Genomic DNA, 51087 nt, shown 5'->3' on the forward strand with positions numbered 1-51087 from the left:
GCGGGTACCAAAGCGCTGCGCGCTTTGGAGTGGGAGCCCTTCGCTGCGCTCCGGGCGGGGCCGCGCCCTTCGGGCCGGAGGCCTGCGCTGCGCTTCCGGCCTGGTGTGGTTTCGCTGCGCTTCACCACACTCCTCGGTCATCCCCTGCGCTGCGCTTCGGGGTTGACCGAGGGTCACCGGCCGCGCTGCGCGCGGCCGGTGAAGCCTTCCGCTGCGCTCCAGGCAAGGCCCGGTCCGCTGCGCTCCCCGGACCTGAGCCCGCTTCGCGGGCGGCTGGCTACGGAGAAGGGCCGGGTGTGCGGGGCTGGCTGGGGGTCGGGGGTCAGAAGGAGAGGCCAACTACTCCCGCCAGTGCGATGAGGCAGCCGATCCCGATGACAGTCCGCCGGCTCATGTCCCTCAACGGGATACCCCTGCGGCCATGCCCCAGGGCTCGCCTTGATAGGAGTCCTTGTAGCGGGACCCCACCGTGGCGAAGAACAACCCGAACACGATGAGCACCACACTGACTACGACCGGCATCGAACGCTCCTCCTTCGATGGGCCTCCATGCGGCCTCTCCTCGGTGCTGTGTCATGCAAGCCCTGACCCTGCTGGCATGGCACAGCATCAAGGAGAGGCCCGCGGGAAGGTCACCCTTCTTGCGGGTGGCCGCCGTCTCCTCCGACCACCAGGCGGTCACTCCCAGACTCTTCATCACGTTCGGCGATGGTGACGTCAATCCGACCGTCACCCGTGGTATCGAACTGATAGAGGTCGGCCTTCCCGTCACCAGTGGTATCGATCATCCACACGTCGGGCTTCCCGTCACCATTCGCGTCAGCACTGAGAACGACATGATGCTCATCGCCCTGAGTCTCGATCACTTCTTCACCGATGCCTGTTGTGGTGTCCATGACCGGCAGATGCCCCCGGATGAAAAGGCGAAACGAACACGGGCCGGACCGGGTGAGGAAGGTGACGTTCCGTTCGCCGGGCTTCCGGAGCGGTGGAGCCTCACCCGGTGCTCTCGGGCTTCACTTCCGCGCGGCGAGTCAGCCCGGCCGGTAACGGTGGAAGGCTGCTCGGGTTTCGAGTTCGCGCCCGGCCGGGCGCCGGGAGCTGCTGGTCGAGCCGAGCGAGAAGAGGTGGGGCGGACTCAGTGCCAGCCATGTATCGACTGCATCAGCTAGATGCAGCATGTACGGTTGGTGGAAACACGGGATATCTGCAGACCGTCTCGAGGGAACCGTTTTTCGTTGGAAAAGGGCCGATGGGCATGTGTAGTCGGTGACGATGTGGCACGGGATCCGGTTCGCCGCCAGGGGACGGTCTGACCGGCGCCGTGGTTGTAGAGCGGATCGCGGAGGCAGCCGTCAGAGAGCGGGAGACGTTGGAACGGGTCCTGCCGGCCGAGACTTTCTCCAACTACGAGAGGGTCTGTCCAGACAACGGCTCTGTCCCACATTTGGTGGTGACGGATCGTGAGCATTGGGCGCCGTCAGTAGCAGAGAGTGCGAATGGCGCTCCGACCTCGGTGTTTCACGAGCGGGCGGCCCTGCAGTGGGGATGCGGAGACCGGCAGGCCGGGCTCACATCGGCCCCTGCGCCGGCCACCGATTCCCTAGAACGAACCGCTCCAACGTACTGACCTGCGACTCTGTGATCGCTGGGTTTACTCACCGACATCATCGCCCTCCGTCACCACCAAATGTGCGACAGAGCCGTTGACCGTACAGACCCGTCGAAGGGTGTCCTTCTCCGCGGCGACGTACAGGGCCGCTTCTGGCCTGCGGTGCGGTCCAGTCGGGCATCTCCCGGACAATGTGTCCGCGTCCGGCCAGGCTGGCGGAACGTTGACTTCGCGGACGGTGTCGATCAGGTCGGGGAAGCGACCTCCCGGCGGGCCTGGGCCAGCTGCGCGGACAGGCGACGTACATTGGCGGCGTGTGCGGCAGGACGCCCTCGGAGGCCAGTCGGTGTATGACCTGCCGCAAGGTGACTTTCAGCGGCGCGTACCCGTCCACGATCTGCCGCGTCCGCTCCACGACGACCGTCCACCGGATCCGTTCACGCGCCATATCGGTACATTTACCCCTTGCGCCACCGTCGGCCCCCAGAGTCGAAGCAGACCTCTTCCTGCGGCCATCGCGTGGGAAGAGGTGTCTTCCTCGCTAAAAGGCTTGCCCACCAGGCCAGACCTGCAAGAACAAGACCATGTCCGGTTTAGGAGCTCTCCGGGGCGGGTGCGGCTTCCAGCCGGTCCAGGCGTTCGTAGCGGGCGCGGACGAGGCGGGCGCGGTTCTGGGCGCAGTGCACGGTGCCTTCCAGCGTCGCGGACAGTCGGCCTTCCGTCTCGCGCAGGACGACGTCAGCGAGTGCCCGGTGCCCGCTGTTCTTCGGCAGCTGGTTCGCTCGGCGCCGGACGTCGGAGGCGACCGCGCGGGCGTGGCCGGTGAGCTGGAGGCCGATCTGCTCGTAGTCGCGTACGACGAGCGTGTCCTCGTCGGTCCAGGCGAGGACGGCTTTGACGAGGCTCTCGTGGGGTTCGCGGGCAAGCGGGAGCTCCGCCTGGATCAGGCCGTCGGGGTCGTACAGGGCCGTGTGGCTGCTGGTATGCATGGCGGGCCTCGCTACCGGGGCTTCTTCGCGCGGGTGTCCTCGCCGTCGGCCCGGTCGTCCTGGTCTTCGCCGTGTCGGCCGAGGAACCGGGCGAAGCCCCGGTTCGCGCGGGCCAGCAGGGCCGGGGCGGTGCCGTGGTTGCGTGCGCGCATGCGGCCCGCCTCTCCGCTGGTGGTCCGTCGGTGACGTTGACGCTACGGAGGGCGCGGCCTGGGGCTCAACAAGATTGCGGAAAATTGCGCGGACTATCCGAGCGAGTCGACTGCGGCCTCGATGCGGGCGCGTACGGCGATGCCGCCGCCGTTGTCGGTGGTGCTGCCGCCGGTGACGGTCACTCCCGCCAGCGAGAGCCTGCCGCCGGGGCGATTTCGAGGATGCGTAAGAGTGCGGCCACCGCCGTCGTCAGGGATCCGCCGCGCCGGGGCACGAGGAGGTCGTCGTCGTGCGCACGGCGCGTCAGACCGGAGGAAAGCAGTGGTCGCACATGATGACCGCGCGAGCCGCCGGGGACGGGGCGCGGGAGGGGCGGAAGCAGACCGGTTCGGCCGCACGCGCTCGCGGCTCTGGCCGGTTTGCGGGGTGGGCGGGCGCGGTCCGGTGTGGTCGGGCCCGGTCGGGTCCGGTCCGGTTCGCCTTGGGTGTCTTCCGGTTGGTGGCGGTACTGGGGTTGGTTTGTCCGTCCCGGGGGGCGGTGCGACGGCCGGCCGTCGCGTCGGGGACGTTTGCCCGCGGGGACCGGTGGAAGAGTCGGACGTACGGTCGGCCGGGCTCTGCCGCTTGGCTGCGGCCGGTCCTCCTCGATGCCATGACCCGAACGGGAGCCCGCTGATGCGCCTGTACGCCCAGACCCCAGCACGTCGGAACCGTCAGGTGATCGGGGACCTGATCGCCGTGGGCCTGATGGCCGCCGCGGTGTGGTTCGCCCTCGCCGTCCGCGATGCGGTCATGCTGCTGGCCGAGCCGGGGCGGAGGGTGGAGAGTTCGGGTGACAGTCTCGCCGGCGCGCTCGGTGAGGCCGGTGACGCGGCTTCGAACGTGCCGCTCGTCGGTGGTCTCCTGAAGAGGCCGCTCCAGTCCGCGGCCGACGCCGGTGCCGGGTTCGCCGACGCGGGGCAGTCGCTCCAGGACACCGTCGGCCAGGTCGCCGATCTCACCACCACGGCTCTGATCGTGGTTCCGGTGGCCGTGGTGCTGCTGTTGTGGCTTCCGCCGCGCCTGCGCTGGATCCGGCGGAGCGTCACCGTCCGGCGTCTTCTCGACTCGCCCGGGGGCTCCGATCTGCTCGCCCTTCGTGCCCTCAACGGGCCGCTGGGCGACCTTGCCGCGGTTGCGGCTCCTGCGGGCGGTCTCGCGGATGCGTGGCGTCGCGGGGACCGGCAGGTCATCGCCGACCTGTGCGAGGTCGCGCTCAGGCGGGCGGGTCTGCGGCCCTGACGGGGGATGTCCCGGTGCCGGGGGGACGGTACCTGGTGGGTGTCAATTCGTGACCTCTGGAGTCGCATCCGGCGATTACGCCCCGTTAGTCTGAGCATGTTCAAAATGATATTGGGGGGCGGCTGCGCGCGATCGGCGCGGGGAGTCGCAGTGGAGGGGATTTTTCGAACGGCACCGCCGGCACCGGTGGCCAGCTGGCCCAGACCGGCACCGACCCGGCCACGAGCTGGGCCCTCGGCGCTTCCGGCATGGCGCTCGCCATGGGTGCCGCGCTCGTGGCGGGCACCGGCCGCCGTCGCCGCCCGACCGTGTAGCGGCGTCCGGCCGGCCCGGGGTCCCGGGCCGGCCCGCGCGATGCCGTTCGGCCTCCCTCGGCACGTTCGCGCCGTGGGGGGCCCTGGTCGTGTTGGAGCTCGGGCGGACGGGCCGTCAGTACCGCGGGGGTCCCGCGAGGGGGCGCAGGCGGCGGTGTTCGAGGACCGTGGCGAGGGCGTAGGCTCCGCCGCCCGCGACGGCGAGGACCCGGTAGAGACCGGGGCGTCGAGCGAGGGCGCCGCGGTGGAGGTCAGGGCGAGCCAGACGCCGAGGGCGTAGTGCGGCAGGTTGCGGCGTACGGCGCCTTCGGCGAGGTAGAGAGCAGGCCGACGACGAGTCCGGAACCGGCGGGCCAGAGGACGGACTGGAGCTCCGGCGTGTCCAGGGCGGACGTGAGACCGGTGATGGCGAGGAACAGGGCGGTGAAGGCGGCGATCCAGGGGGCGCCGAGGAGCCTGCCGGAGAGGGCGTCCGGCGCGGCGGCCCCGCGCTGGGCCCGCAGCGCGGCGGTGGTGGCCTGGACGGTGCCGGTCGTGGGCCCGATTCCGAGGAACGTCATGGGCAGCCAGCCGGGCAGGTCGAGCAGGGGGTGTCGCCCTGGGAGGCTGCGGCGGCGCCGTGGCCGAGGACGTAGGCGAGTCCGAAGCTGAGGTAGGCCGCGCGCGGTTGTCGACCTCGTGCGGACGGGGTGTCGGGCCGCGCCGTGGTGGGCCCGGCGCGCTTTCACCGCTGTGCGCGCAGTGCTGCGCGACCTCGTCGAGCACCGTGTCCGCGGTGTCGGCGTCCACGGAGCGCGCGGCCAGGGCGGGCCGGACCCGCGCGTTCCACCTGATGGCGGGGTCACTCATGGGGCTCCTCCACGGGTCTCCTCCACGCCGGGTGACAGGAGTCGGGCCATGGCGCCGGAGAACCGGCCCCAGCCGACGGTCTCCTGTCGCAGCCGGGCGCGTCCGGCGTCGGTGAGGCGGTGGACCTTGCGGCCCGGCCCGCCCTCCCCCGGTTCCCACCGGGCCTTCACCGTCCCGTCGGCCTCCAGGCGGCCGGGCACCGGGTACAGCGCGCCGCCGCGGACGGTGCCGAAGCCCCCGGGCGGGCAGTTCCTGCACCAGTGCGTAGCCGTGCCGGTCGCCTTCGGCGAGCACACCGGCGAGGGCGAGGGGCAGCACTCCGCGCAGCCAGCCGGTCATGGGCTCCGTGCCGGCCATCCGCAGGCACCTCGCTCTCTACTCCTGGAACCCGACTGGTTCGTTCTCAGAGTGGTGTGGATGCGTGTTCGCTCCGCGTCAACATCCTTTCGGGCGATATGACTTGGCGGGCTCAGCGGCCTGTACGGCCTGTTTCGCCGGGTGTTGAGGGTGCGGGCGGTCTGATCGGCGGCCGCCCGGGCCTGCACGGGCCCGGGGGCCGGCGCCTGCTTTCGCGGGCCCGTGATCCGCCGCGCCCGCCGCACCCGTCGGCAGCGGGTGCGGCGGGGCGGGGGCTCAGCCGACGCGCGGTACCCGCGTGACGTGGCCGTGGGCGTCGGTGAAGACGCGGACGCGGTCCTCGCGGAAGTCCATCGTCACCGCGGAACCGTCCGCGACGACCGGGACCTGGACGATGCCGGGGTTGGTGCGGCGGATCAGCGCGACCGCCTCGTCCGCCGGGCGCCCCATCAGTTCGGGCCATTGCTCTGCGGCCATGTGCGTCGTCCTCTCTCGATGCGGGTGTCCGTCTCCCCCTACCCGTCCGGCCGGGGGCAAACGGGCGGGACCGGGACGGGGTCCGTGCCGGGGCCGGTGCGGGGCCGCCGTAGGCTGGGCGGGTGATCTTGCGCAGCCTTCACGACCGATCCGCCCTGGCCGACCGCTTCGGGCGCGACCCGGCGATGCACGTGATGGAACTCGGCGACCTCGACGACCTGCTGTGGCCGCACACCAGTTGGTACACGGTGTCGGACGACGGCCCGGTCGCCCTGCTGTACGCGGTCGGCGACATCCCGACCCTGCTCGCCTTCGCCCGCCCCGGGGAGGCCGCTGGGCTGGAGGAGCTGGCCGAGGCCCTGCTGCCGGTCCTGCCCCGGAGTTTCTTCGGGCACCTCACCGGAGCGGCCGGCAAGGTCCTGGAGTCGGCGTACGCGGTCAGGCCGCACGGCACCCTGCTGCGGATGGCGCTCACCGACCCCGGCCGGGCCGCCCGGCACCCGGACGGCCCGTGGCGGCCCGCCCCGCTGGACCGGAGCGATCTGCCGGAGCTGCTGGCGCTGTTCGAGCAGGCGTACCCGGGCAACTGGTTCGACCACCGGATGCTCGACACCGGCCAGTACGTGGGCGTCCGGCAGGACGGGCGGCTGGTCGCCGTCGCGGGCGTGCACGTCTACTCGGCCGCCTACCGGGTCGCCGCGATCGGGAACGTCGCCGCGCACCCCGCGGTGCGCGGGCGGGGCGCGGGCGGGGCCTGTGTCGCGGAGCTGTGCCGACGGCTCGGGCGGAGCGTGGACCACATCGGGCTGAACGTGCGGGCGGACAACGCCACGGCCGTCGGGCTCTACCGCAGGCTCGGTTTCTCGGAGGTCACCGAGTTCGCCGAGGCCACTTTCACGGCGCTCCCGCGGGCGTCGGCGGGCTGAGGGCGAGCGGGCCCGCCGCTTCCCGCGGGCGATCCCCTGCCCGCGGGAGGCGGCCGCTCACCGGGCGGCCGTCGGCCGGTCCGTGGCCAGGCCCAGGAAGAAGCGGCAGGTCCGGGCGAGTTCCTGGAGCTGTACGTACGCGGCCGGCCCGTCGTCGGGCAGTCCGTCGGCCAGGACGCGGCGGGTGTCTTCCAGGGTCGCGGTGTCCGTGCGCTGTCCGGGCCGGACGGCGAGCGGCATGAGGAGGCCCAGGTGCCCGCTGAGCCACAGGAACCACAGGCGGCGCAGGGGGGCGGGCGGCAGGTCCTCGTACGGTGCGAGGACGATCGTGATCGACTCGCCGATGACCGCCACGTCCAGCGGTGCCGCGGCGGCGGCCGGGTCGTCGGCGTCCTGTACGAGGAATGCGCCGGCCTTCGCGGATGCGCTCACGCGTGTCCCTGTCCCTTCTCTCCACAGCTCAACGGTGGTCCCGGGCTGGTGCGCCACCGGGGAGAAGTCTCGCGCGGAACCGTCGGCGAGGCCGTGAAATGCGGCGAGGACGCACCACGGGGCATCTCGTGGGAGTAGCGTCTTGCCTTCCCCTCGTTCTTCCCCCGCCCGGCCGTCCCGCCCCCTGACTCCTTCGCGCTGCCGTCCCGTCCGCCGCGTACCCGTACGGCGGACGGCCGGGCCGGGGTTTCAGCGGCCGGGCCGCAGGCCGGCCGGCAGGACGTCCAGGGCCGGTTCCGTCGCCTCGGGCAGCGGGGTGTCATCGAGGAGCGAGGCGACCGCGAGGGTCGCCAGGCCGTGGACGGCCGAGAAGGCGACCTGTGCGAGCCGGGCGGGATCGCCCGGGCGCACGTCGCCGGTCCGCTGTCCTTCCCCGATCAGCCGGGCGACGGCCGGCAGGCTCTCGTGGCCGAGGGCGTGCAGTTCCGCGCTGGGGTCGTCGGTGTGTTCGGCGGTGAACATCAGGTCCAGCAGGGCGGTGTGGCCGACCGTGAAGTCCATGTAGGCCGGGCCCGGTTCGGCCAGTGGCGCCCCGACCGGTCCGGCGGCCCCGCCGGCCGTGTGCAGGCGCGCTACGGCTCCTTCCTGGGGCAGGGCCCGGCGCAGATCGACCGGATGGTCCGGCTCAATGTCACGGCGGTGGCCGGCCTGCCGCGCGCCTTCCCTTCCTGCCCGGTCTGGCCGCCGACGGCCGGGGGCGCTGGTCACCCTCGCCTACCAGCCCACTTCGGCGATGGTGGTCTACGGGGCGGCCAAGGCCTTCGTGCTCAGCCTCACCGAGGCGGTCGCCTACGAGACCCGCAGCTCCCCGCTGCGCGTGCTCGCCCGTCTTCCCCGGGCCGGCCGGCACCGAGTTCTTCGACGTGGTCGGCAGCCGGGGCGCGGCCGTCGGCAGGCTCGGCACGGCCGGGCAGGTCGTCGTCGACGCCGCGCGCCGCGCCCTCGAACGCGGCACGACCCCGCCGAGCGTGGTCGCGGGCCTGGGCAGCAGGGTCTTCGCGACGGCCTTCCGGCTCGCCTCCCGCCGCCTCGCGACGGCCGTCGCCGGCCGGGCCCTGAAGGCCTGAGCCCCGGCCCGGGCCCGGGCCCGGCCGTCCGGAGGTGACGGGAGCCGCCCGGGCACGGTACGAAGTCCTTGTGAACGAACAGACCCAGGCCGCGACCGTCCGCGTCTTCATAGCGCTCGCCCCGCCCGACGACGCGAAGGAGGAGCTGGTGCGGGAGCTGCGCCCCGCCTACGAGGCGTACCCGCGCATGCGGTGGAACCGGGTCGAGGACTGGCACATCACGCTGGCGTTCCTCGGTGAGCTCCCGGTGGGGGCCGCGGCGCTGCTGCGGGCGCCGCTCGCGGACCTCGCGGCGGCGGGCAGGCCCGTACGGCTGGCGCTGCGCGGCGGCGGGCACTTCGACGAGCGGGTGCTGTGGAGCGGGATCGACGGGGACCTCGACGGGCTGCACCTGCTGGCCGCCGGGGTGCGGGGCGTGGTCAAGGAGTGCGGGATCGCCTTCGAGGACCGGCCGCTGCGCCCGCATCTGACACTGGCCCGGGCCCGCCGGGGCGATCCGTCCGGCGCGGTGGGGGCCGCCGCCGGGCTCGCCGCGTTCACCGGCCGCCCGTGGGAGGCCGGGCGGCTGCACCTGGTCGGCAGCAACATCGGCCGCGGCCCGGGGCCGATCCACTACCGCGACATCGAGGCCTGGGACTTCGGCGGCGGGAGCTGACGGCCCCGCCGCCGGGCCCGGTGCGGGTTGCGGGTACGCCCGCGGAAGCGGAAGACGAGGCCGGCCGGCGTGGAGCGCGGTACGCAGTGGAAGGGGAGGCCGCGGGAGCGGCGAGTACGCCGCCGGGGGCGGGTGCCGCCGGTGAACCACGCCTGGACCTGGGGTGTTGCCGCTGCGGCAGGCAGCGCCGGTCCGGTCCCGTCCCTTCCCCGGCGGCGGGAACGGGCAGTGGCTCTGGCCGGCGGGCCGCGGCAGCACGACGCGGCCCGCCGTCCCCCGGCGGCGCCGCTCCGGGTGCGGCGGCCGGGTGCGGCGGCCGGGACGGTCCGGTGCGGCGGTGCCCGCGGATCCGGACGCGGGCGCCCCGTTTACCGCGGCGGAAACGGGAAACGCGGGTGTCAGCGGGCCGGTACGACATCCCCCCTGTCGCAGGCCCGTCCGGTGGAGCGCCGTACGCACGTCCCGTCCCCCCGGGCGCGCGTACGGCCCACCCTCCCCCACTCCCTCCCGTTCCCCTGCATTCCCCTGCGCTCCGCGCCCCCGCGGCCGGCCGTGTGGAGGAGACCGCGGCCAGTTTTGCATGAACATACACAGTCATGCATAATCTTCCTATGTCTAAGGTCCTCACCTCCCTTCCCGCCGGCGAGCGCGTCGGCATCGCCTTCTCAGGCGGCCTCGACACCTCGGTCGCGGTCGCGTGGATGCGCGACAAGGGCGCCGTCCCGTGCACCTACACCGCCGACATCGGCCAGTACGACGAGCCCGACATCGCCTCGGTGCCCGGCCGGGCGAAGGCGTACGGCGCCGAGATCGCGCGCCTGGTCGACTGCCGTGCGGCGCTGGTGGAGGAGGGCCTGGCCGCCCTCGCCTGCGGGGCGTTCCACATCCGCTCGGGCGGCCGCGCCTACTTCAACACCACGCCGCTCGGCCGCGCCGTCACGGGCACCCTCCTGGTCCGGGCGATGCTCGAGGACGACGTGCAGATCTGGGGCGACGGCTCGACGTTCAAGGGCAACGACATCGAGCGGTTCTACCGCTACGGGCTGCTCGCCAACCCTCACCTGCGGATCTACAAGCCCTGGCTGGACGCGGACTTCGTGACCGAGCTCGGCGGCCGCAAGGAGATGTCGGAGTGGCTCCTGGCCCACGAGCTGCCGTACCGCGACAGCACGGAGAAGGCGTACTCCACCGACGCCAACCTGTGGGGCGCCACCCATGAGGCCAAGACCCTGGAGCACCTGAACACCGGTGTGGAGACCGTGGATCCCATCATGGGCGTGCGGTTCTGGGACCCCTCGGTCGAGATCGCCGCCGAGGACGTGACGATCGGCTTCGACCAGGGCCGGCCGGTGACGATCAACGGGAAGGAGTTCTCCTCCCCCGTCGACCTGGTGATGGAGGCGAACGCCATCGGCGGCCGCCACGGCCTGGGCATGTCGGACCAGATCGAGAACCGGATCATCGAGGCCAAGAGCCGCGGCATCTACGAGGCGCCCGGCCTGGCCCTGCTGCACGCGGCGTACGAGCGCCTGGTCAACGCGATCCACAACGAGGACACCCTCGCGCAGTACCACAACGAGGGGCGGCGTCTGGGCCGGCTGATGTACGAGGGCCGCTGGCTGGACCCGCAGGCCCTGATGGTCCGCGAGTCGCTGCAGCGCTGGGTCGGCGCGGCCGTCACCGGCGAGGTGACGCTGCGGCTGCGGCGCGGTGAGGACTACTCGATCCTCGACACCACGGGCCCGGCGTTCAGCTACCACCCGGACAAGCTGTCCATGGAGCGCACCGAGGACTCGGCGTTCGGACCGGTGGACCGGATCGGCCAGCTCACCATGCGCAACCTCGACATCGCCGACTCCCGGGCCAAGCTGGAGCAGTACGCCGCGCTCGGCCTGATCGGCACCGGTGGGCACCACGCCATCGGCGCCGCCCAGGCGGCCGCGACCGGGCTGATCGGGACCCTGCAGGAGGGCGGCGCCGAGGCCATCGCCTCCCGCGGCGAGGTTTCGGACGACGACGTGATGCTGGACCGCGCCGCGATGGAGTCCGGCACCGACTGACCACCGTCGCACCGACCCTCGTCGCACCGACCGGCACGCACTGACCGGCAGCGCCGGGAAAGGGCCGGCCGGGCGCCATCGGGCGCCCGGCCGGCCCTTGCGGGTCGTCGAAGGCCATGGCACCGCCCTGCCACGGGCCGCGGGCGGTGTGGTTGCGCCCTTGCGGTGCGGCGGGCCCCTACGGTGGGCCCGGTGACCGAACACGCGGCGGACCCGGAGGCGGCCGCGGCCCAGCTCAAGGAACGGCTGTACGCGACGATCACCATGATCTCCGTGGTCATCGGGCTCGCCGCCAGCGGCCACGTGGACGTCCTCGGCGCCGTGGCGACGGTGGCGACCGCGTCGCTGGGCCTGTGGCTCGCCTCGCTCGTCGCCGACCAGCAGGCCCACCGGGTCACCCACGGCGCGTTCGCGACGGGCCGGGAGCTGCGCGCGATGCTCTTCGTCAGCAGCCCCCTGCTGCTGTCCGCGGTGGGGCCTCTGGTCCTGATCGGCTTCTCGGCCCTGGGGGCGATGGCCCTGGAGACCGCCCTGCTCACCGCGGCCGGTGTCAATGTCGCCACCCTGTTCGCGTGGGGCTGCTACGGCGGGCTCCGCATGGGCGGGGGAACGGCGTTCGCCCTGCTGGCCGGTGCGATCGACGCCGCGATCGGCACGGCGGTGGCAGTGGTGAAGGCCTCGGCCGGCCACTGAGCCGGCCCGCGGCCTCCCCCGGGCCGTCCGGCGGGTGCGCGTACCCGTGCGCCCCCGCTCGGAACTAGTGCGCGCGGACCTCGGCGTACAGCGCGTTGGTGACCCGCTCCCCCTGGGCGGAGGGCTGGATGACGGCCTCCAGCAGGGCCAGCGCGGCCCGTTCGGGCCCGGTGAAGTACGGCGCGTCCCGCCAGGAGGCCACCGCGGCGATCCGCTCCTCGCTCTCGCCGGCCTTCCGCAGGCTGGTCGTATGCATGATCGTCAGGTAGGTGTTGCCGACGATCTGGCCGGCCCGCAGCTGGATGAGGCCGATGGTGGTGCGGGGCACCGAGCGGTTGCCGGTGGCCCGGTAGGGGGCCGCGCCGATGTCCGCGAGTTCGGGGACCAGGTGCTGGGGGTCGGGCATCCGCGAGGCGGGAGCGGTCTGCGGGGCGGGAGCGGTCTGCGGGGTGGTGGTGTGGGGCTGGTGGTGTGCAGGGAGTCCATGACCGGGTTCCTTTCGGGTCCTTGGTGGTGCCTTCACTGCTCTGACGGACCGCGCCGCGGGAATGTGACCGGTCGGGCGAAACTTTTCCCGGGTCATTCCTCGCTGCCGATCGGCCGGACGTGGCGCGGGAGGGTGAGGGCGGTGAGGGCGGTGGCCAGGGCCAGTGCCGTGCTGACCAGGGATGCGGTGTGGACCCAGCCACGGGCGCGGGCCGGCCTTGTGCGGGAGTGGTGCGGAGCCGTCGGGGAGCCGCGTGGCGGAAGTCATGGGGGGACTGCGCGGGGCGGTGTTTCGGGTTCGGCTCGGGTGGCGTTGCGGCCCGGTTCCGGCGGGGCCGACGGGCGGTCCTCGACCGTGCGGGAGGGGGCCGGCCCGGTCGCCGGGCGGGCGGGGCGGGGCGGTCGCCGGGCGGGGGGGGTGGCAGAAGTTCGCCCCCGCGCGTCAGCGCGGCAGGGACGCGTACGAGACGCCGGTCAGCTTCTCGGAGGCGACCCAGAGCCGTTCGCCCGTTTTGTCGTCCAGGGGGCCGCGGCCCGGCACCGTACGCGGATCCGTACATGATCGAGGTGACCGCGGTACTGGACGTGCCCGACACCCGGGCGGGAGGGGCGGGGCGTCCGGTTCTGCCCCTGTGCGGGAGGGGAGGGCGGCATACGATCGGCCCATGGCGCGTTCCCTGCCGGTTCCCCCTCCGACTTCGGTGCTCTCGGACGGAGTTGTCGTCGTGCGGCTGCGGCGCGCGTCCGATCTGGATGCCATCGCGGAGGCGAGTCACGACCCCGAGACCAGGCGCTGGCTGGATGACACGCCGATGGACGGGGAGGCCCGCGGTGCGAGCATGGCGCGGGTCGAAGAGGCGTGGCGGAGCGGGCGGGCGGCTCCGCTGGTGGTCGAGGACGCGGTGACGGACGCGCACGTCGGGATCGTCAACCTGCAGTTCCGGGGGGACGACGTCGCCACCGTCGCCTACAGCGTGTTCCCCGCGAGCCGGGGGCGCGGCGTCGCCCCGCGGGCCGTGGGGCTGCTGTCGGGGTGGGCGCTGGGCGAGCTGGGGCTGGAGCGGCTCCTGATCGAGGTCGACGAGGCGAACGCGGCCTCGCTGCGGGTTGCCGTAAAGTGCCGGTTCGAGCGGGTCGCCGCCCGTACCGGGCCGGACGCGGAGGGCGGTCGGCGTACGACGGTCGTCTTCGCCCGCCGGGCACCGCGGCGGTAGCGGCGGCGGCGCGTGCGGGCGTTGCACGCCGGCGGGGCGGGCGGGAACCGGGCGGGCACGCGGGTGGGCGTCGGACAGGTGGTCAGGCGGGGCGGGGCGTCGGGCAGGGTGGTCGGGTCAGGTGGCCCGGTCGGTATCCGCTTCGCGGTGCATGCCCGTGCACAGTGCCCAGACGACGAAGAGGTTGACGGCGATCAGCACCAGGGCCCACCAGGGGTAGTACGGCAGCCACAGGAAGTTGGCGATCGCTCCCAGTCCGGCGACGGCGACGCCGAAGAAGCGCGCCCAGAGGGCTCCGGTGAGCACGGCGCAGCCTGCGATGACGAGGACGATGCCCAGGATGAGGTGGATCCAGCCCCAGCCCGTCAGGCTGAACTCGAACACGTAGTGGCGGGTCGCGAGGAACAGGTCGTCCTTGGCGAGGGCGGCGATCCCCTCGAAGAGCGCCATCACCCCGCCGAAGATCATCAGGGCTGCTGCCAGGACGGTGGTACCGGATGTGGGCGCGTGCCAGGGGCTGGGCTGTGCCCGGCCCGCTCGGGGCCTGGTGGCATCACTGGCCATTGCGGTCTCCTCAGGTGGCGGAACCGGCCGCGCGTGCCGAGACCGGCGAGGTCCCCGGTTTTCAGCGTGTCACGGCCGCTCCCCCTCGGCACTGCGGCCCGCGGACCGGGCCGCGTCGGCGGCCGCGAGCACCCCGGCGAGGGCGGCGGCCCGGGGCTGGTCCCAGCGTTCGGAGCGGGCGGGGAGGTCGTGGTCGTCTCCGGCCAGGAGGAGCGGGAGCACGGCCCGGATCGCGGCCGGGGAGGCCAGCCGGTCCACGGGCAGGGGTTCGGCGAAGTCGGCGCCGCCCCACTCGTCGGTCAGGGCGGCGTAGCTCCAGCCGTCGACGGAGTTCCAGAACAGCAGCATGCCGTGCGGCCACTCCTCCGTGTCGAGCACCGGGCCGACGGCGGCCGGGAGCCCGTCGCGCCACACCGTCTTCGGCCTGGTGCGCCGGTAGTAGAAGCCGGCCTCCAGGCGGCCCTCGTCCTCCTCCGCGGACCACTCGTCCGGCTCGTACGCGCCGCCGGGCCCGTCCATGGCGGCGACGGCCTCGGCGTAGGCGCGGTGCGGGAGTTCGGGCGCTGCGGGCACGGGGCGTCTCCTCAAGGGGCCTGCGGGCGATGACGGGGGCGGCTGGAGCGCGGTCACGCGTACGGCACTCCGTCCGGCTCAACGGTCCCGCCGGGGCCGGGGAGCGGCCGGGGCCCCGATTTCACCCCCGGGGGGCGGGGCGGGGCCCCCTTGACCTCAAGCGTGCTTGAGGGCGCAGGCTCGGGGTGTCGTCGCGTCCTACGGGAGGGAACCCGCCGTGAAGTCCGCCGTCGTGAAGTCCGCCGCGCAGTCCGTTATCCGCCCCGACTTCGCCCGCGCGGGCGAAGTCGGGGCCGTCAAGGCGAGCACGTGGCGGCTGGGCACCCCCGAGCGGCAGCGGGCCGCCGTGGACGCCATCGCCGGGGCCTGGGAGAGGCGGCCCTGGCCGGCCGCGGCCCTGCTGTCGTACACGGTGCTGGCCGGGACGGACGGCGACAGCCTCTTCCATTTCTCGCAGTGGGCGGACGGGCCGGCGTACGAGGAGTTCTTCCGCACCTCGCGGGACGAGCGCAACGCCGAGGTGGACGCGGCGGTGCCCGGCATCGTCCGGGTGGGCCTGGACGACTACCGGCCCTACCGGTCGGTGGGCACGGCGGCCGCGAGCCCCGGCTGCGTGGTCATCGTCGAGGCGGCCTTCGACCCGGCCGTGCCGGACGCGGCGCGCGCGTTCGCCGACCTCGTACTGGACGCGCGGGCCACCGACCCGGCACCGGCGGCCGGCGGGCTCTCCGGCAATTTCCACCTCTCCCCGGACGGGACCCGCATGCTCAACTACGCCGAGTGGGACAGCGAGCAGGCCCACGCGCAGGCACTCGCCTCGCCCGGTCCCGGCGTCGGATCCGACACCGGGCAGTGGCGCCGGGTCCTGGACTTCGCGGCTCTCGGCACCAACGGGTTCCGCCGCTACGTCCCGGCCCTGGCCCTGGTCCCGCGGCCGTAGGGGGTGTCGTCGAAGTCGTTCCGTACGTACGCCTGCAGGGCGGGCCGTGCGGTGTCCGGTGCGTGCGCTCGCAGGGCGGAGGGTCGCCCGTGTACCGGATGTACACGGGTGATTCCGACAACGCGGCGAGCGTCGCGTGCGTGCCGGGCGCCGCACGGCAGGAACGAGTGCGACGGCCCCCTAGGCCACCGGGCCCGTGCGCCGCGCCGTTTGGGAGGTGGCAGGCGGGTCATACGCGGGGGTACGGGAGACGGCGAGGAGCGGCGCGGTCCCCTCAGCGGTCCCCAGCCGCGCGATGGCGGTCCACGCCATCACGCGGCTGGGGATCCGTTGCGAACCGGCCCGGTGGGCGACGGGCCCGCCCTGCCGGCACGTACGGCCGGGCCGAGCGTACGGCCGACCGCGCGTACCGCGGTCACGCGTACGGCGGTCACGCGTACGGCGGTCAGGCGCGCGGGCGTACTGGGCCCGTGCGTACGGGGGTCAGGCGCGGCAGAACATGTCTCCGGCGCCGCCCCGGTGCCGGCCGCCCCGGGCGGGGCCCTCCCGGCGGGGGACTTCGCGGCCTTCCCGGAGCCACTGCCGTTCGAGGGCGTCGTAGATCGGCGACTCGGAGGCCGGCCGGCGGAGCGCCGGCGGCTCGGCGAGGCCCGACTGCGGCGTAACGGTTCTCTGGTCCATACCCGGCCCAACGACCCCACCCGGCCGCCGTGGCGGGCCGTGATCCATCCGTCATCAGCGCCTGGGCCCCGCCGGGCGGCTCGGTGCCCGGCGGGGCGCGCCGGCGCCGGATGCCGGCTGGGCCCGCCCCCGGCCGTACGCCGGGGTCAGCAGCCGAAGAGGCGCAGGACGCGTGCGGCGTGGGGCAGGTCCTCCGGTCCGGCGGCCGTGCCGGACAGCGGCATCAGGTGCCCGTTGACGCAGTCGCCGGGCACTTGGTGGTCGATCTCCCAGTCGCGGGCCCCGGCGGTCACGCCCGAGCTGGTGGCGTAGAGCGGCAGGCGGCACTCCTGGCACCAGTAGAAGGACCGGGCGCTCACGCCGGACCCCCGTACGGGGCCGTGGGGCGGGCGTGGGGCGGGGCGGACGTGGGGCGGGGCGGGCGTGTGGCCGCCCCGGTCGCCGGGTGACAGGGCCGGGCCGCAGAAAAGCGGAATCTCTTGTTCACATCGGCTGAAACGATCCGGCACCGCCTCGCGTCACCCCGGAACCGCACGCCTCACCCCCGCCCGGCCGGAATCCGGCCGCCGCCCGGACACGGGCGTGCGGCGAACGGCGGCGTCCGGGACGGGATCGGCATCCGTGGCGCTCGCACCGCGGGGGCCCCGGATCCGCCCTCGGCCCTTCACCGGGGTGTTCGAAGTCAGGCGGCAGGTGTGGGCCCGGTACACGGCCGCCCCTCCCCTCCCCGGCGTGCTGGTGTTGTCCGCGATCGTGTCCGGTGCGCCCCGCCGGAGTACCGGCTACGCGGGCCGTGACCATCGGCCGGGGGCGGGCGGTTTTCCTCTCAGCGGATCGGGCCGGGCGGATGCGGAGTGCGGGTTGGAGGTTTCCGCGGCACGGCGGTGTCCAACATCCGTGTGCGGCGGCGGCTTTGGGGTGTGTGGCCGTCGTGTGTGGTGGCGGAGCGGCGGCGGCGGCGCGTGTGTGTGTCTGCCGCGGGCGGGGTGCGGGGTGCGTGGGTGTGCGCTCAACGGGGCATAGTGGCTGGACGCGGAGGGTGTTCCGCGGTGCACCGTGTGCGCGATCCCGTGTCACGGGCAGACGTGGTGCGTACCATCGCGTCACGCATCTCCCCACGAAAGACGACGAGGAACACATGAGTTCAGCGACCAACGCCACACGCGTCGAAGACGGATACGCGCAGCAGATCTCCGGGGACCTCGCGGCGAACCACGCGGCCCAGGAGCAGGCACGGGCCGAACTGCTGCGGCTGCAGGAGGAGCTGGGGCAGCTGGAGGACAGCGAGAAGGTCCTCGTGAAGATGCAGAACGCCCTGGGCGTCTCGGCGAAGCCCGCGTCCGCGCCGGCCGCGAAGCGCGGTACGAAGCGTGCCGCGGTGCCTTCCGCGCGCAGCGCCTCGCGAGGTGCGGGGAAGGCGGCGGAGCCCAGGACCGCTGCGGCCGCGAAGCCCCCGCGTGCCCGCAAGGCCGCGGTCAAGGACGCGGTGAAGAAGGAGGCGGTGAAGAAGGAGGCGGTGGGTCCGTCCTGGCTCGACCTCGTCACGGCCGCCGTCGCCGGGCAGTCGGAGCCCAAGTCGGTCGGTGAGGTGGCCGACGCCGTCGGCGCCGCGCACCCCGGGCGCAAGGTCCAGCCGACCATCATCCGCAACACCCTCGAGCAGGGTGTCGCCCGCGGTCTCCTGGAGCGTTCCAAGCAGGGCCGCTCGGTCTACTACACCCGTGTCGCCGCCGCCCCGGCGGACCCGGACGGCGGCCTGTCCCCCGCGCAGCCCGCGTAGCCCGCGCAGCCGGCTCCCGGCAGCGCCGCCCCCGCGGCACCCGTCCGCGGCACCCGTCCGGGGCGGCCGGCGTCGCGCGGTAGGCCGAATGCCACGCTCCGGCTGGCACCGGACCGCCGTGCGGGGCGAACATGTGGGTGCGGGACGAAGCCCGGCGCCGCGGCGCCGGCTCCCCCGCCCCAGACCAGGGCCCGGCCGGATACCCCCCCCCTCCCGCCGGGCCCTGTCACGTGCCGCCGCACGGATTCCCGCCGGCCGGAGCACCTCCCGGCCGCGTCAAGGACGTCGAGGTCTGGCTGCCGTGCAACGAGGTCACCCGGATGGTCGCGCTGCGCACCGACGCGCCCGTCGAGCTGGTGGCGCAGGGGGGCCGTACGCGGTGGCCGCACCACGGCAGTTCGATCAGCCTCGGGCTCCCGGCCCGGAACCCTCCCGGTCCGGGAGAGGGCGGTCAGCTTTCGAAGGCCCGGTGGAGGCCGGGGCGGTCGGTGCCCAGTTTGGTGAAGACCGCGGACAGCAGCTCCGAGACGGTCCGGGCGTCGGTGTGCATCTCCTTGGCGATCGCCGTGTTGCCGAGGCCGAGGGCGGCGTGCCGGGCCGCCGCGTTCTCCGCGACCGTCAGGGTGTCCTGTTCGGAGGTGTACAGGCGGCGCGGGCGCAGCCCGGCGGAGGCGAGCTGGGCGCGGGCGCGGTCCGCGAGTGCGTCGGCGCCGCAGGCGGAGGCGGTCTCCATGCCGCGGTAGAGCTGCTGGGCGGCCTGGTGCGGGTCGCCCAGGGTGTGCAGGGCGATGCCGTGGTCGATGAGTGCGTGGGCGAGTTCGCAGGCGGCCGGGGACTGTTCGAGGCGTTCCACCGCCTCCTGGAGCAGGACGGCCGACCGGGCGGGATCGGTGGCGGCGGCCGCGACGCGCAGGGCGTGCCCGATGATGCTGGACGCGCCGAACGCGCGGGCGCGTGCGACGGCCTCGGTGGCCGTGGCGCGTGCCTGGGCGGGGTCGTGGGTCACCTGGGCGAGGGCCAGGTCGAGTTGCCACGGGCTCCAGGAGGGGTTGCGGGTGCCGCGGAGGTCCAGGCGCCTGCCGACCGCGGTGAGGTGCTGTTCCGCTTCTTCGATGCGGCCCTGGGCCAGGAGGAGTTTGCCCCACACGGCCTGGGGGTCGGGGTAGACGACGGCTTGGGGGAAGCCGTCGGCGAGTTTGTAGGTGCGGGCGACCTTCTTGGCCTCGGTGACGTTGCCGCGGGCGAGGAGCGTCTCGATGAGGGTGCCGATCGCGTACCACTGGGCGGGGATGTCCTGTCCGATGCGGTCGGCGATCTGCAGGCCGTTGCGTACGAAGTCCTCGGCTTCGGCGAGGCGTCCGCGGCGGTAGCGGACGTAGCCGAGGAGGGTGTAGACGAACGAGAGGTGTGCGCCGCGCCAGCCCTTGGACTCGAAGTCGACAACGGCGCTGTTGAAGAGTTCCTCGGCGCGGCCCGGCTGGTCGCAGTACATGAGGGTGAGGGCGACGACGGCGGGCACTTCGAAGCCGAAGTCCTGGTCGGTCCAGCTCATGCCGCCGTCCAGTGCCTGCTGCGCGTACTCCAGGGCGGTGGCCGCGGATTCGCCGCGCAGGGCGGCGTCCCAGGCCCGCAGGCCCAGGATGTGCCGTTCGGCGAGGCCGCGGCCGGTGATCCGCTTGGCGAACTGGGCGAGGAGCCGGGAGCGGGCGGGTGAGTTCTCCTCGTCGACGCGGACCGAGTTCCACTTGAACTGCTCGGCCTGCATGCGCAGCCGGGTGCGGGAGCTGGTGGCGCGCCGGGCCTCCTCGGCGAGGAGGGCGGCGGCCTGCGCCAGCTGGCCCGTGTGGCCGAGGGCCTGGGCGAGCCGGTAGGTGATCGCCTCGCGGAGGCCCTGCTCGGTCTTGGGCTCCTCCAGCGCCGTCCTGAGCTGGTTGATGGTGGTGTGGGGGTCGTGCAGGAGGTTGGCGGAGCCGAGTTCGAAGAGCACCTCGGCCCGGTCCTCGATCGCGGGCGGTTCGCGCAGGGCGCGGGCCAGGTAGCGGCGGGCGGCGTCGGGGGCTCCCGCGGAGAAGCTGTCGCGGGCGGCCTGGCGCAGTTGCTGGACGACCCAGGGGTCGCCTTCGGGGTGCATCTCCAGGAGGTGGCGGGCGGCCGCGGCGGCGCCGTGCCCGTCGTCGACGAGTGCCTGGGCGGCCATGCCGTGCATGGCGACGCGGACGCCGGGCGGGATGGACCGGTAGACGGCGGTGGCGATGAGGGGGTGGAAGAAGTCGACGACTTCCTTGCGCCGCAGGCCGGTGAGGACGGTCAGGACGCGGGCGGTGCGGAGCTGGTCGATGGCCTGGGCGGCCTGGGCCTCGCCGAGGGCGGCGACGCTCCCGACGATGCCGGTCGGGACGGCGGTGCCCAGGACCGCGGCGGCCCAGGCGAGGCGGACGGTGGAGGGTCCGAGCTGCTCGATGCGGTCGATCAGTCCGCTGCCCTTGACGGCGGAGGCCAGGTCGCGGAGTTGGGGGATGTTGTCCTGGTGGGGCTTCAGTCCGCGGTCGCGGCCCTTCATGGCGAGCTCGACGACCTCGAAGGGGTTTCCGCCGGTGATGGCCCAGCATTCGCGGCAGAACATGTCGTCGGCGCTCTCGCCGAGGGTGTCGCGGACGATGCGTGCCACCGCGCCCGTGGTGAGGGAGGCGAGTTCGTGGGGGCGGGTGCCCTGGCGTCCCATGAGGGCGCGCAGGGAGGCGGCGTCGGCGGGGATCTCGTCCGGGCGGCAGGCCACCATGATGAGCATGGCGAGTTCTTCGGCGCGGGCGGCGAAGGCGGTGAGCCATGCCAGGGATTCGGCGTCCGCCCAGTGTGCGTCGTCGAGGACCATGACGACGGGTGCGCTGCGGACGGTTAAATGCGTGACGACCCAGTCCAGGCCGTCGCGCACGCCTTGCGGGTCGGGTGCGGTGGGGCCTTCGGGGGCGGCGGTCAGGCCCAGTGCCGGGGCGACGATGCTGTGCCAGGTGCCGAGGACGTCGCGGCGTTCGTCCTCGCTCATGGCGGCGAAGGTCGGCTGGATGAGCTGGCGCATGACGTGGAACGGGACCTGGCGCTCCTGTTCGCCGCCGCGGGCGAACAGGACGGTGCAGCCGCGTTCGGCGGCGTGCCGTCGGGCTTCGGCGAGCAGGGTGGTCTTGCCGATGCCAGGTGAACCCGCGAAGGTCAGCACTCCCCCGCGGCGGGTGGCCACGGTGCGGTCGGCGGCGCCGAAGAGGTCGTCCACCGCGCGGTGGATGGCCAGAATTTCGACTTCCCGTTCGAGGAGGGGCTGGGAAGCCCCTCCTCTGGGTTCTGTGACATGTGACATTCTTGCCCCCTCCTGCGCGTGCGGCCGAGTGTACGGCGCGGGAGCGAGATGTTGCGTCTTAAAGTTATTAATGCGGTATCTCGCCACTCGTACGGGGACAATCCTGTACCCTTGGCCGGCTTCATTGCGCTGTTACGTTAAACAATTGGCGAGAATTACCCCGGAGAAGAACGCGATCGGTCGGATTCCGTCAGTGCCGCGGTACGGGAATCATCGGCAGCTCGCTGGGCTGGGGGATGCCCGCGGGGACCTCGCGCACCGTGACGCCCGGGGCGGGGACCAGCCGCCAGCGGCCGGCGACGCTCGCCACGGCGGTCAGGATCTCGGCCACCGCGAACGAGTCGCCGATGCACTTGTGCTGGCCGGCCCCGAACGGGACGTACTTGTGGTCGCGCGCCCGCTCGCCCCCGTCCTCGTGCCAGCGGTCCGGGTCGAAGACGGTCGGGTCACGGTAGAGCGCGGGGTCGCGGTGCAACGCGTAGGGGCTGTAGCCCAGTTCGGCTCCGGCGGGGATGGAGACGCCGCCGAGGGTGAGGGGGACCAGGGACCGCCGGGTGAACAGCAGCGGTGAGTGCAGGCGCAGCGCCTCCTGGAAGACGTTGTTGGTGTACGTCAGCCGGCAGAGGTCGGCCGGGCGGACCGGGCCCCGGCCCACCACCGCGTCGACTTCGGCGTGCAGGCGCTTCTCCACCTCGGGGTGGCGGCCGAGTTCGTGGAAGATCCAGGCCAGGGTGGTCGCCGAGGTCTCCGTACCGGCGAACATGATGGCGATCACCTCGTCCCGTACCTGCTCGGGTTCCATGGCCGCGCCGGTCTCCGCGTCGGTGCCGGACAGCAGCAGGGACAGCAGGTCGCTGCGGTCCTGTCCTTCGGCGCGGTACTGGGCGATCACCTGGTCGATGATCGCGCGCAGTCGTGCGGCGGCCGCGTCGAAGCGCCGGTTGAGCGGGATGGGCAGCCGGTCCAGGGACTTGGGCATGACGGCGCGGGCGAGCATGCCCTCCAGGACGATGGGCAGCGAGCGGTGTACCTCCGCGACGGCGGGGCGGCTCAGGTCCCCCGAGAAGATCATCTCGGCGACCGAGGACAGGGCGTACCGGCGGGTCTCGGTGACCATGGAGACTTCGCGGCCCGCCGTCCACGAGGCGGACATCGTCTCCGCCTGGCGGCTCATCGCCTCGGCGTACCGGGCGATGTGGCTGCGGTGGAAGGCCGGCTGGATCATCCGGCGCTGCTTGCGGTGGAACTCGCCGTCGGTGGTGACGATGCCGTTGCCGAACATCGGGCGGAGCCGGTCGAAGACCCTGCCGCGGCCGAACTTCTGGGCCTGCTGGACCAGTACGGTGTGGACGTGTTCGGGGCTGGTGAGGACGTGGACGGGCCACGTGCCGATCTCGAGCCGTACGACGCCGCCGTGGTCCCGCAGGGACTCCAGGAACGCGATCGGCTGCCGCCACAGGTGCAGTGCGTGGCCCAGGAGCGGTAACCGCCCCGGGGCCAGGGGGGCTTGGACCGCCGGGCCGGGCTGCTGCGGGTGCGCCATGGTCGGACTCCCTGTCATGCCACGGAGACCAGGTCCGGGCGGGTGTACGCGGACTCCAGCCCGGCCGCGAACCGTTCGTCGCTGTACCGCGTGCACTCGTAACGCTGCCACAGATCCGCGCCGATCATCCAGTCTTCGTAACTGCGCACGCAGCGGGTGACGGCGGCGCGGACCGACGGGTCCGTCTCGCCGAGGGCGTCCAGGGCCTGGGACAGGCGTCGTTCTCCGGCCAGATATTCCTCGATGCGGGTCTGGATGCGGCCCTCGACGGTGCGGACCGCGTCGGCGAGCGAGCACTTCTCCCAGAAGGAGATGAGGGAGACGAGGTTGTTGTTGTCGCCGCAGGCGTGCTCCTTCGGCAGCGAGAACACGTCGTTTCCCCAGGAGATGACGTCCACGGCGCTCGCGATGAGCGCCTGGAATTCGGGGAGGTCGTGGATGTGCTGCGGCACCTCGAGGCCGAGCCCGGCCTCCACCATGTCCATCATCGGCAGCAGCTGGGAGCTGTGGCGGCGCATGAGGACGTAGTCCTGGACGGCTGGGCGCCCCGCGCCGCCGCCCGCGCCGCGGTTGCCCGCCTCCTGGTCCAGGGAGTTCAGCATGAGGGGGACGTGGGCCCGGTAGCGGGCCGCGGTCAGGGCGGTCATGCCGTCCAGGATGCGGTCGCACAGGTCGGTGAACCCGCTCACCAGCGGATTGCGGCGGGCCGGTGCGCTGGAGGTCCGTCCCGTGCGCAGGTGCTCGGTGATCGCGGCGGTGACGGGCTCCCAGGCCGCGACGTCCCCCGTGCGGATGAGGTGGTCGTGCTGGTCGTCGAGGACGAACGACCAGGCCATCCACTCGGCGAGCAACACCACGGTCTCGTAGGGGACTTCACCGCTCACGCGGCCCGCGAGGTGGCCGAAGCCGATTCCCGCGAACTGCTCCACGGCGTCGGTGACGAGTTCGTGCCGCACCACCCAGGACGTGGCTTCGGCGTTCGCCCGGGCGGCCTGCGGGTGCTTGGAGTTCCCGAACGGAAGGTGGAAATCAGGAACGGAGAAAGAGTCGGGCCGGGTCATTGATCCCCCCATAAAAGAATCTGATGTGCCAATACCCGCTCAATCTACAATCGTGATCGTCCCGAGCCGGAAGCACCTCTCTGCTGCGGCATCATCACGGCGGCACGCTGACGCCGCCGGAAGGAAGCGGTCATGGAGTGACCGGATCCCGCCGACACGCGACCACATCCGGCCAGCTGCGAAGTAATTAACTCTCAGAGCGCAGCGGGCTGTCAATGTAGGGCGAGGGATGATACTTAATTCATCCCGAAAATACCGAAAGTGTATTCGTTTCGAATACGCGGATGGCATATTCAGCGCACTGAGGGGTGCGCGGGGGCCGCGGGAGGGCGCACCCGTCCGCCCGGCCTCCTCACATCCCGGGTGCCCCGCGGCGGCCGGGGAGCGGGAGGCGGGCGTATGGCCGAAGAACGCCCTGGGGGTGGCGGAGGCTGCCTAGACTGCCTGGGGACACGGCCGTCCGGGGAGGGGTGGGACATGACCGAGAGCCATCCGGCGGACCCGGGGGACGCCGGGGAGACCGACGTCCTGGGCCCGTACCTGGAGGTCCTGCGGGCGCGCCTGGGCGGTGAGCGGTTCGCGCTGCTCATCCGCGCGGTGGAGACCACCTGCAGACTGCTGGGGGACGGCCACCAGGCCGTGCTGGAGCTGCCCGGGGACGGCGAACTCGCCCCCGACCTGCAGCGCGAGTACCTGTCCCTGATGGCGGTGATGATCACCGGTCACCTCGACCACCGGCTGGTCGAGGTCACCTCGCCCGACGGCGGCAAGGGCTGGGCGGTCGTGGAGAACGCCGTCGCCCCCTCCCCGGCGCGCGGGGCCGACCGGGAGTGGATCGACACGGAACTCGACGGCATCGTGCGCGCGAGCGGCTCCACGGCGCCCTGAGGCGCCGGCTCGCCCCGGATGCGTGCGCTCCCCGGGCCCGTACGTCCTGGGCTCCGCGCCCGCACCGGGCTGCGTACACACCGGGCTGCGCGCGCCCTGGGGGGTGTCGTCGAAGTCGTTCCGTACGCCCGCAGGGCAGGAACGAGTGGGACGACCCCCTAGGCATGTTCCAGGGCTTCGGTGAAGGCCGCGTGGGCCGCCGCGTCGAAGAGCACGAAGCGGACCTCCTCCACCGGCGCGGCCGCGGCCGCGCGGGCGGTTTCGACCGCGATGCGGGCCCCGTCGTCCATGGGCCAGCCGTAGACGCCGGTGGAGATGGCGGGGAAGGCGACCGTACGGGCCCCCAGTTCGGCGGCGACGCGCAGGGATTCCCGGTAGCAGGAGGCCAGCAGGCCGCTGCGGTCCTCCTCGCGGGACCAGACCGGTCCCACCGTGTGGATCACCCAGCGGGCGGGGAGGCGGCCCGCCGTGGTGGCGACCGCGCGGCCGGTCGGCAGGCCCTTGCCGTAGTGCGAGGCGCGCAGGGCGCGGCAGGCGTCCAGGATCTCCGGGCCGCCGCGGCGGTGGATGGCTCCGTCCACTCCCCCGCCGCCGAGCAGGGAGGAGTTCGCGGCGTTGACCAGCGCGTCCGCCGGTTCGGCGGTGATGTCTCCCTGGACGAGGGTGATGCGGGCCATGGGGTTCCTTCCGTACGCGGCCGCCGGCCCTCTGCGGGGCGGCGCGGGCCGTTCCAGGCTAGTGCTGTGGCCGGAGGGGTTTGCCGGGTCGTGGTGTCCGGTGCGGTGCGTCGCGAGGCAAAGGGCCACGCCCCGTACTGGAGGTACCGGTGTGGTCCGACGACGCGGCGGGCGTGCGTGCCGGGCGCCGCACGGCGGGAACGAGTGGGACGACGCCCCCTTGGGGGGCGGCGCCGAAGCCGGCGGGGCGCTCCCCCGCCGGGGGGGCGGGCTGCCTGTCGACACCCCGGGCCGGCCGGGGGAGGATGGGGACGACGGCCGTTTCGCGGCCACCCGGCCCCCGCCCCGGCCGCCTGCCGGCATCCGCCGCCCGGACCGAGGGCGCGGGCCCCGCGGGAGGACCGCACCGCAGCGGTGCGGCCGCGCCTTCCGCCGCCGTTCTTTCCCTTGTCTCCCCTTCCGGGAGGAACACATGACGAACCGACGCGTACGCCTCTCCTTGCTCACTTCCCTCATGGCCGGCTCGCTGCTCGCCGCGCCCGCCGCCTTCGCGTGGGGCCCGGCGGCCGCCGCGCCCACCGCCACCTGTTCCATCTCCGGTGTCCTGCCCGGCGGCACGGTGCACCTCTCCGGCGGCGGTTTCACGCCGGGTACCGCGTTCCTGTCCTCGCCGACCGCCGCGGGCGGCTCGTTCACCATCGGTGCCGACGGCGGGTTCCAGATGGCGAACGTGGAGAACGGAAGCTACACGGTGTCGCAGGGCAACGACCGCACCCAGTGCAGCGGCTTCAAGGAGACGGAGAAGACGGACGGGACGGACAAGACCGAGCAGGAGGACGGTCACGAAGAGAACAACCAGAAGCACGAGAACCAGAAGCACGACCAGCAGAACCAGCAGAACAACCAGCACCAGGACCAGAACGACGAGGACGACAGCCGTTGAGGCCGGCTCAGCCCGATGCCGGCGGGAAGCGGCGGACCACCTCGACGGTGAGGTTGTCGTGGACCGTGAAGTAGGGGGACACGGCCAGTTCCGTGCCGCCCTGCGGGTCCTGGGCCAGGACCCGGGCCCGGCGCGCCGTGCGGTCCAGGTCGGGGGCGTGCATGCGGCCGAGCCGTACCCGGCGGGTCACGCCGTCGGCCCGTACGTCCATGAACGCGTCCCAGGTGCCCGGTCCGATGGGGGCGCCCCCGTCCACCGCGGCGAGGTTCATCTCGGTGCGGAAGCCGGCCGTCTCCAGGCCCTCCCCCAGGTCCGGTGAGGCGACGGGGACGGCTTCGGCGGTGTGCTCGCGGCCGCTGTCGCGTTCACGGAGCACCAGTTCGCCGGCCGCCGGTCCCGCGCCCAGTGTTTCCACGTAGGCGTGGCCGGTCAGCACGATCCGGCTGCCCTTCCAGGTCATCGTCGCCAGGTGGTGCCGGGCCCGGAGCTTGGCCGTGACGTCGAAGAGGACGTCGGGCAGGCCCGCGGCCGTGTCCCGGAACAGCGGGAAGCACCGGTAGACCCTGCCGTTCTCGGCCAGGTCCGCCGGCGGTTCCTCCGCCGGGTCGTACTCCATCAGCCGCTCGAAGGCGCCCGGCGGGCAGCTGACGAACGCGTACAGCCGGATCCAGTCGATCCGGGGCAGTTCCTCGCCCATGTCGGGGGTCCAGTACGCCTGGACGAGCGCCCGGCCGCGGGCGTAGACCTCGTCGGTGAACGCCGGGTGGTCGTGGCGGGCGGTCACCGCCGGGCTCAGGGCCGTGCGGATCAGGCTGCGGAAGTGGCGGCCGATCATGCGGCGGCGTCCGACGGGGTCCTGGACCCGGTCGGCGACGAGCGCCATGACGCGTTCGATGTGCCGGACCGTCTCGTTCGCCGAACGGGTGCGGGAGGTGATGTTCTGGCCGTCCTCGCGGCGGCGCAGGAAGTAGCAGTCGTAGTCGCCGACCACGGAGATCTTGCGGGCGGCGAGGTAGACGGCGGTGACGAAGACCTGGTCCTCGCCGTACCAGAGGTCGTCGGGGTAGCGGATGTGCCCGTCCTCGATGATCTCGCGCCGGATGAGCTTGGCGCTGTGCAGGGAGCGGTAGACCTCCGAGGTGTAGAGGTCGGCTTCCGGGGCGTGGCGGTGGGCCTTCTCCGAGACGGTCCGGCCGAGGCCGACCTGCCGGGCGAGGACGATGTCGCTGTTCTGGGTGTCGGCCATGTGCAGGAGCCGCTCGAGGGCTTCGGGGCCGAGGTAGTCGTCGGCGTCGAGGGCGAAGGCGTACCGGCCGCGGGCCATGTCCAGTGCCCGGTTGCGGGGGCCGCCGGGGCCTCCGGAGTTCGCCTGGTGCACCACCTGGATCTGGGGGTGGAGGGAGGCGTACCGGTCGAGCTCCGCGCCGCTGCCGTCCGTGGAGCCGTCGTCGACCGCGATGACCTCGATCCGGTCCAGGCCCAGGGTCTGGCCCACGACCGAGTCCAGGCACTCGGTCAGGTAGGGCATCGCGTTGTAGACGGCGATGATCACGGATATGTCGGGTTCACGTTCGCGGGACATGCAGGAGATTATGAATGCCGCCCGGGGGCGTCCGGTCGGCCGGGTGCCGGGGCGGCGGGTACGCGGTGGGCTCCGGGCCGGTCCCCCGGCCGGCCGGTGATCACGCCGTGGCGCGGTGGGCGGCCCGGTGCGGGAGGGGTGGGGTTGCGGCGCGCGCGGGCCCTGCGCGGGGTGGGCGGGGGCGGCCGGGGTCAGGGCCGTTTCGGTGCCCTGTGTCCGGCCCGCCGGGCTCGCGGCCGGCGCGGACCGGGGTGGTGTCGCGGGCGGGGGCGGGGGCGGGGTGGTGGTGTGCGGGGGGCTTGAGAGGTGGTGGAGGATCGGTCGAACCGACCGGCCCCGGGGGCGCTACCGCCCGTATAGTCGCCCTGACTTGACGATTTGATGACCCGTTCCCGAAGAATCGATGACCGGGATACTCCGCGGACGGACGAGCAGGGGGACACCCGATGGAGACCGCACGCCTTGCCTCGCTCATCGCCGCGACCGTCTCGATGGGACTGGTGAGCGGCTTGTTCTACGGCTTCGCCGTCTCTGTGATGCCCGGGCTGAAGCGCACGGACGACCGTACGGTGATCGAGGTGATGCAGCGCATCAACGTGGCCATCCTCAACGGGTGGTTCGTGCTGGGCTACATCGGCGCTTTCCTGTTCACCGCTCTGGCGCTGGCCCTGCACATCCCCTCGGACGGACGCGAGGTGCTGCCGCCGCTGATCGCGGCGCTGGTCTGCTACGTGGTCTCGATGGGTGTGACGAACAAGGTGAACATCCCCCTGAACAACGCGCTGGAGAAGGCCGGCCCGGTCGCGCGGATCGGTGACCCGGGTGCGGTGCGCCGGGCTTTCGAGGGGCCCTGGGCGCGTGCCAATGTCTGGCGGACCCTGCTGTGCACGGCGTCGGTCGGCTTCCTGGCGTGGGCCCTGGTCCTGCACGGCCGGGCGGGCTGAGGGGCGGCGGGTGCGCGGGGCGCCGGACGTACGGTGTCCCCCGGTCCGGGTGGGCCGGGGGACGCCGCGGTGGTGCCTGTGGGGGCTCGGGGGCCTGGCGGGGTCGGCCGGGTGTCAGCGGGTGGCGCGGCCGTACAGGATCAGGGCGCGGGACAGGGCGGTGAGGGCCACCGTGCACAGCAGGGTGCGGACGATGTTGGTGGAGACCCAGGTGCCCTTGAACTTGTCGACGACGGAGAAGTCCGTCATCTTCGCGGCGTCGCCGGCGTCGGCGAGTTCGTTGTTGAGGGGGATGTTCACGGAGAAGGTGATCATCAGGACGACGAGGTAGGCCGCGGCGGCCGCCGCGACCCAGATCGCCACGCCGCGGCGTCCTTTGCGGAACTCGACGACCGCCGAGGCGGCGCAGGCCAGCAGGGCAATGACGAATGCCATGCCGAAGAGGCCGTTGCCGTCGATGGCCTTGTTGAAGGCCTGCATGGCGGTGACGTAGGTGCGCTCGTCGCCCGCCGCGAGTCCCGGCATGACCGAGACGTCGAAGGCGAAGAAGAGGCCCGCCATCAGGCCCACCAGGACCGTGGAGACCAGGAGGAGCGCGGTGGCCGCCTTGCCGCGCGGCGCGGCGGTCGCCGGCGCGGACGGCTGGGGCGGGGCGTGGTGGCCCGGAGGGGCTGTGTAGGGGCTCGGGCCGCCGGCAGGGTGGTGCGGGGGGCTACCGGCCGGGTTGGTGTTCATGGGACATCCTCATCTGCGGTGGTGGGAGGACTGCGCGCCCTCGGCACGGACATCCGATCGTGACACTCCGCGGGATGCCCGGCCACGGGGTTCCACCGGCTCTCCAGGGGGCCTTGAGAGCCGGTGGCGCGATCTGTCCGTGCTGCGGATCCGCGGGGATCAGTAGCGGTAGTGGTCCGGCTTGTACGGGCCGCTCACGTCGACGCCGATGTACGCGGCCTGCTCGGGGCGCAGGGTGGTGAGGCGGACGCCGAGGGCGTCGAGGTGGAGGCGGGCGACCTTCTCGTCGAGGTGCTTGGGCAGCACGTAGACGCCGGTGGGGTACTCGGCGGGCTTGGTGTAGAGCTCGATCTGGGCCAGGGTCTGGTCGGCGAAGGAGTTCGACATGACGAAGGAGGGGTGGCCGGTCGCGTTGCCGAGGTTGAGCAGGCGGCCCTCGGAGAGCACGATGAGGACCTTGCCGTCGGGGAACTTCCAGGTGTGGACCTGGGGCTTGACCTCGTCCTTGACGATGCCGTCGATCTTGGCGAGGCCGGCCATGTCGATCTCGTTGTCGAAGTGGCCGATGTTTCCCACGATGGCCTGGTGCTTCATCTTGGCCATGTCGGAGGCCATGATGATGTCCTTGTTGCCGGTGGTCGTGATGAAGATGTCGGCCGTTTCGACGACGTCGTCGAGGGTGGCGACCTGGTAGCCGTCCATGGCCGCCTGGAGGGCGCAGATCGGGTCGATCTCGGTGACGATGACGCGGGCGCCCTGGCCGCGCAGTGATTCGGCGCTGCCCTTGCCGACGTCGCCGTAGCCGAAGACGACGGCGGTCTTGCCGCCGATGAGGACGTCGGTGGCGCGGTTGATGCCGTCGATGAGGGAGTGGCGGCAGCCGTACTTGTTGTCGAACTTGGACTTCGTGACGGCGTCGTTCACGTTGATGGCGGGGAAGAGGAGGGTGCCGTCGCGGTGCATCTCGTAGAGGCGGTGGACGCCGGTGGTGGTCTCCTCGGTGACGCCGCGGATGTCGGCGGCCAGGGCCGTCCAGTCGATGCCGGTCTTGCCCAGCAGGCCCAGGACGAGGGCCATTTCCTCGTTGTCTGCGGTGGAGGGGTCCGGGACGGCGCCGGCCTTCTGGTATTCGACGCCCTTGTGGACGAGGAGGGTGGCGTCGCCGCCGTCGTCGAGGATCATGTTGGGGCCGGTGTGGCCGGGCCAGGTCAGTGCCTGCTCGGTGCACCACCAGTACTCCTCGAGCGTCTCGCCCTTCCAGGCGAAGACGGGGATGCCCCGCGGTTCGTCCTGGGTGCCGTTCGGGCCGACGGCGACGGCGGCGGCCGCGTGGTCCTGGGTGGAGTAGATGTTGCACGAGACCCAGCGGACGTCGGCGCCGAGGGCGACGAGGGTCTCGATGAGCACGGCCGTCTGCACGGTCATGTGCAGGGAGCCGGTGATCCGGGCGCCGGCCAGGGGGCGGGCGGCCGCGTACTCGGCGCGGATCGACATCAGACCGGGCATCTCGTGCTCGGCCAGGGTGATCTCCTTGCGGCCGAAGTCCGCGAGCGAGAGGTCGGCGACCTTGAAGTCCATGGGATCTACTCCGTGATGGTGGTGGCTGGGTTCGGGCTGACGTTCAGGTTCTGATGGATCTCTAGAGTCGCGGTGGACTTGTTGAGGGTGATGTAGTGCAGGCCGGGTGCGCCCTCGGCGAGGAGGCGCTCCGACATGGCGGTCGCGTAGGCGACGCCGATGCGGTGGCCTTCGGCGGGGTCGTCCTTGGCCGCTTCGAGCCGGCGGGCGAGCGCGTCGGGGAAGCGGGCGTCGCTGAGTTCGGCGAAGCGGCGGATCTGGCGGAAGTCGGTGGCGGGCATGATCTCGGGGATGACCGGTGTCAGGCAGCCCACGGAGGCGAGCCGGTCGCGCAGGCGCAGGTAGTCCTCGGCGTGGAAGAACATCTGGGTGATGGCGTAGTCGGCGCCGGCCCGGCACTTGGCGGCGAAGTGGTGGATGTCCTGGCTCCAGGAGGGTGAGCGGGGGTGGCGTTCGGGGAAGGCGGCCACGCCCACCGTGAAGTCGCCCAGCCGGCGGATGAGGGTGACGAGTTCGTGGGCGTGGGTGAGGCCTTCGGGGTGGGCGGCCCACTGGCCCTTGGGGTCGCCGGGCGGGTCGCCGCGCAGGGCGAGGACGTCGCGGATGCCGGCGTCGGCGTACTGGCCGATGATGTGGCGCAGTTCGGTGACGGTGTGTCCGACGGCGGTGAGGTGGGCGACGGGGCGCAGGGTGGTCTCGGCGGCGATGCGCTTGGTGACCTCGACGGTGCGGTCGCGGGAGGAGCCGCCGGCGCCGTAGGTGACGGAGACGAAGGAGGGGGCGAACGGTTCGATGCGGCGGATCGCCGCCCACAGGGTCCGCTCGCCGGCGTCGGTCTTGGGCGGGAAGAACTCGAAGGAGAAGGTCTGCCGGCCCTGGGCCAGCAGCTCGCGGACGCCGAGGGTGGCGGGGGCGGAGGTGCGGGGGCGTTCGGCGGTGACGGCCACGGCTGCCGGCATGTCGGGCTCCTTTCCGGATCGCGGGGTTCAGCGTGCGTTGAAGTACTTGGCTTCGGGGTGGTGGATGACGATGGCGTCGGTGGACTGCTCGGGGTGGAGCTGGAACTCCTCGGAGAGGTGGACGCCGATGCGCTCCGGCTGGAGGAGTTCGGCGATCTTGGCGCGGTCCTCGAGGTCGGGGCAGGCGCCGTAGCCGAGGGAGAAGCGGGCGCCGCGGTATTTGAGGGCGAACATGTCCTCGACGTCGGAGGGGTCCTCGCCCGCGTAGCCGAGTTCGGAGCGGACGCGGGCGTGCCAGTACTCGGCCATGGCCTCGGCGAGCTGGACGGACAGGCCGTGCAGTTCGAGGTATTCGCGGTAGGCGTCGGCTTCGAAGAGTTTGGCGGTGGCCTCGCCGATGCGGTTGCCGACGGTGACGATCTGGAGGCCGACGACGTCGGTTTCGCCGGATTCCTCGGGGCGGAAGAAGTCGGCGAGGCACAGGCGGCGGCCGCGGCGCTGGCGCGGGAAGGTGAAGCGGGTCCGCTCGTTGCCGCGTTCGTCGAGGAGGATGAGGTCCTCGCCCTTGGAGACGCAGGGGAAGTAGCCGTAGACGACGGCGGCTTCGAGGAGGTTGTCGGTGTGGAGGCGGTCGAGGAGGCCGCGCAGGCGGGGGCGGCCGTCGCTTTCGACGAGTTCTTCGTAGGTGGGGCCGTTGCGGGCCTGTTTGAGGCCCCACTGCCCCTTGAAGAGGGCGCCTTCGTCGAGCCAGGAGGCGTAGTCCTTGAGCGGGATGCCCTTGACGGCGCGGGTGCCCCAGAACGGCGGGGTGGGAACGGGGTTGTCGACGGCGACGTCGGATCGGACGGAGCCGAGTTCGGCGATCTCCGCGGGTTCGGCGGGCCCGGTGTCGCGGCGGGCGACGCGGCGTTGCTTGAGGGGCGGCAGGGCGGCGCCGGGGACGCCGCGTTTGACTCCCATGAGGGCGTCCATGAGGCGTAGGCCCTCGAAGGCGTCGCGGGCGTAGCGGACTTCGCCCTCGTAGATCTCGTGGAGGTCCTGCTCGACGTAGGCGCGGGTGAGGGCGGCGCCGCCGAGGATGACCGGGTAGTCCGCGGCCAGCTTGCGCTGGTTCAGCTCCTGGAGGTTCTCCTTCATGATGACGGTGGATTTGACGAGGAGGCCGGACATGCCGATGACGTCGGCGCGGTGTTCGGTGGCGGCTTCGAGGATCGCGGAGACGGGCTGTTTGATGCCGATGTTCACGACGTTGTAGCCGTTGTTCGTCAGGATGATGTCGACGAGGTTCTTGCCGATGTCGTGGACGTCACCGCGGACGGTGGCCAGGACGATGGTGCCCTTGCCGTCCGCGTCGGTCTTCTCCATGTGCGGTTCCAGGTAGGCCACCGCCGTCTTCATCACCTCGGCGGACTGCAGCACGAACGGGAGCTGCATCTGGCCGGAGCCGAAGAGTTCGCCGACGACCTTCATGCCCTCCAGGAGGGTGTCGTTGACGATGGCCAGGGCGGGCCGGGTCTCCAGGGCCTCGTCGAGGTCGGCGCCCAGCCCGTTCTTCTCGCCGTCGATGATCCGGCGCTGGAGGCGCTCGTCGAGGGGCAGGGCGAGGAGTTCCTCGGCGCGGCCGGCCTTCAGCGACTTGGTGTTGACGCCCTCGAAGAGCGCCATCAGCTTCTGCAGCGGGTCGTAACCCTCGGCACGCCGGTCGTAGATCAGGTCCAGGGCGGTGGTGACCTGCTCCTCGTCGAACCGGGCGATCGGCAGGATCTTCGAGGCGTGCACGATCGCCGAGTCCAGGCCCGCCTTGACGCACTCGTCCAGGAACACCGAGTTCAGCAGGACACGGGCGGCCGGGTTCAGGCCGAAGGAGATGTTCGACAGGCCCAGCGTCGTCTGCACGTCGGGGTGGCGGCGCTTCAGCTCGCGGATCGCCTCGATCGTCGCGATGCCGTCCTTACGGGACTCCTCCTGACCCGTGCAGATCGTGAAGGTCAGGGTGTCGATGAGGATGTCGGACTCGCGGATGCCCCAGTTCCCCGTCAGGTCGGCGATGAGGCGCTGGGCGATGGCGACCTTGTGCTCGACGGTGCGGGCCTGGCCCTCCTCGTCGATGGTCAGCGCGATCAGCGCGGCGCCGTGTTCGCGCGCCAGCTCGGTCACCTTCGCGAAGCGGGACTCCGGACCGTCGCCGTCCTCGTAGTTGACCGAGTTGATCACCGCCCGGCCGCCGAGCTTCTCCAGGCCTGCCTGGAGGACGGGGACCTCGGTGGAGTCCAGGACGATCGGCAGGGTCGAGGCCGTGGCGAACCGCCCGGCCAGCTCCCGCATGTCCGCGACGCCGTCGCGGCCGACGTAGTCGATGCACAGGTCGAGCATGTGGGCGCCTTCGCGGATCTGGTCACGGGCCATCTCCACACAGTCGTCCCAGCGCGCCTCCAGCATCGCGTCGCGGAACTTCTTCGACCCGTTGGCGTTCGTCCGCTCACCGATCGCCATGTACGCGGTGTCCTGCCGGAACGGCACCGTCTGGTACAGCGAGGCCGCGCCCGGCTCCGGCTGGGGGCTGCGCGGGGTGATCTCCGTACCCCGGACCCGTTCGACGACCTGGCGCAGGTGTTCCGGGGTGGTGCCGCAGCAGCCGCCGACCAGCGACAGCCCGTACTCCCGCACGAACGTCTCCTGCGCGTCCGCCAGCTCCGAGGCCGACAGCGGATAATGCGCGCCGTCCTTCGTCAGCACCGGCAGGCCCGCGTTGGGCATGCAGGAGATCGGGATACGCGCGTTGCGCGCCAGGTAGCGCAGATGCTCGCTCATCTCCGCGGGACCAGTGGCGCAGTTCAGGCCGATCATGTCGATGCCCAGCGGCTCCAGCGCCGTCAGCGCCGCACCGATCTCCGAGCCCAGCAGCATCGTCCCGGTCGTCTCCACCGTCACCGAGCAGATCAGCGGCACCGACACGCCCAGAGCGGCCATCGCCCGGTGCGCACCGATCACCGAGGACTTCGTCTGCAGCAGGTCCTGGGTCGTCTCCACCAGCAGCGCGTCCGCACCGCCCGAGATCAGGCCCTCCGCGTTGATCTGATAGGCGTCACGGATCTGCGCGTAGGTGATGTGGCCCAGCGTCGGCAGCTTGGTGCCCGGACCCATCGAGCCCAGCACCCACCGCTGCCGCCCGCTCGAAACGGTGAACTCGTCCGCGACCTCACGGGCGATCCGCGCACCCGCCTCAGACAGCTCGAAGTTCCGCTCCGCAATGTCGTACTCCGCCAGCGCCGCGTAGTTCGCACCGAACGTGTTCGTCTCGACGCAGTCCACACCCACCGAGAAATACGCCTCGTGGACCGTCCGCACGATGTCCGGACGCGTCGCGTTCAGAACCTCGTTACAGCCCTCCAGCTGCTGGAAGTCCTCCAGCGACGGATCCTGCTCCTGGAGCATCGTCCCCATCGCACCGTCCGCGACCACCACGCGGGTGGCCAGCGCCTCTCGGAGGGCATCGGCCCGGGTCTGCGCGTTCGACGTCATGCCCGCTGTCCCAGCTTCGGTTCGAGCAGTGCGGCCGGCCGCTCCCCGTACACCGTGCGGACGGTGTCCAGGAGCCGGCCGGGCTCGATCTCGTAGGCCTGGGAACCGACGGCGGCCAGGGCCAGGGCGGATATCGCGCAGCCGAGCTGGGCGGCGGTCTCCAGCGGCAGCCCCCAGCTGACGGCGGCCAGGAATCCGGAGCGGAAGGCGTCGCCGACGCCGGTGGGGTCCTCGACGCGGGCGTCGGGGACGGCGGCGACGGTGAGGGACGTCTCGCCCTCGGCGTCGATGCGGACGCCCTGCGCGCCCAGGGTGGTGATCCAGGTGCCGACGCGGCCCAGGACCTCGGTGCGGCTCCACCCGGTGCGCTCCAGGAGCAGTGCGGACTCGTACTCGTTGGTGAAGAGCCAGCGGGCGCCGGTGACCAGGTTGCGTACCTCCTCGCCGGTGAGGCGGGCGAGCTGCTGCGAGGGGTCGGCGGCGAAGGGGATGCCCAGTTCCCGGGCCTGTTCGGTGTGGCGGACCATCGCGCCCGGGTCGTTGGGCGAGACGAGGACCAGGTCGAGGGGGGTGCGGGCGTGCAGGGCGCGCAGGTCGATGCGGGCGGACTCGGCCATCGCGCCCGCGTAGAAGGAGGCGATCTGGTTGGTGTCCCGGTCGGTCATGCACATGAAGCGGGCGGTCTGGTGCTCGGTGGAGACGTGCACCGCGCCGGTGTCGACGCCGTGTTCCTTGAGCCAGACCTCGTATTCGGCGAAGTCGGGGCCCACGGCGCCCGCGAGGACGGGCTCCAGGCGCAGGCCGCCGAGACCGTAGGCGATGTTGGCCGCGACTCCGCCCCGCCGCACCTCGAGGGTGTCGACGAGGAAGGACAGCGAGACGTGTTCCAGCTGGTCGGGGAGCAGCTGGTCGACGAACCGGCCCGGGAAGGCCATGAGGTGATCTGTGGCGATGGATCCGGTCACCGCGATACGCACGTGGACTCCTGTGAGCTGGACTGATGTCGGCGGGGCGGAGTGGAGCGGGGCAGCGTGGAGCAGAGTGGAGCGGGCCGGGGCCGCGGGGCGGGCCGGCGTCAGGCGCTGGCGGCGGTCCTGAGGCGTTCGGCGCGGTCGGTGCGCTCCCAGGTGAAGTCGGGGAGTTCGCGGCCGAAGTGGCCGTAGGCGGCGGTCTGGGCGTAGATCGGGCGGAGCAGGTCGAGGTCGCGGATGATCGCGGCGGGGCGGAGGTCGAAGACCTCGGTGATGGCCCGCTCGATGTGCTCGGTGGGCACGGTGTGGGTGCCGAAGGTCTCGACGAACAGGCCGACCGGTTCGGCCTTGCCGATGGCGTAGGCGACCTGGACCTCGCAGCGGGTGGCGAGACCGGCGGCGACGACGTTCTTGGCGACCCAGCGCATCGCGTAGGCGGCGGAGCGGTCGACCTTGGAGGGGTCCTTGCCGGAGAAGGCGCCGCCGCCGTGGCGGGCCATGCCGCCGTAGGTGTCGATGATGATCTTGCGGCCGGTGAGGCCGGCGTCGCCCATCGGGCCGCCGATCTCGAAGCGGCCGGTCGGGTTCACCAGCAGGCGGTAGCCCTCGGTCTCCAGCTTGATGCCGTCCTCCGCGAGGCGGCGCAGCGTGTGTTCGACGACGATCTCCCGGATGTCCGGGGTCAGCAGCGCGTCCAGGTCGATGTCGGCGGCGTGCTGCGTGGAGACGACGACGGTGTCCAGGCGGACGGCCCGGTCGCCGTCGTACTCGATGGTGACCTGGGTCTTGCCGTCGGGGCGCAGGTAGGGGACGGTACCGTCCTTGCGGACCTCGGAGAGGCGGCGGGCGAGCCGGTGCGCGAGGTGGATGGGGAGCGGCATGAGTTCGGGGGTCTCGTCGCAGGCGTAGCCGAACATCAGACCCTGGTCGCCGGCGCCCTGCTGGTCGAGGGCGTCGCTCTCCTCGTCGCCTTCGGTGCCTTCGACGCGCTTCTCGTAGGCGGTGTCGACGCCCTGCGCGATGTCCGGGGACTGCGCGCCGATGGACACCGACACGCCACAGGAGGCGCCGTCGAAGCCCTTGGTGGAGGAGTCGTAGCCGATCTCGAGGATCTTGGCGCGGACGAGCTGGGCGATGGGCGCGTAGGCCTTGGTGGTGACCTCGCCGGCTATGTGGACGAGACCGGTGGTGATGAGGGTCTCCACGGCCACCCGGGAGGTCGGGTCCTCGGTGAGGAGCGCGTCGAGGATCGTGTCGCTGATCTGGTCGGCGATCTTGTCGGGGTGGCCCTCGGTCACGGACTCCGAGGTGAACAGGCGGCGGGACATGTCACTCCTGGTGGTTGGTGGACGGGTCGTCGGGGTGGGCGGGGTGGTCGGGTCGGGCAGGTCGGGCGGGTTGTCGGTCAGGGCCGGGCGGTGGCGGCCGCGGCCGCGGCCGTCTCCGGGGCCAGGGCCGGGACCGGGGCCGGGGCCCGGACCGGATCGGGTCCGCCGGCGGTGGCGGGGGTGGCGGCGCCGGTCACGACGAGGGGCGGGTGCCGGCCGTGCGAGGCGATGCGTTCGGCGACTTCGCAGGCGAGGGTGCCGGCGCCGGTGAACCCGACGGGCGGCAGCGGTTCGCCGCGGGCCAGGGCGGGCCGGAGCGCGGCCGACGCGGTCCGCACGTCGGCGGGGGGCCGCAGGGTGGCCGGCGCCTGCGGGCCCGGGTGGGCCACGGCGAGCGCGTCGGGGCAGCCGGGGGGTGCCTCGGGCGGCGGGAGCAGGCAGACCGTGCCGGCCCCGGCGCGGGCGGCGGCGCGCAGGACGCGCGGCGTACGGGCCGCGGGCCGGGTGGCGCGGAGTGCGGGGCCGGCGCCGCCGAGGAGGGCCAGGGCGTCGCCGACGGCGGCGGGTTCCCGTGCGGCGGAGGGCAGTTCGCGCAGTATGCGGGCGGTCTGGGCGAGGGTCTCGTCGGCGTCGGCGCCGGCGCCGGCGCCGGTGACGCGGGCCCGGTCGTGGACGGCGGTGAGGACGAGTCCGCCGCCGGCGTCGTGGTGCGCCGTGACGGCGAACGGCAGCGTGGTGTGCGCGGCGAGGGCCTCGGCGGGTCCGACGCGTACGCCTCCGGCGGCGAGCCCGGCGTGGACGGGGTCGCCGTCGGGCCGGGCGGGTGCGTGGGCTTCGAAGGCGGTGAGGGAGTCGGGGACGGCGGTGCCGCCTGCCGGGCCGCCTGCCGGGCCGCCTGCGGCGGGGCTCTGGGGGGAGACTCCGGCGGTGCCCGCGGCGGGGGCGGGCCCTCGGCCTCCGGAATCCGGGACCGGGCCGGTGCCCGCGGCGGGGCCGGGCACCGGCTCCGGGGACAGCGGTCCGTGCCAGCGCCAGTGGAGCTGTTCCGCGTGCGGTCCGGCGCCGGGGCGGGTCATCGCGTCCAGTGGTGCGTGGCGTTGATGGGGGGCGGCGGGCAGTGCGGGGTGCGGTCCGGGGCCTGTGGGGCGGCGGCGGGCGGGGTGCGGCGGGTGTTCCGCGGTGCGCGGCCGGGGGTGTCCGGCGGCGGCGCCGGTCAGCAGGTCGGACAGGTGGCCCGCGGGGAAGGGCGGCGGGGGCAGGGTGAGGGTGTGGTGGTACGGGGTGTGCCGGTGCAGGGTCGGTGTGCACGGCGGGAGGGTGGCGGGGGCGGCCCTGAGCGCGGCGGGGGTGAGGGTGCCGTGGAGGTCCAGGGAGGGCGGGGGGCCGGGGGTGACGACCACGGTCATGGCCACGGTGGCGGCCATCGCTTCCCTCCTCTTCCCTTTCGGTGTCCGGGGCTGGGGCTGTGGGCTTCTTGTGGGCTGGGGCTTGTGGGCTACGCGTTGTGGGTTGGGGTTTGCGGGGCTGCCCGGCGGGGGCTGCCCCGTGTGGGCTGAGGCTGTGTGGGCTGAGGCTGTGGGCTGCCCCGTGTGGGCTACCCGGTGTGGGGCCCCGCGTGGGCTGCCCGTGTGGGCTGCCCGTGTGGGCTGAGGCTGTGGGCTGCCCGGTGTGGGCTAGGGCTTGTGGGCTGCGCGTTGTGGGCTCGTGGGCTGGGGCTTGCGGGCTGGGGCTCGTGGGTTTGTGGTGGTGTCCTCGGGTGTCGGCGGGGACGGCTGCCGCCGCGCGTGCGCCCCGGTGTCCCCGATGATCGCGTCCGGTGCCCGAGGACGGCCGGAAACCCGCTTGAGGACTGGTCCAACGCTGCGGCGGCGCGCGGGGTTCGGGGCGGGCGGGGCGGGGCCTGGCCTGGCCTGCCTCCTGGGGTCGTGGTGCGGAGCGGAAGGGCTGTGCGCTGGTGCTCAAACTCATGCGGGGACTCGTGGGGGACACGGCCGGACATGGTCTGTTGTCGAGGATCCTTCCGTTCGTTCCTCGGCTCGTCCTTGAGCGCGCGTCGAGCGGGGGCGGGCCCCTCCCCCGCCCCCGCCGGCCCGCCCGCCGGTCCCCCGGCCGGCTGCCGTCGCGGCCGCGGGCGCGGTCAGCGGATGCGGAAGTTCGCCATCATGCCCATCGCCGAGTGGTCCAGCAGATGGCAGTGGTAGACGTAGGTCCCGCGGTAGGTGTCGAAGGTGGCGTGCAGTTTGACGCTCTCGCCGGGGAAGAGGCGCACGGTGTCCTTCGGCCCGGATTCGGCCGGTCCCGCGGGGGCGCCGTTGCGTTCCAGGACGCGGAACTGGACGAGGTGCATGTGGAAGTTGTGCGGGGCGAGCTTGTTGGTGTTGGTGACGGTCCAGATCTCCGAGCTGCCGTGCGCGACGGTCTGGTCGATGCGCTGGTAGTCCCACACCTGGCCGTCCATGAACCCCCGCGGCTCCTGGCGGCCGTCCTCGTCCATGCTCAGGACGATGTTGCGCTGGACGGTGGCCGGGCGCAGGGCCGGCAGGGTCCGCAGGTGGCCCGGTATCCGGCTGGGGTCGGGGGCGGTGCGTACGACGTCGAAGCGCAGGACCTTGCCGACCTGGTCGGGTGTGCCGGGGCCCAGGGTGTTCTCCAGGACGATCTTCGTGCCGACCGGGTAGCGGGAGAAGTCGATGATCACGTCGGCGCGTTCGGCCGGGGACAGGCCGACGGTGTCGGTGGTGAAGGGGCGCTCGAGGAGCCCGCCGTCGGTGCCGATCTGGGTGAGGGGGCCGCCGTCGGCGAGGCGGAGCTGGAAGAAGCGCATGTTGGAGGAGTTCAGGAGGCGGAAGCGGTACTTGCGGGCGGCGACCTCGAAGTAGGGGCTCGGGCGGCCGTTGGCGAGGACGGTGGTGCGGCCGAAGACGTCGTCCATGACGTAGACGAGCTGTCCGCTCTCGTCGAAGCGGGCGTCGCGCAGGGCGATGGGGACCTCGTACTGGCCGGCCGGCAGCGGCAGGGACCGGTCGGTGTCGTCGGAGAGGAGGTAGGTCGCGGACAGGCCGCGGAAGACGTGTTCGGACTCCATGTGGTGGGCGTGGTCGTGGAACCAGAGGCCGGCGCCATCCTGCTGGTTGGGGTAGGTGTAGGTGCGCGAGGTGTTGGGCGCGAAGGTGTCCATCGGGCCGCCGTCGTTCTCGGGTGAGACGTTGCCGCCGTGCAGGTGGACCGAGACGGGCATGGTGAGGGTGTTGCGGTGACGGATGACGACCTTGCGGCCGCTGCGGGCGCGCAGGACCGGTCCGGGGAAGTGGCCGTCGTAGGTGAGGACCTTGGTCTGTGCTCCGGGGAGGATCTCCCGGGCCACTTCCTTGATGGTGACGGCGTACGTGTCCTGGCCGCCCAGGGTGGATATCGGGGCGAGGACCGGGGTGAGGGGCATGCGTACGGTGAACGGCGGCGGGACGGTGACCGGTTTCGTCCCGGAGGGGGCGGGGGCGGGGGCGGTGGCCTGCGCGGAGCGGGTGCTGAGCAGCGGCGTCAGCCCGCCGGTGGTGAGCAGACCCGCGCCGGTCGCGGCGATGGCGCCGCTGAGCAGGCTGCGTCTGGTGACCATGGGGTGTCCTCCTGGGAAGGGGTGGGATGGGTGCGCGCGGGCGCCCGGGGCGGGCCGGCGCCGCGGGCGGCCGGCGGTGGACGGCTCCACGCGGGTGTCGCGCCGCGAGTGCACCAGACGCGGCTTGCGCAGCGCTCGAGGCGGGATGGTGTGCGCGGGCCCGGCGTTGCGCGGGCCTTGCGGGGGCTGGGCAACGCTCCTCGTGCGTACGTACGACCGCGTACGCGCGACTCGCGCCGCCCCCGGGCGGTGCTGGGGAGGCTGCCGTGGACCTGCACGACCTGCACGATTTACGCGACTGGCTGCCGCGCGCGCTGGGGGTGGCGGAGCGGTGGGGCGGGCAGTTCGGCCCGTACGAGTCCCATGAGGCGCACCGGGTGCGGCCGGAGGCGTTCACCGAGGCCTTCGACCGTCTGGCGAAGCGGATGGACCACAACTATCCGTTCTTTCACCCGCGTTACGCCGGACAGATGGTCAAGCCGCCGCATCCGGCGGCCGTCACCGGCTATCTCACCGCGATGCTGTTCAACCCGAACAACCATGCCGCCGAGGGCGGGCCCGCGACCACGGAGATGGAGCGGGAGGCGGTCGCGGAGCTGGCCGGCATGTTCGGTCTCGCGTCGCACGTCGGGCACCTGACGACGAGCGGCACGATGGCGAACCTGGAGGCCCTGTACGTGGCCCGGCAGCTGCACCCGGACCGGGGTGTCGCCTACAGCTCCGAGTGCCACTACACGCACGAGCGGATGTGCCATGTGCTGGGCATGGAGGGCCACCGGATCCCGGCGGACGCCCGCGGCCGGATCGACCTGGGCGCGCTGGAGGGTGCGCTGCGGGGCGGGCGGATCGGCACGGTGGTGGTCACCACCGGCACGACGGGGCTGGGGGCGGTGGACCCGGTGCACGAGGTGCTGGCGCTGGCGCGCCGGTACGGGGCGCGGGTGCACGTCGACGCGGCTTACGGGGGGTTCTACGCGATCCTGGGCCGGGCGGGTGCCGACGGCCTGGACGCGGCCCCGTGGCGGGCGATCGCCGAGTGCGACTCGGTGGTGGTGGACCCGCACAAACAGGGGTTGCAGCCCTACGGCTGCGGGGCGGTGCTGTTTCCCGATCCGCGGGCCGGGCGGCACTTCGCGCACGATTCGCCGTACACGTACTTCACCGATGCGGAGCTGCACCTGGGCGAGATCAGCCTGGAGTGCTCGCGGGCGGGTGCGGCGGCGGCCGGGCTGTGGCTGACGCTGCAGCTGCTGCCGCTGACGGTGGACGGCTTCGGGCGGATCCTGGCCGCGAACCGGCGGGCCGCGCTGCGGTGGGCGGACCTGCTGGAGGCCTCGGAGTCGCTGGAGCTGTACCAGCGGCCGGACCTGGACATCGTGACGTACTTCCCGGTGACGGCCGGCGGTTCGCTGTCCGCGATCGACGCGGCCTCGGACCGGCTGCTGCGCGACGGGATGACGGCGGAGTCGGATCCGGTGTTCCTGAGCGTGCTGCGGGCGGACGCGGACGCGTTCGCGGCGCGGCATCCGGATGTGGTGCGGGACGCGGAGGCGGCGCGGGTGGTGCGCAGTGTCCTGATCAAGCCGGAGTCGGAGCACTACCTGCCGGTGCTGCACGCCCGGGTGGCGGAGCTGGCCGCGCTGGGCGCGCTGGGCGGTACGCCGGCCTGAGCCTGTCCCGGTTCCCGGTTCCTGGGCCGGCTCCCCTGTCCCGCCCCCCGTCGCGGATACCTCCCGTCGCGATACTCCCGTCGCGATACTCCCGCCCCGTTACCTCCCGGCCGTCGTCTCTTCCGGCTTCCGGCTTCCGTTCCCGACTCCTGTCCCGGCACCCCTGGCTTTCCCCCGTTCCGCGCCCTGTTCTCCCCCGCTCCCCCTGGACTCCCCTCGCCCCCGCTCCCCTTGTCCGTTTCCGTTCCGCTTTCCCTTTGCCGTCTCTCGCCCTGTGACCCGGAGGTCCTGCCTTGTCCCCGACCGCGCCGCCCCCGACGCCGACCGACCCGCCCGCCGCGAGCCGGCTGGGCCGGGAGGACGTCACCCGCCTGTGCGCCCTTCTCGCGTCCTCCTTCCAGGAGGACGCGCTGACCCGCTGGATGATCCCCGACGAGCACCGCAGAGCCGAGCTGCTGCCGGGGTTCTTCCGGGTGTTCGTCGAACTGTCCGCCTCCTACGACGGGGTCCTCACCAGCCCCGACGGCGATGCGGTGCTGCTGTTCCTGCCGCCCGGCGCGGAGCCCGACGAGGCCGCCCTGGACGCGGCGTTCGCCGCGTCCCTGGGCGGGTACGTGGAGGGGCTGCGGACCATCGCCGCCCTCCAGGCGCAGGCCCACCCGCACGACCCGCACTACTACGTCTCGTTCGGGGCGGTCCGCGCCGGCCGCCAGCAGTCCGGTCTGATGTCCGGGCTGCTGGGCGTGATGGCGGCCCGTGCGGACGCCGAGGGTGTCGGCCTGTACACCGAGGCCAGCTCGCCGGGTGGTGAGGCCGCGACCCTGCGGGCCGGTTTCGGCCGGCTGGGCGGGGACCTTGCCCTGCCCGGCGGCGGGCCCGTTCTTCGACCGATGTGGAGGGATCCCCGATGAGGGGCGACGACCTGATCCGGTCCTGGACCACCGGCGAGGTGGCCCGGGGCGAAGTCCCGGCCGACGCCCTGGGCCCGCTGTTACAGGTGCTGCTGTGGAGCCGGGACTTCCTGGTGTCCAGCCACCCCGAGCTGGGCCGCACCGGCCCGGTGTGCCCGTACACCCAGCCCTCGCTGCGCAAGGAGCTGTTCCATCTGGCGCTGCCGTCCGCGGACTGCGACAACCTGGCGCTGGCGGTCGACTCGCTGCGGACCCGCCACGCGGCGTTGTCGGAGCCCTTGTCGCCGGAGGACCGCGAGCTGCTGACGATCCTGCTGGTCCTGCCGGGTTTCGATCCGACGGACTCGGTGGAGCTGGACGAGCTGCAGCGCAAGGCGAAGGACGAGTTCGTCGCGGAGGGGCTGATGATCGGCCAGTTCCATCCGGTGTGTGAGGAGCCGGGCCTGTACAACGAGGCGTTCCGGCCGCTGCGGGCGCCGCTGCCGCTGCTGGCGGTCCGCAAGCTGCTGGTGTTCGACCTCCCGTTCCTGGTGGGTGACGACTCGCATCTGGACCACTACCTGCAGCGTTTCGCTCCGGGGATCCCCTCGCGGATCCGGGACCAGCTGGTGAGCCGGGTGGTGGCGGTCTGACCGCTCCCCCGGCCCGGTGACCTACGGCTGACCGCACCCGCTCCACGGGGTGCGGTCAGTTGTGTCGGGGGGCCAGCCGGGCCGTCGTGGCGGGCGGGAGGCAGGCGTCCAGGAAGGCCAGGGCGCGCTGGTGGTAGGTGTCGGCGGTGTGGCCCAGGCTGATGTTGTGGCCGGCGGCGGGGAGGTGGTCGACGGTGACGGACGGGGAGCGGGTGAGGCGGGAGGTCATCGCCGTCAGGGTGGTGTCGTCCAGGTGCCACCAGGCTTCGTGTTCGGCGAAGGTGAGGCGGACGGGGATGCGGACGTCGGGGGCGAGGGTTTCGAACTGGCGGGGCCAGTGGATGGTTTCCGCCGATTCGCGGGGCGGGGTGGGGGCGAGGAGGGCGCGGCTGGCCTGGAAGGTGCCGCGGGGGTAGAGGTGCAGGGGGCCCCAGTTGAGTTTGGTGGCGCCGCCGCCCAGGGTCGAGGGGAAGTGCAGGGCCTGGGGGTCGTACTGGTAGCCGGTGCCGGAGGTGTCCAGGCCCAGCAGGGGTACGGCGCCGCCGGCGGTCGCGGCGGTGTGCAGGGCGACCTTGCCGCCGTCGGAGTGGCCCAGGAGGTGGAAGCCGGCGCCGGTGTCGTGGGTGCGGGCGTGTTCCTTGAGGGCGGCGTGGAGGGTTTCGGCCTGCTCGGCGAGGGTCTGGCCTTCGGGCAGGTGGCCGGCGGAGGCGCCGTAGCCGGGGCGGTCCACGGCCAGGACGGCGTGGCCGGCGGCGGTGGCGAGGGGGATGAAGGAGTTCCAGTACGCGGCCCGCATGCCGCGGCCGTGGATCGCCAGGATGGTGGAGCGGGGCGGGGTGGTCCCGGGGAGGGCCAGGAGCGCCGACAGTTCGATGCCCGCCGCGTGGAGCGTGTGGGGGCGGACGGTGGGGGGGCGGGTCACCGTACGGCCAGCCCTCGGCGGGCGCCCGCCATCGCGTCGACCCACTGGGCGGGTGATCCGGTGCGCAGCAGGGAGGTGCCGACGAGGAGGCCGCGGAAGCCGGCGTCGAGGAGTCCGGCGGCGGTTTCGGGGCTGTCGATGCCGCTGGCGCTGACGGGGCAGGCGGTGCCCGCGGCCTGGAGGGCGGGGAGGAGGTCCAGGGAGCGGCCGAGGTCGCCGGCGCCGCGTTCGCGGGTCTTGATGTCCTTGTTGTTGACGGCGATCACGCACTCCTGGGGGTGGTGGAGGGAGTCGAGTTCGGATTCCTGGGTGATCTCGACGAAGGGGGTCAGGCCGGTGCGGAGGCATTCGGTGACCAGGGTGCGCATGCTGGACGCGGGCAGGAGGGCGGCGGTGAGCAGGACGGCGGAGGCGCCGAGTTCGCGGGCGGTGTGTATCTGGTCCTTGCGGGTGATGAAGTCCTTCTGGAGGATCGGAAGGCCGGTGAGGGCGGCGACGTCGCGCAGGAGGGCGGGTGAGCCGCCGAACCAGCGGCCGGTGACGACGGAGACGCAAGGGGCGCCGGCGGTTTCGTAGGCGCCGATGATCGCGGCGGGGGTGCGGCCGCCGAGCATGTCGTAGCCGTGGGCGTCGCGTCGTTTGACTTCCATCACCACGGGGGCCGGGGAGGCCAGGAGGGCCTCGAGAAAAGGGAAGCCGGTCCGGTTCTGCTTGGTCATCGCGACAGCTCCAGCGGGGGGTGGTCGGGGGTGGGGGCGGTGGCGGTGCGCCAGGCGCGGGCGAGGGCGGTGATCTCGGGGGTGCCGAAGGCGCCGGTGGTGTGGTCGCGGGCGGCGGTGTCGACGTCGATGCCGCGGTAGCCGGGGTGGCGCACGATGTCCTCGTAGGCGGGGCGGTGGGTGGGGGTGAGGCCGCCGGCCAGGAGGAAGGGGCGGGTCAGGCGGGGCAGGAGGGCGGCCAGGCGGGCCGGGTCCAGGGTGCGGCCGGTGCTGCCGATGCGGCCGTCGCCGGTGGCGGTGTCGAGGAGGAAGAGGTCGGTGCCGGCGCGGTCGTAGGCGCCGATCAGGGGGCGTTCCACGCAGCTGCCGTCTTCCTGGACGTGGAGGACCTTGACGATGCCGACGTCCGGCGGGAGGGCTTCGCGCAGGGCCCGGACGGTGGCGGGGGGCTGGTAGGCGTGGAGTTGGACCCAGCCGGCGCCGGTGGCCCGCACGAGGTGGGCGAGGGCTGCGGCGTCGGACAGGAAGGTCACCAGGACCGGCAGGAGGCCGGCCGAACGGGCCGCCGCCGCGAGGGCGGCGACCGCGTTCGGTTCCAGCTCGGACGGGCCGCCGGGTACGCCGTGCCAGAGGCCGACGCAGTCCGCCCCGGCGGCCGCCGCCGCCTCGATGTCGTGGGGGGTGGTGGCCCCGCAGACCTTCAGCAGTGTCCGGGACAGGGGGTGTGTGCTCACTTGCCCAGTCCCAGCATCGAGGCGATGCGGTTGTACTGGATCTCGTTCGATCCGGAGTAGATCGTGCCGCCGACGGCGTTGCGCACGTCCTGTTCCAGGCCGGACTCCGACATGTAGCCGTGGCCGCCGAAGATCTGTACGGCGGTGAGGCTGGTGGCGAGGTTGGACTCGCTGGTGACGATCTTGGCGATGGCGAGGTCGGCGGTGATGTTCTCGCCGGCTTCCAGTTTCTCGCCGGTGTCGTAGAGCCATTTGCGGGCGGTTTCCAGCTGGATCTTCGTGTCGACGATCTTGTTGGCGATCGTCTGGTACGAACCGATCGCCTTTCCGAAGGACTTGCGGGTCTTCGCGTAGTCGACGCACCGTTCCAGCCGGTGCTGCATCTCGCCCACGTTGACGATGAAGGAGAGGAGGATCTCCCGTTTCATCACGTGGTCCAGGACGAGGAATCCGCCTCCGACGCGGCCCAGGACGGCGGTCCTGGGGACCCGTACGTCGTCGAAGAACAGTTCGCTCAGGGGTGAGGTCCGCAGTCCCATCTTCTTGATGGGGCGGCCGGCGCTCACTCCGGGGGTGTTGCGGTCCACCAGGAAGGCGGTGGTGCCCAGGGGGCCTCCGTCCGGGTGGGTGCGGGCGTAGAGGACGATGACGTCGGCGACCGGTCCGTTGGTGACGAAGACCTTGCTGCCGTTGATGACGAAGTCGTCTCCGTCTCGGACGGCCCTGGTGGTCATGGCCATGGCGTCGGATCCGCCTTCGGCCTCGGTGATGGCGTGGGCGCCGATGGCCTCGCCGGAGCAGATCTGGGGCAGGTAGCGCTCTTTCTGTTCGACGGTGCCGAACTGCTGGATGGGGATGCCGGTGGAGCAGATGGAGGTGGTGACGGAGAAGCTCAGGCCGGCGTCGCGGTTGTACTCGCCGAGGCCTTCCAGGACGTACATGGTGGTGAGGAGGGACTGCCCGAGGCCTCCGTAGTCCTCGTGGAAGGGCAGGGAGAGGATTCCGGTCTTCTGGACGAGCTTCCACTTGTCCTCGGAGAAGGCGGACTGCTCGTCGAGTTCGATGTGGTCTGCGCTGAGTGCGTCTCCCCACCGCTCCAGGCCTTCGCGCAGATCTGCCTGGTCGGCGTTCCAACGGATCACGACGGACCCCTTTGAGTCGGTTGCTGGCGGGATGGCGGCGCCGGGGCGCCGGGGGTGGGGTGGCTCAGTAGGCGGAGGAGCTGTGGGCGTCGAGGCTGTGGACCTCGTCGCCGCGCAGGGCCGGCGAGAAGACGCAGACCAGGCGCAGGTCCTCGTGGGGGCTGGCGACGAGGTAGTGGGCGTCGTGCTGGTCGAGGGCGTACATGCGGCCCGGGACTATCTCGTGGGAGGTGCCGTCGAGTTCGATGACCTCGCCGGAGCCCTCGATGCAGTAGCAGGCCTCGAGGTGGTTGACGTACTCCAGGCGGGACTTGGTGCCGGCCAGGACGGTGGTGTCGGTGAGCGAGTAGCCCAGGCCGTCTTCGGCGAGGAGGAAGCGGCGGCTGAGGCCGTTGCCCCACTCGACGGTCTTCACGGACTCGATGTCGCGAACGATCATGGCGGTCTCCCGGTGTGAGGGTGGTGCGCGGTTGTTTCCGGATGAGGGGTGGAGCTCCTGGGCGGTGCGGGTGGGTGCGGGTGGGTCAGGAGGGGTGGTGCGGTGTGGGGGGCAGGACCGAGCGGACGAAGGCGCGGAAGGCTTCGGTCACGTCGTGTCCGGCTTCCTGGGCGCGTTCGACGGCGGCGACGGCGGCGGAGCCGATGATCGCGGCGTCGGCGCCGGCGGCGCCGACGGCCTGGACGTCCTGCCGTGTGCTGACCCCGAAGCCGACGGCGATCGGGGAGGCGGTGTGGGCCCGCAGTGCGGTGACGGCCTGGGCGAGCGCGGCGTGGCCGGCGGCGGGTGCGGTGCCGCTGCGTCCGTAGTGGGCGACGAGGTAGAGGTAGGCGGAGGCGTGTGCGGCGGCCTGGGCCTGGGTGCCGGGCGGGCTCTTGGTGTAGCAGGTGGTGACGACGGGCAGTCCGGCGGCGGCGGCGGTCTCCAGGTGGCTCTGGCGCAGCCGTGGGGGCAGGGCGTGGATGAGGAGTCCGTCGGCGCCGGCGGCGGCGATGTCGCGGGTGGCGTCGGCGAGGTCGCGGTGTTTGAGGGAGTGGCTCCAGTCGGCGAGGAGGGCGATCCGCAGGTGGGCCAGGTGGGGGCGTACGTCGGCGATGAAGGCGAGTACGTCGTCCAGGCCGGCGCCGCCGCGGTCCAGGGCGCGGCGTGCCGAGCGCTGGATGACGGGGCCGTCGGTGACGGAGTCGGGGAAGGGGACGGCGAGTTCGAGGCAGTCGACCTTCTCCTGGTCGAGCATGAGGACCAGGTCGCGCAGGACGGGCAGGGGCGGGTCGCCGGCGTTGAGGAAGAGGGCGAGTCCGGGTCCCTGGCCGGGGGTGCGCCGGGTGAAGAAGGGGGCGGGGGCCCGGGTGGCGGTGGGGGCGGTGGTGTCAGGCACGGGCTGCCGCCAGGGTGCGGGGGGCCGGGGCGGCGGCGAGGCGGCGGGCGAGGTCGTGGGCGGCGCCGGAGCGGACGGCGTCCTCGGCGAGTGAGACGGCGGAGGGCCAGTCGCGGCGGGTGCCGGCCGCGACGATGAGGGCGGCGGCGCCGAGGCTGACGGTGCGGGTGGCGACCCGGCCGGCGGTGCCGGCCAGGACGGAGAGGAAGTGCGCGGCGGCGCCGGCGGGGTCGGGGGCGGGCCGCAGGTCGCCGAAGGAGCCGTCGGCGGGGGTGAGTTCGCCGGGGCGGATGGTGCGGGTGAGGCCGGTGTCGGTGTGGATGGTGTTGGTGGCGAAGGGCAGGAGTTCGTCGGCTCCGGTGTCGTTGGTGGCGAGCCAGACGCGGCGGGTGGTGGTGGTCGAGGCGAGCTCGCGCAGGGTGTCGAGGGGGGCGGCCGCGGAGACTCCGGTGATCTGGGCGGAGACGGGCAGGTCGGCGAGGAAGGGGCCCAGTGCGTTGAGGAACCGGCCGAAGGGCTTCATGCTCAGCGGCGCTGTGGTGCGTGCGAGGCGGGTGAGCTGGGCGGGGTAGACGTACGGTCCGGCGAAGGCGATGCCGTGGGCGGCGAGGGTGTCCTCGGTGTGGGTGTGGGAGGAGGTGAGGCGGATGCCGAGCCGTTCCAGGAGGTCGACGGAGCCGAGGGAGCTGGTGTAGGCGCGGGAGCCGGTCTTGACGACTTTGACGCCGGCGGCCGCGGCGACGAACGCCGAGGCGGTGGAGATGTTGAAGGTCCGGGGTCCGCCGCCGGTGCCGACGACGTTGACGGTGTGCTCCCAGGGGGTGGTGGCCGCCGGGGCGGGCCTGCGCTCGGCGAGGGAGTCCAGGAGGTTGCGCAGGGTCTGGTGGTCGGGCAGGCGGCTGGTCAGGGAGGCCAGCAGGGCGAGGACCTGGGCCCGGTCGAGGGTGCCGTCGCCGAGCTGGTCCCACCAGGACCGCCAGGCCTCCCGGCCGACCGGGGCCTGCTGTTCCAGCAGGGTGGTGAGTGCGTCGTGCACGGTCGGTCTCCGTCTCGTCTGCGTCGGGATGGTGCGGTGGTGGGCGGGGTGGTGCGGTGGTGCCGGGGGGCCTGGCGGTCCTGGTG

At 72.7% G+C, this 51087-nt stretch carries 47 protein-coding genes and 1 pseudogene; 15 read left to right on the forward strand and 33 right to left on the reverse strand.

From position 1 onward, the window contains the following. Positions 1 to 632 precede the first annotated feature (632 nt). From OTB16_RS35435 to OTB16_RS35445, 3 genes are all read right to left on the reverse strand, one after another. Positions 633 to 896, reverse strand: coding sequence for a hypothetical protein (locus OTB16_RS35435; protein ID WP_267726565.1), 264 nt, complete (start codon positions 894 to 896; stop codon positions 633 to 635). Positions 897 to 2205: 1309 nt separating this feature from the next. Further along, positions 2206 to 2601, reverse strand: coding sequence for a restriction endonuclease (locus OTB16_RS35440; protein ID WP_267726566.1), 396 nt, complete (start codon positions 2599 to 2601; stop codon positions 2206 to 2208). Between the two features lie 11 nt (positions 2602 to 2612). Further along, positions 2613 to 2753 (reverse strand): hypothetical protein, encoded by a 141-nt coding sequence (locus OTB16_RS35445; RefSeq protein WP_267726568.1) that lies wholly within the window; start codon positions 2751 to 2753, stop codon positions 2613 to 2615. Between the two features lie 676 nt (positions 2754 to 3429). On the opposite strand from OTB16_RS35445, the gene OTB16_RS35450 reads away from it, so the two are divergent. After that, positions 3430 to 4035: a hypothetical protein gene (locus tag OTB16_RS35450; RefSeq protein WP_267726569.1), complete on the forward strand. Its 606-nt coding sequence runs from the start codon at positions 3430 to 3432 to the stop codon at positions 4033 to 4035. A 565-nt stretch (positions 4036 to 4600) separates the two neighbouring features. Here the strand turns inward: OTB16_RS35450 and OTB16_RS35455 are convergent. The 3 genes from OTB16_RS35455 to OTB16_RS35465 form a co-directional block, all read right to left on the reverse strand. Continuing rightward, positions 4601 to 4909: a hypothetical protein gene (locus OTB16_RS35455; protein ID WP_267726571.1), complete on the reverse strand. Its 309-nt coding sequence runs from the start codon at positions 4907 to 4909 to the stop codon at positions 4601 to 4603. A gap of 285 nt (positions 4910 to 5194) precedes the next feature. Continuing rightward, positions 5195 to 5494: a PadR family transcriptional regulator gene (locus OTB16_RS35460; RefSeq protein ID WP_267726572.1), complete on the reverse strand. Its 300-nt coding sequence runs from the start codon at positions 5492 to 5494 to the stop codon at positions 5195 to 5197. Between the two features lie 337 nt (positions 5495 to 5831). Further along, entirely contained in the window at positions 5832 to 6032 is a 201-nt protein-coding gene (locus OTB16_RS35465; protein WP_267726573.1) for a serine protease inhibitor, read from the reverse strand. A 122-nt stretch (positions 6033 to 6154) separates the two neighbouring features. On the opposite strand from OTB16_RS35465, the gene OTB16_RS35470 reads away from it, so the two are divergent. Beyond that, on the forward strand, positions 6155 to 6958 hold the full coding sequence (locus OTB16_RS35470; RefSeq protein WP_267726575.1) for a GNAT family N-acetyltransferase: 804 nt from the start codon (positions 6155 to 6157) through the stop codon (positions 6956 to 6958). Between the two features lie 57 nt (positions 6959 to 7015). On the opposite strand, the gene OTB16_RS35475 is transcribed toward OTB16_RS35470, so the two are convergent. Together OTB16_RS35475 and OTB16_RS35480 are read right to left on the reverse strand one after the other, a co-directional pair. Next, positions 7016 to 7390 carry a DUF6415 family natural product biosynthesis protein gene (locus tag OTB16_RS35475; protein ID WP_267726576.1) on the reverse strand — a complete coding sequence of 125 codons (375 nt, stop codon included), beginning with the start codon at positions 7388 to 7390 and terminating at the stop codon, positions 7016 to 7018. A gap of 249 nt (positions 7391 to 7639) precedes the next feature. Beyond that, positions 7640 to 7951 carry a WHG domain-containing protein gene (locus OTB16_RS35480; RefSeq protein WP_267726577.1) on the reverse strand — a complete coding sequence of 104 codons (312 nt, stop codon included), beginning with the start codon at positions 7949 to 7951 and terminating at the stop codon, positions 7640 to 7642. A 362-nt stretch (positions 7952 to 8313) separates the two neighbouring features. Here OTB16_RS35480 and OTB16_RS35485 point away from each other — a divergent pair, with 362 nt between their 5' ends. The 4 genes from OTB16_RS35485 (at position 8314) to OTB16_RS35500 (ending at position 11925) form a co-directional block, all read left to right on the forward strand. Continuing rightward, positions 8314 to 8517, forward strand: a complete 204-nt coding sequence (locus OTB16_RS35485) for a hypothetical protein (protein ID WP_267726579.1) — start codon at positions 8314 to 8316, stop codon at positions 8515 to 8517. A gap of 70 nt (positions 8518 to 8587) precedes the next feature. Further along, positions 8588 to 9172, forward strand: a complete 585-nt coding sequence (thpR, locus tag OTB16_RS35490) for an RNA 2',3'-cyclic phosphodiesterase (RefSeq protein ID WP_267726580.1) — start codon at positions 8588 to 8590, stop codon at positions 9170 to 9172. Positions 9173 to 9783: 611 nt separating this feature from the next. Continuing rightward, positions 9784 to 11232 carry an argininosuccinate synthase gene (gene argG / locus OTB16_RS35495; protein ID WP_267726582.1) on the forward strand — a complete coding sequence of 483 codons (1449 nt, stop codon included), beginning with the start codon at positions 9784 to 9786 and terminating at the stop codon, positions 11230 to 11232. 192 nt (positions 11233 to 11424) lie between these two features. After that, a complete protein-coding gene (locus OTB16_RS35500) occupies positions 11425 to 11925 on the forward strand; it encodes a hypothetical protein (protein WP_267726583.1) in 501 nt (166 codons plus the stop codon). Positions 11926 to 11992: 67 nt separating this feature from the next. On the opposite strand, the pseudogene OTB16_RS35505 reads toward OTB16_RS35500, so the two are convergent. Next, positions 11993 to 12331 (reverse strand): annotated as a pseudogene (locus OTB16_RS35505) (carboxymuconolactone decarboxylase family protein); the annotation flags it as partial. 745 nt (positions 12332 to 13076) lie between these two features. Here OTB16_RS35505 and OTB16_RS35510 point away from each other — a divergent pair. Continuing rightward, positions 13077 to 13625: a GNAT family N-acetyltransferase gene (locus OTB16_RS35510; RefSeq protein WP_267726584.1), complete on the forward strand. Its 549-nt coding sequence runs from the start codon at positions 13077 to 13079 to the stop codon at positions 13623 to 13625. Between the two features lie 117 nt (positions 13626 to 13742). Here OTB16_RS35510 and OTB16_RS35515 read toward each other — a convergent pair whose 3' ends face one another. After that, positions 13743 to 14189, reverse strand: coding sequence for a DUF7144 family membrane protein (locus OTB16_RS35515; RefSeq protein WP_420717868.1), 447 nt, complete (start codon positions 14187 to 14189; stop codon positions 13743 to 13745). Positions 14190 to 14258: 69 nt separating this feature from the next. Further along, positions 14259 to 14762, reverse strand: a complete 504-nt coding sequence (locus OTB16_RS35520; protein WP_267726586.1) for a hypothetical protein — start codon at positions 14760 to 14762, stop codon at positions 14259 to 14261. A gap of 217 nt (positions 14763 to 14979) precedes the next feature. On the opposite strand from OTB16_RS35520, the gene OTB16_RS35525 reads away from it, so the two are divergent. Then, positions 14980 to 15702, forward strand: a complete 723-nt coding sequence (locus OTB16_RS35525; protein ID WP_267726587.1) for an antibiotic biosynthesis monooxygenase family protein — start codon at positions 14980 to 14982, stop codon at positions 15700 to 15702. Between the two features lie 483 nt (positions 15703 to 16185). On the opposite strand, the gene OTB16_RS35530 is transcribed toward OTB16_RS35525, so the two are convergent. Together OTB16_RS35530 and OTB16_RS35535 are read right to left on the reverse strand one after the other, a co-directional pair. Continuing rightward, positions 16186 to 16383, reverse strand: a complete 198-nt coding sequence (locus OTB16_RS35530; protein WP_267726588.1) for a hypothetical protein — start codon at positions 16381 to 16383, stop codon at positions 16186 to 16188. Positions 16384 to 16529: 146 nt separating this feature from the next. After that, the gene (locus OTB16_RS35535; RefSeq protein WP_267726590.1) at positions 16530 to 16742 is read right to left on the reverse strand and encodes a hypothetical protein; all 213 of its coding nucleotides are present in this window, start codon (positions 16740 to 16742) and stop codon (positions 16530 to 16532) included. 779 nt (positions 16743 to 17521) lie between these two features. Between OTB16_RS35535 and OTB16_RS35540 the strand changes: the two genes are divergently transcribed. Then, positions 17522 to 18163, forward strand: a complete 642-nt coding sequence (locus tag OTB16_RS35540; RefSeq protein WP_267726591.1) for a hypothetical protein — start codon at positions 17522 to 17524, stop codon at positions 18161 to 18163. A 451-nt stretch (positions 18164 to 18614) separates the two neighbouring features. Here OTB16_RS35540 and OTB16_RS35550 read toward each other — a convergent pair whose 3' ends face one another. The 3 genes from OTB16_RS35550 to OTB16_RS35560 all read right to left on the reverse strand — a co-directional run bounded on the left by OTB16_RS35550 (position 18615) and on the right by OTB16_RS35560 (position 24119). Next, positions 18615 to 21515, reverse strand: a complete 2901-nt coding sequence (locus OTB16_RS35550; protein WP_267726592.1) for an ATP-binding protein — start codon at positions 21513 to 21515, stop codon at positions 18615 to 18617. Positions 21516 to 21705: 190 nt separating this feature from the next. Further along, a complete protein-coding gene (locus OTB16_RS35555; protein ID WP_267726593.1) occupies positions 21706 to 23058 on the reverse strand; it encodes a cytochrome P450 in 1353 nt (450 codons plus the stop codon). Positions 23059 to 23072: 14 nt separating this feature from the next. Further along, entirely contained in the window at positions 23073 to 24119 is a 1047-nt protein-coding gene (locus OTB16_RS35560; RefSeq protein ID WP_267726595.1) for a terpene synthase family protein, read from the reverse strand. A gap of 477 nt (positions 24120 to 24596) precedes the next feature. Between OTB16_RS35560 and OTB16_RS35565 the strand changes: the two genes are divergently transcribed. After that, positions 24597 to 25007: a hypothetical protein gene (locus OTB16_RS35565; RefSeq protein WP_267726596.1), complete on the forward strand. Its 411-nt coding sequence runs from the start codon at positions 24597 to 24599 to the stop codon at positions 25005 to 25007. Positions 25008 to 25165: 158 nt separating this feature from the next. Here the strand turns inward: OTB16_RS35565 and OTB16_RS35570 are convergent, their stop codons facing one another. After that, positions 25166 to 25684 carry an O-acetyl-ADP-ribose deacetylase gene (locus OTB16_RS35570; protein WP_267726597.1) on the reverse strand — a complete coding sequence of 173 codons (519 nt, stop codon included), beginning with the start codon at positions 25682 to 25684 and terminating at the stop codon, positions 25166 to 25168. Positions 25685 to 26156: 472 nt separating this feature from the next. Between OTB16_RS35570 and OTB16_RS35575 the strand changes: the two genes are divergently transcribed. After that, positions 26157 to 26627 carry a hypothetical protein gene (locus tag OTB16_RS35575; RefSeq protein ID WP_267726599.1) on the forward strand — a complete coding sequence of 157 codons (471 nt, stop codon included), beginning with the start codon at positions 26157 to 26159 and terminating at the stop codon, positions 26625 to 26627. A 7-nt stretch (positions 26628 to 26634) separates the two neighbouring features. Here the strand turns inward: OTB16_RS35575 and OTB16_RS35580 are convergent, their stop codons facing one another. Beyond that, positions 26635 to 28209, reverse strand: coding sequence for a glycosyltransferase family 2 protein (locus OTB16_RS35580; RefSeq protein WP_267726600.1), 1575 nt, complete (start codon positions 28207 to 28209; stop codon positions 26635 to 26637). Positions 28210 to 28655: 446 nt separating this feature from the next. Between OTB16_RS35580 and OTB16_RS35585 the strand changes: the two genes are divergently transcribed. Continuing rightward, positions 28656 to 29153: an anthrone oxygenase family protein gene (locus tag OTB16_RS35585; protein WP_267726602.1), complete on the forward strand. Its 498-nt coding sequence runs from the start codon at positions 28656 to 28658 to the stop codon at positions 29151 to 29153. A gap of 114 nt (positions 29154 to 29267) precedes the next feature. Here the strand turns inward: OTB16_RS35585 and OTB16_RS35590 are convergent, their stop codons facing one another. The 8 genes from OTB16_RS35590 to OTB16_RS35625 all read right to left on the reverse strand — a co-directional run bounded on the left by OTB16_RS35590 (position 29268) and on the right by OTB16_RS35625 (position 41859). After that, the gene (locus OTB16_RS35590; RefSeq protein ID WP_267726605.1) at positions 29268 to 29888 is read right to left on the reverse strand and encodes an anthrone oxygenase family protein; all 621 of its coding nucleotides are present in this window, start codon (positions 29886 to 29888) and stop codon (positions 29268 to 29270) included. Positions 29889 to 30047: 159 nt separating this feature from the next. Beyond that, on the reverse strand, positions 30048 to 31466 hold the full coding sequence (ahcY, locus tag OTB16_RS35595; RefSeq protein WP_267726607.1) for an adenosylhomocysteinase: 1419 nt from the start codon (positions 31464 to 31466) through the stop codon (positions 30048 to 30050). A 5-nt stretch (positions 31467 to 31471) separates the two neighbouring features. Then, complete coding sequence (gene metF, locus OTB16_RS35600; RefSeq protein ID WP_267726609.1) at positions 31472 to 32425, reverse strand: methylenetetrahydrofolate reductase [NAD(P)H]; 954 nt, start codon at positions 32423 to 32425, stop codon at positions 31472 to 31474. Positions 32426 to 32452: 27 nt separating this feature from the next. Then, entirely contained in the window at positions 32453 to 35947 is a 3495-nt protein-coding gene (gene metH, locus OTB16_RS35605; protein ID WP_267726611.1) for a methionine synthase, read from the reverse strand. Continuing rightward, on the reverse strand, positions 35944 to 36924 hold the full coding sequence (locus tag OTB16_RS35610) for a carbohydrate kinase family protein (protein WP_267726613.1): 981 nt from the start codon (positions 36922 to 36924) through the stop codon (positions 35944 to 35946). The genes metH and OTB16_RS35610 overlap by 4 nt, the downstream gene beginning before the upstream one ends. A 98-nt stretch (positions 36925 to 37022) precedes the next feature. After that, a complete protein-coding gene (gene metK / locus OTB16_RS35615) occupies positions 37023 to 38246 on the reverse strand; it encodes a methionine adenosyltransferase (protein ID WP_267726615.1) in 1224 nt (407 codons plus the stop codon). Between the two features lie 77 nt (positions 38247 to 38323). Then, on the reverse strand, positions 38324 to 39670 hold the full coding sequence (locus tag OTB16_RS35620) for a hypothetical protein (RefSeq protein WP_267726617.1): 1347 nt from the start codon (positions 39668 to 39670) through the stop codon (positions 38324 to 38326). A gap of 713 nt (positions 39671 to 40383) precedes the next feature. After that, complete coding sequence (locus OTB16_RS35625; RefSeq protein ID WP_267726619.1) at positions 40384 to 41859, reverse strand: multicopper oxidase family protein; 1476 nt, start codon at positions 41857 to 41859, stop codon at positions 40384 to 40386. Positions 41860 to 42125: 266 nt separating this feature from the next. On the opposite strand from OTB16_RS35625, the gene OTB16_RS35630 reads away from it, so the two are divergent. The 3 genes from OTB16_RS35630 (at position 42126) to OTB16_RS35640 (ending at position 45072) form a co-directional block, all read left to right on the forward strand. Next, the gene (locus OTB16_RS35630; RefSeq protein WP_420717869.1) at positions 42126 to 43529 is read left to right on the forward strand and encodes a pyridoxal phosphate-dependent decarboxylase family protein; all 1404 of its coding nucleotides are present in this window, start codon (positions 42126 to 42128) and stop codon (positions 43527 to 43529) included. 293 nt (positions 43530 to 43822) lie between these two features. Then, on the forward strand, positions 43823 to 44440 hold the full coding sequence (locus OTB16_RS35635; protein WP_267726621.1) for a hypothetical protein: 618 nt from the start codon (positions 43823 to 43825) through the stop codon (positions 44438 to 44440). After that, positions 44437 to 45072: a DUF6875 domain-containing protein gene (locus OTB16_RS35640; RefSeq protein ID WP_267726623.1), complete on the forward strand. Its 636-nt coding sequence runs from the start codon at positions 44437 to 44439 to the stop codon at positions 45070 to 45072. The genes OTB16_RS35635 and OTB16_RS35640 overlap by 4 nt, the downstream gene beginning before the upstream one ends. 55 nt (positions 45073 to 45127) lie before the next feature. On the opposite strand, the gene OTB16_RS35645 is transcribed toward OTB16_RS35640, so the two are convergent. The 7 genes from OTB16_RS35645 to OTB16_RS35675 form a co-directional block, all read right to left on the reverse strand. Further along, on the reverse strand, positions 45128 to 45994 hold the full coding sequence (locus tag OTB16_RS35645; RefSeq protein WP_267726625.1) for an alpha/beta hydrolase: 867 nt from the start codon (positions 45992 to 45994) through the stop codon (positions 45128 to 45130). Next, complete coding sequence (locus OTB16_RS35650) at positions 45991 to 46713, reverse strand: beta/alpha barrel domain-containing protein (protein ID WP_267726626.1); 723 nt, start codon at positions 46711 to 46713, stop codon at positions 45991 to 45993. Before OTB16_RS35650 ends, OTB16_RS35645 begins: the two co-directional genes overlap by 4 nt. After that, positions 46710 to 47447: a phosphoribosylanthranilate isomerase gene (locus tag OTB16_RS35655; RefSeq protein ID WP_267726628.1), complete on the reverse strand. Its 738-nt coding sequence runs from the start codon at positions 47445 to 47447 to the stop codon at positions 46710 to 46712. The genes OTB16_RS35650 and OTB16_RS35655 overlap by 4 nt, the downstream gene beginning before the upstream one ends. Continuing rightward, positions 47444 to 48589: an acyl-CoA dehydrogenase family protein gene (locus tag OTB16_RS35660; RefSeq protein WP_267726630.1), complete on the reverse strand. Its 1146-nt coding sequence runs from the start codon at positions 48587 to 48589 to the stop codon at positions 47444 to 47446. Before OTB16_RS35660 ends, OTB16_RS35655 begins: the two co-directional genes overlap by 4 nt. A gap of 64 nt (positions 48590 to 48653) precedes the next feature. After that, a complete protein-coding gene (locus OTB16_RS35665; protein WP_030390275.1) occupies positions 48654 to 49028 on the reverse strand; it encodes an ectoine synthase in 375 nt (124 codons plus the stop codon). A gap of 85 nt (positions 49029 to 49113) precedes the next feature. Then, on the reverse strand, positions 49114 to 49965 hold the full coding sequence (gene trpA, locus OTB16_RS35670; protein WP_267726634.1) for a tryptophan synthase subunit alpha: 852 nt from the start codon (positions 49963 to 49965) through the stop codon (positions 49114 to 49116). Continuing rightward, entirely contained in the window at positions 49958 to 51001 is a 1044-nt protein-coding gene (locus tag OTB16_RS35675; RefSeq protein ID WP_267726636.1) for a hypothetical protein, read from the reverse strand. Before OTB16_RS35675 ends, trpA begins: the two co-directional genes overlap by 8 nt. Between the last annotated feature and the right edge of the window lie 86 nt (positions 51002 to 51087).

Origin of the sequence: Streptomyces antarcticus (assembly GCF_026627255.1) — a bacterium.
Lineage (GTDB): Bacteria > Actinomycetota > Actinomycetes > Streptomycetales > Streptomycetaceae > Streptomyces > Streptomyces antarcticus.

Bases quoted from the DNA above. Each gene is read 5' to 3' on its own strand.
- OTB16_RS35455 (WP_267726571.1), bottom strand. From the start codon at position 4,909: ATGACGTTCCTCGGAATCGGGCCCACGACCGGCACCGTCCAGGCCACC.
- OTB16_RS35555 (WP_267726593.1), bottom strand. From the start codon at position 23,058: ATGGCGCACCCGCAGCAGCCCGGCCCGGCGGTCCAAGCCCCCCTGGCC.
- OTB16_RS35480 (WP_267726577.1), bottom strand. From the start codon at position 7,951: ATGGACTTCACGGTCGGCCACACCGCCCTGCTGGACCTGATGTTCACC.
- OTB16_RS35565 (WP_267726596.1), top strand. From the start codon at position 24,597: ATGACCGAGAGCCATCCGGCGGACCCGGGGGACGCCGGGGAGACCGAC.
- OTB16_RS35440 (WP_267726566.1), bottom strand. From the start codon at position 2,601: ATGCATACCAGCAGCCACACGGCCCTGTACGACCCCGACGGCCTGATC.
- metK (WP_267726615.1), bottom strand. From the start codon at position 38,246: ATGTCCCGCCGCCTGTTCACCTCGGAGTCCGTGACCGAGGGCCACCCC.
- OTB16_RS35465 (WP_267726573.1), bottom strand. From the start codon at position 6,032: ATGGCCGCAGAGCAATGGCCCGAACTGATGGGGCGCCCGGCGGACGAG.
- OTB16_RS35590 (WP_267726605.1), bottom strand. From the start codon at position 29,888: ATGAACACCAACCCGGCCGGTAGCCCCCCGCACCACCCTGCCGGCGGC.
- OTB16_RS35625 (WP_267726619.1), bottom strand. From the start codon at position 41,859: ATGGTCACCAGACGCAGCCTGCTCAGCGGCGCCATCGCCGCGACCGGC.
- ahcY (WP_267726607.1), bottom strand. From the start codon at position 31,466: ATGGACTTCAAGGTCGCCGACCTCTCGCTCGCGGACTTCGGCCGCAAG.
- OTB16_RS35570 (WP_267726597.1), bottom strand. From the start codon at position 25,684: ATGGCCCGCATCACCCTCGTCCAGGGAGACATCACCGCCGAACCGGCG.
- OTB16_RS35550 (WP_267726592.1), bottom strand. From the start codon at position 21,515: ATGTCACATGTCACAGAACCCAGAGGAGGGGCTTCCCAGCCCCTCCTC.
- OTB16_RS35640 (WP_267726623.1), top strand. From the start codon at position 44,437: ATGAGGGGCGACGACCTGATCCGGTCCTGGACCACCGGCGAGGTGGCC.
- OTB16_RS35530 (WP_267726588.1), bottom strand. From the start codon at position 16,383: ATGGACCAGAGAACCGTTACGCCGCAGTCGGGCCTCGCCGAGCCGCCG.
- OTB16_RS35435 (WP_267726565.1), bottom strand. From the start codon at position 896: ATGGACACCACAACAGGCATCGGTGAAGAAGTGATCGAGACTCAGGGC.
- OTB16_RS35650 (WP_267726626.1), bottom strand. From the start codon at position 46,713: ATGACCAAGCAGAACCGGACCGGCTTCCCTTTTCTCGAGGCCCTCCTG.
- metH (WP_267726611.1), bottom strand. From the start codon at position 35,947: ATGACGTCGAACGCGCAGACCCGGGCCGATGCCCTCCGAGAGGCGCTG.
- OTB16_RS35585 (WP_267726602.1), top strand. From the start codon at position 28,656: ATGGAGACCGCACGCCTTGCCTCGCTCATCGCCGCGACCGTCTCGATG.
- OTB16_RS35510 (WP_267726584.1), top strand. From the start codon at position 13,077: ATGGCGCGTTCCCTGCCGGTTCCCCCTCCGACTTCGGTGCTCTCGGAC.
- argG (WP_267726582.1), top strand. From the start codon at position 9,784: ATGTCTAAGGTCCTCACCTCCCTTCCCGCCGGCGAGCGCGTCGGCATC.
- OTB16_RS35575 (WP_267726599.1), top strand. From the start codon at position 26,157: ATGACGAACCGACGCGTACGCCTCTCCTTGCTCACTTCCCTCATGGCC.
- OTB16_RS35665 (WP_030390275.1), bottom strand. From the start codon at position 49,028: ATGATCGTTCGCGACATCGAGTCCGTGAAGACCGTCGAGTGGGGCAAC.
- OTB16_RS35560 (WP_267726595.1), bottom strand. From the start codon at position 24,119: ATGACCCGGCCCGACTCTTTCTCCGTTCCTGATTTCCACCTTCCGTTC.
- OTB16_RS35540 (WP_267726591.1), top strand. From the start codon at position 17,522: ATGAGTTCAGCGACCAACGCCACACGCGTCGAAGACGGATACGCGCAG.
- OTB16_RS35620 (WP_267726617.1), bottom strand. From the start codon at position 39,670: ATGGCCGCCACCGTGGCCATGACCGTGGTCGTCACCCCCGGCCCCCCG.
- OTB16_RS35445 (WP_267726568.1), bottom strand. From the start codon at position 2,753: ATGCGCGCACGCAACCACGGCACCGCCCCGGCCCTGCTGGCCCGCGCG.
- OTB16_RS35450 (WP_267726569.1), top strand. From the start codon at position 3,430: ATGCGCCTGTACGCCCAGACCCCAGCACGTCGGAACCGTCAGGTGATC.
- OTB16_RS35515 (WP_420717868.1), bottom strand. From the start codon at position 14,189: ATGGCCAGTGATGCCACCAGGCCCCGAGCGGGCCGGGCACAGCCCAGC.
- metF (WP_267726609.1), bottom strand. From the start codon at position 32,425: ATGCCGGCAGCCGTGGCCGTCACCGCCGAACGCCCCCGCACCTCCGCC.
- OTB16_RS35580 (WP_267726600.1), bottom strand. From the start codon at position 28,209: ATGTCCCGCGAACGTGAACCCGACATATCCGTGATCATCGCCGTCTAC.